This window comes from Rhodovulum sp. HP10, from assembly GCF_047553435.1.
In the GTDB taxonomy this organism is placed as follows: domain Bacteria; phylum Pseudomonadota; class Alphaproteobacteria; order Rhodobacterales; family Rhodobacteraceae; genus Rhodovulum.
On sequence record NZ_CP180201.1, the window covers coordinates 2260001 to 2316299 of the forward strand.

Annotated in this window: 48 protein-coding genes, 1 tRNA gene, 2 rRNA genes, 2 pseudogenes and 1 riboswitch (2 of these 54 cut by a window edge); of the genes and pseudogenes, 32 read left to right on the forward strand and 21 right to left on the reverse strand. The window is 67.2% G+C overall.

The window, feature by feature from the left end; all coding sequences use genetic code 11:
• The 3 genes from ACK8CO_RS10630 to ACK8CO_RS10640 form a co-directional block, all read left to right on the forward strand.
• Positions 1 to 1123, forward strand: a 23S ribosomal RNA gene (locus ACK8CO_RS10630) (it extends 1737 nt beyond the left edge of the window).
• Between the two features lie 79 nt (positions 1124 to 1202).
• Positions 1203 to 1317, forward strand: a 5S ribosomal RNA gene (gene rrf / locus ACK8CO_RS10635).
• A gap of 96 nt (positions 1318 to 1413) precedes the next feature.
• Positions 1414 to 1490: transfer RNA gene (locus tag ACK8CO_RS10640), tRNA-Met, on the forward strand.
• Here ACK8CO_RS10640 and ACK8CO_RS10645 read toward each other — a convergent pair.
• Positions 1447 to 3009 carry a recombinase family protein gene (locus tag ACK8CO_RS10645; RefSeq protein ID WP_414899016.1) on the reverse strand — a complete coding sequence of 521 codons (1563 nt, stop codon included), beginning with the start codon at positions 3007 to 3009 and terminating at the stop codon, positions 1447 to 1449. The genes ACK8CO_RS10640 and ACK8CO_RS10645 overlap by 44 nt on opposite strands.
• 554 nt (positions 3010 to 3563) lie before the next feature.
• Between ACK8CO_RS10645 and ACK8CO_RS10650 the strand changes: the two genes are divergently transcribed.
• Positions 3564 to 3911 (forward strand): type I restriction-modification system subunit M N-terminal domain-containing protein, encoded by a 348-nt coding sequence (locus tag ACK8CO_RS10650; protein ID WP_414896602.1) that lies wholly within the window; start codon positions 3564 to 3566, stop codon positions 3909 to 3911.
• A gap of 13 nt (positions 3912 to 3924) precedes the next feature.
• A complete protein-coding gene (locus ACK8CO_RS10655; protein ID WP_414896603.1) occupies positions 3925 to 5913 on the forward strand; it encodes an ATP-dependent nuclease in 1989 nt (662 codons plus the stop codon).
• Positions 5914 to 6041: 128 nt separating this feature from the next.
• Here the strand turns inward: ACK8CO_RS10655 and ACK8CO_RS10660 are convergent.
• From ACK8CO_RS10660 to ACK8CO_RS10670, 3 genes are all read right to left on the reverse strand, one after another.
• Positions 6042 to 7195 (reverse strand): IS3 family transposase gene (locus ACK8CO_RS10660; RefSeq protein WP_414896604.1). Its coding sequence is split into 2 segments (ribosomal slippage): positions 6042 to 6943 and positions 6943 to 7195, totalling 1155 coding nucleotides; the frame shifts between segments, so codons are not numbered across the junction.
• Between the two features lie 46 nt (positions 7196 to 7241).
• Positions 7242 to 8537: a recombinase family protein gene (locus ACK8CO_RS10665; RefSeq protein WP_414896605.1), complete on the reverse strand. Its 1296-nt coding sequence runs from the start codon at positions 8535 to 8537 to the stop codon at positions 7242 to 7244.
• 7 nt (positions 8538 to 8544) lie between these two features.
• Positions 8545 to 9111, reverse strand: coding sequence for a LuxR family transcriptional regulator (locus ACK8CO_RS10670; protein WP_052677964.1), 567 nt, complete (start codon positions 9109 to 9111; stop codon positions 8545 to 8547).
• Between the two features lie 115 nt (positions 9112 to 9226).
• Between ACK8CO_RS10670 and ACK8CO_RS10675 the strand changes: the two genes are divergently transcribed.
• From ACK8CO_RS10675 to ACK8CO_RS10700, 6 genes are all read left to right on the forward strand, one after another.
• Positions 9227 to 10402, forward strand: a complete 1176-nt coding sequence (locus ACK8CO_RS10675; protein ID WP_414896606.1) for a thiolase domain-containing protein — start codon at positions 9227 to 9229, stop codon at positions 10400 to 10402.
• Between the two features lie 29 nt (positions 10403 to 10431).
• On the forward strand, positions 10432 to 11943 hold the full coding sequence (locus tag ACK8CO_RS10680) for a class I adenylate-forming enzyme family protein (protein WP_080618110.1): 1512 nt from the start codon (positions 10432 to 10434) through the stop codon (positions 11941 to 11943).
• Positions 11944 to 11996: 53 nt separating this feature from the next.
• On the forward strand, positions 11997 to 13082 hold the full coding sequence (locus tag ACK8CO_RS10685; protein ID WP_414896607.1) for a C4-dicarboxylate TRAP transporter substrate-binding protein: 1086 nt from the start codon (positions 11997 to 11999) through the stop codon (positions 13080 to 13082).
• A gap of 4 nt (positions 13083 to 13086) precedes the next feature.
• Complete coding sequence (locus ACK8CO_RS10690) at positions 13087 to 13629, forward strand: TRAP transporter small permease (protein WP_080618112.1); 543 nt, start codon at positions 13087 to 13089, stop codon at positions 13627 to 13629.
• A 73-nt stretch (positions 13630 to 13702) separates the two neighbouring features.
• Positions 13703 to 15019, forward strand: a complete 1317-nt coding sequence (locus ACK8CO_RS10695) for a TRAP transporter large permease (RefSeq protein ID WP_080618113.1) — start codon at positions 13703 to 13705, stop codon at positions 15017 to 15019.
• Positions 15020 to 15033: 14 nt separating this feature from the next.
• Positions 15034 to 15816, forward strand: a complete 783-nt coding sequence (locus ACK8CO_RS10700; protein WP_080618114.1) for an SDR family NAD(P)-dependent oxidoreductase — start codon at positions 15034 to 15036, stop codon at positions 15814 to 15816.
• 42 nt (positions 15817 to 15858) lie between these two features.
• Here ACK8CO_RS10700 and ACK8CO_RS10705 read toward each other — a convergent pair whose 3' ends face one another.
• From ACK8CO_RS10705 to ACK8CO_RS10745, 9 genes are all read right to left on the reverse strand, one after another.
• The gene (locus ACK8CO_RS10705) at positions 15859 to 16242 is read right to left on the reverse strand and encodes an IS3 family transposase (RefSeq protein WP_414896608.1); all 384 of its coding nucleotides are present in this window, start codon (positions 16240 to 16242) and stop codon (positions 15859 to 15861) included.
• A 553-nt stretch (positions 16243 to 16795) separates the two neighbouring features.
• Entirely contained in the window at positions 16796 to 17062 is a 267-nt protein-coding gene (locus ACK8CO_RS10710) for a transposase (protein ID WP_414896609.1), read from the reverse strand.
• Positions 17063 to 17119: 57 nt separating this feature from the next.
• Entirely contained in the window at positions 17120 to 17500 is a 381-nt protein-coding gene (locus ACK8CO_RS10715; protein WP_414896610.1) for a siderophore-interacting protein, read from the reverse strand.
• 48 nt (positions 17501 to 17548) lie between these two features.
• Complete coding sequence (locus tag ACK8CO_RS10720; RefSeq protein ID WP_414896611.1) at positions 17549 to 18346, reverse strand: ABC transporter ATP-binding protein; 798 nt, start codon at positions 18344 to 18346, stop codon at positions 17549 to 17551.
• Positions 18343 to 20286, reverse strand: coding sequence for an iron ABC transporter permease (locus tag ACK8CO_RS10725; RefSeq protein ID WP_414896612.1), 1944 nt, complete (start codon positions 20284 to 20286; stop codon positions 18343 to 18345). Before ACK8CO_RS10725 ends, ACK8CO_RS10720 begins: the two co-directional genes overlap by 4 nt.
• Positions 20283 to 21164, reverse strand: a complete 882-nt coding sequence (locus ACK8CO_RS10730; RefSeq protein ID WP_231119337.1) for an ABC transporter substrate-binding protein — start codon at positions 21162 to 21164, stop codon at positions 20283 to 20285. Before ACK8CO_RS10730 ends, ACK8CO_RS10725 begins: the two co-directional genes overlap by 4 nt.
• A complete protein-coding gene (locus ACK8CO_RS10735; protein ID WP_414896613.1) occupies positions 21161 to 23563 on the reverse strand; it encodes a TonB-dependent siderophore receptor in 2403 nt (800 codons plus the stop codon). Before ACK8CO_RS10735 ends, ACK8CO_RS10730 begins: the two co-directional genes overlap by 4 nt.
• A gap of 98 nt (positions 23564 to 23661) precedes the next feature.
• Positions 23662 to 24567, reverse strand: coding sequence for a FecR family protein (locus ACK8CO_RS10740; RefSeq protein WP_414896614.1), 906 nt, complete (start codon positions 24565 to 24567; stop codon positions 23662 to 23664).
• On the reverse strand, positions 24564 to 25067 hold the full coding sequence (locus ACK8CO_RS10745; RefSeq protein WP_414896615.1) for an RNA polymerase sigma factor: 504 nt from the start codon (positions 25065 to 25067) through the stop codon (positions 24564 to 24566). The genes ACK8CO_RS10740 and ACK8CO_RS10745 overlap by 4 nt, the downstream gene beginning before the upstream one ends.
• A 155-nt stretch (positions 25068 to 25222) precedes the next feature.
• On the opposite strand from ACK8CO_RS10745, the pseudogene ACK8CO_RS10750 reads away from it, so the two are divergent.
• Positions 25223 to 25345, forward strand: a pseudogene (locus tag ACK8CO_RS10750) (IS5/IS1182 family transposase); the annotation flags it as partial.
• A gap of 100 nt (positions 25346 to 25445) precedes the next feature.
• On the opposite strand, the pseudogene ACK8CO_RS10755 reads toward ACK8CO_RS10750, so the two are convergent.
• The 4 genes and pseudogenes from ACK8CO_RS10755 to ACK8CO_RS10770 all read right to left on the reverse strand — a co-directional run.
• Positions 25446 to 25664, reverse strand: a pseudogene (locus tag ACK8CO_RS10755) (transposase); the annotation flags it as partial.
• Between the two features lie 1536 nt (positions 25665 to 27200).
• Positions 27201 to 28319, reverse strand: a complete 1119-nt coding sequence (locus tag ACK8CO_RS10760) for a SufD family Fe-S cluster assembly protein (RefSeq protein WP_414896616.1) — start codon at positions 28317 to 28319, stop codon at positions 27201 to 27203.
• Positions 28320 to 28346: 27 nt separating this feature from the next.
• Positions 28347 to 29060 carry an ABC transporter ATP-binding protein gene (locus ACK8CO_RS10765; RefSeq protein ID WP_155774198.1) on the reverse strand — a complete coding sequence of 238 codons (714 nt, stop codon included), beginning with the start codon at positions 29058 to 29060 and terminating at the stop codon, positions 28347 to 28349.
• A 451-nt stretch (positions 29061 to 29511) separates the two neighbouring features.
• Positions 29512 to 30693, reverse strand: coding sequence for an NnrS family protein (locus tag ACK8CO_RS10770; protein ID WP_414896617.1), 1182 nt, complete (start codon positions 30691 to 30693; stop codon positions 29512 to 29514).
• 542 nt (positions 30694 to 31235) lie between these two features.
• Between ACK8CO_RS10770 and ACK8CO_RS10775 the strand changes: the two genes are divergently transcribed.
• Positions 31236 to 31931 (forward strand): Crp/Fnr family transcriptional regulator, encoded by a 696-nt coding sequence (locus tag ACK8CO_RS10775; protein ID WP_155774199.1) that lies wholly within the window; start codon positions 31236 to 31238, stop codon positions 31929 to 31931.
• A gap of 342 nt (positions 31932 to 32273) precedes the next feature.
• On the opposite strand, the gene ACK8CO_RS10780 is transcribed toward ACK8CO_RS10775, so the two are convergent.
• Together ACK8CO_RS10780 and ACK8CO_RS10785 are read right to left on the reverse strand one after the other, a co-directional pair.
• Entirely contained in the window at positions 32274 to 33404 is a 1131-nt protein-coding gene (locus tag ACK8CO_RS10780) for a 5-methyltetrahydropteroyltriglutamate--homocysteine S-methyltransferase (protein WP_414896618.1), read from the reverse strand.
• A 129-nt stretch (positions 33405 to 33533) separates the two neighbouring features.
• Positions 33534 to 33732, reverse strand: a riboswitch (cobalamin riboswitch).
• A 94-nt stretch (positions 33733 to 33826) separates the two neighbouring features.
• A complete protein-coding gene (locus ACK8CO_RS10785; RefSeq protein WP_080618127.1) occupies positions 33827 to 34252 on the reverse strand; it encodes a Fur family transcriptional regulator in 426 nt (141 codons plus the stop codon).
• A gap of 289 nt (positions 34253 to 34541) precedes the next feature.
• On the opposite strand from ACK8CO_RS10785, the gene ACK8CO_RS10790 reads away from it, so the two are divergent.
• The 19 genes from ACK8CO_RS10790 (at position 34542) to ACK8CO_RS10880 (ending at position 54534) form a co-directional block, all read left to right on the forward strand.
• The gene (locus tag ACK8CO_RS10790) at positions 34542 to 35447 is read left to right on the forward strand and encodes a metal ABC transporter substrate-binding protein (protein ID WP_414896619.1); all 906 of its coding nucleotides are present in this window, start codon (positions 34542 to 34544) and stop codon (positions 35445 to 35447) included.
• A 69-nt stretch (positions 35448 to 35516) separates the two neighbouring features.
• Positions 35517 to 36434: a manganese/iron ABC transporter ATP-binding protein gene (locus ACK8CO_RS10795; RefSeq protein WP_414896620.1), complete on the forward strand. Its 918-nt coding sequence runs from the start codon at positions 35517 to 35519 to the stop codon at positions 36432 to 36434.
• Positions 36431 to 37291, forward strand: a complete 861-nt coding sequence (locus tag ACK8CO_RS10800; protein ID WP_414896621.1) for a metal ABC transporter permease — start codon at positions 36431 to 36433, stop codon at positions 37289 to 37291. The genes ACK8CO_RS10795 and ACK8CO_RS10800 overlap by 4 nt, the downstream gene beginning before the upstream one ends.
• Positions 37291 to 38127: a metal ABC transporter permease gene (locus ACK8CO_RS10805; RefSeq protein ID WP_414896622.1), complete on the forward strand. Its 837-nt coding sequence runs from the start codon at positions 37291 to 37293 to the stop codon at positions 38125 to 38127. The genes ACK8CO_RS10800 and ACK8CO_RS10805 overlap by 1 nt, the downstream gene beginning before the upstream one ends.
• Before the next feature lie 762 nt (positions 38128 to 38889).
• Positions 38890 to 40938 carry a type VI secretion system Vgr family protein gene (locus ACK8CO_RS10810; RefSeq protein ID WP_414896623.1) on the forward strand — a complete coding sequence of 683 codons (2049 nt, stop codon included), beginning with the start codon at positions 38890 to 38892 and terminating at the stop codon, positions 40936 to 40938.
• Positions 40938 to 41198: a PAAR domain-containing protein gene (locus ACK8CO_RS10815; protein WP_414896624.1), complete on the forward strand. Its 261-nt coding sequence runs from the start codon at positions 40938 to 40940 to the stop codon at positions 41196 to 41198. The genes ACK8CO_RS10810 and ACK8CO_RS10815 overlap by 1 nt, the downstream gene beginning before the upstream one ends.
• Positions 41199 to 41774: 576 nt before the next feature.
• A complete protein-coding gene (locus ACK8CO_RS10820; RefSeq protein ID WP_414896625.1) occupies positions 41775 to 42068 on the forward strand; it encodes a hypothetical protein in 294 nt (97 codons plus the stop codon).
• 570 nt (positions 42069 to 42638) lie between these two features.
• A complete protein-coding gene (locus ACK8CO_RS10825; RefSeq protein ID WP_414896626.1) occupies positions 42639 to 43139 on the forward strand; it encodes a hypothetical protein in 501 nt (166 codons plus the stop codon).
• A gap of 48 nt (positions 43140 to 43187) precedes the next feature.
• The gene (locus ACK8CO_RS10830) at positions 43188 to 44396 is read left to right on the forward strand and encodes a phage tail sheath family protein (RefSeq protein WP_414896627.1); all 1209 of its coding nucleotides are present in this window, start codon (positions 43188 to 43190) and stop codon (positions 44394 to 44396) included.
• Positions 44397 to 44459: 63 nt separating this feature from the next.
• Entirely contained in the window at positions 44460 to 44924 is a 465-nt protein-coding gene (locus ACK8CO_RS10835) for a phage tail protein (RefSeq protein WP_042465649.1), read from the forward strand.
• A 1308-nt stretch (positions 44925 to 46232) separates the two neighbouring features.
• Positions 46233 to 47048 carry a hypothetical protein gene (locus ACK8CO_RS10840; protein WP_080618137.1) on the forward strand — a complete coding sequence of 272 codons (816 nt, stop codon included), beginning with the start codon at positions 46233 to 46235 and terminating at the stop codon, positions 47046 to 47048.
• The gene (locus ACK8CO_RS10845) at positions 47045 to 48526 is read left to right on the forward strand and encodes a phage baseplate assembly protein V (protein ID WP_414896628.1); all 1482 of its coding nucleotides are present in this window, start codon (positions 47045 to 47047) and stop codon (positions 48524 to 48526) included. The genes ACK8CO_RS10840 and ACK8CO_RS10845 overlap by 4 nt, the downstream gene beginning before the upstream one ends.
• Position 48527: 1 nt before the next feature.
• Complete coding sequence (locus tag ACK8CO_RS10850) at positions 48528 to 48857, forward strand: hypothetical protein (RefSeq protein ID WP_080618139.1); 330 nt, start codon at positions 48528 to 48530, stop codon at positions 48855 to 48857.
• Positions 48854 to 49318 (forward strand): GPW/gp25 family protein, encoded by a 465-nt coding sequence (locus ACK8CO_RS10855; RefSeq protein WP_414896629.1) that lies wholly within the window; start codon positions 48854 to 48856, stop codon positions 49316 to 49318. The genes ACK8CO_RS10850 and ACK8CO_RS10855 overlap by 4 nt, the downstream gene beginning before the upstream one ends.
• The gene (locus ACK8CO_RS10860) at positions 49315 to 51846 is read left to right on the forward strand and encodes a baseplate J/gp47 family protein (RefSeq protein WP_414896630.1); all 2532 of its coding nucleotides are present in this window, start codon (positions 49315 to 49317) and stop codon (positions 51844 to 51846) included. The genes ACK8CO_RS10855 and ACK8CO_RS10860 overlap by 4 nt, the downstream gene beginning before the upstream one ends.
• Complete coding sequence (locus tag ACK8CO_RS10865) at positions 51833 to 52387, forward strand: hypothetical protein (protein ID WP_414896631.1); 555 nt, start codon at positions 51833 to 51835, stop codon at positions 52385 to 52387. Before ACK8CO_RS10860 ends, ACK8CO_RS10865 begins: the two co-directional genes overlap by 14 nt.
• Positions 52388 to 52391: 4 nt before the next feature.
• Positions 52392 to 53744, forward strand: coding sequence for a PASTA domain-containing protein (locus tag ACK8CO_RS10870; protein WP_414896632.1), 1353 nt, complete (start codon positions 52392 to 52394; stop codon positions 53742 to 53744).
• A 21-nt stretch (positions 53745 to 53765) separates the two neighbouring features.
• Entirely contained in the window at positions 53766 to 54074 is a 309-nt protein-coding gene (locus ACK8CO_RS10875) for a hypothetical protein (RefSeq protein ID WP_080618144.1), read from the forward strand.
• 10 nt (positions 54075 to 54084) lie between these two features.
• On the forward strand, positions 54085 to 54534 hold the full coding sequence (locus tag ACK8CO_RS10880; RefSeq protein ID WP_414896633.1) for a hypothetical protein: 450 nt from the start codon (positions 54085 to 54087) through the stop codon (positions 54532 to 54534).
• On the opposite strand, the gene ACK8CO_RS10885 is transcribed toward ACK8CO_RS10880, so the two are convergent.
• Both ACK8CO_RS10885 and ACK8CO_RS10890 read right to left on the reverse strand, forming a co-directional pair.
• Positions 54512 to 55240: a hypothetical protein gene (locus ACK8CO_RS10885; protein ID WP_414896634.1), complete on the reverse strand. Its 729-nt coding sequence runs from the start codon at positions 55238 to 55240 to the stop codon at positions 54512 to 54514. The genes ACK8CO_RS10880 and ACK8CO_RS10885 overlap by 23 nt on opposite strands.
• A gap of 569 nt (positions 55241 to 55809) precedes the next feature.
• On the reverse strand, positions 55810 to 56299 hold the end of the coding sequence (locus tag ACK8CO_RS10890; RefSeq protein WP_414899017.1) for an acyl-CoA dehydrogenase family protein. It continues 638 nt past the right edge of the window; the window shows 490 of its 1128 coding nt (coding positions 639–1128); its start codon lies beyond the right edge, outside the window — the gene reads right to left on this strand; the stop codon is at positions 55810 to 55812.

A 56299-nucleotide genomic window follows, 5' to 3' on the forward strand; every position in this document is an offset into this window, starting at 1 on the left:
CAAACTAGGGGGTGGCGACTGTTTACTAAAAACACAGGGCTCTGCGAAGTCGCAAGACGACGTATAGGGTCTGACGCCTGCCCGGTGCCGGAAGGTTAAAAGGAGGGGTGCAAGCTCCGAATTGAAGCCCCGGTAAACGGCGGCCGTAACTATAACGGTCCTAAGGTAGCGAAATTCCTTGTCGGGTAAGTTCCGACCTGCACGAATGGCGTAACGACTTCCCCGCTGTCTCCAACATCGACTCAGCGAAATTGAATTGCCTGTCAAGATGCAGGCTTCCCGCGGTTAGACGGAAAGACCCCGTGCACCTTCACTACAGCTTCACACTGGCATCAGGCATGCGATGTGCAGGATAGGTGGTAGGCTTTGAAACCAGGACGCCAGTTCTGGTGGAGCCTCCCTTGAGATACCACCCTTCTCCTGCTTGATGTCTAACCGCGGTCCGTTATCCGGATCCGGGACCCTGTGTGGCGGGTAGTTTGACTGGGGCGGTCGCCTCCCAAATAGTAACGGAGGCGCGCGAAGGTTGGCTCAGAGCGGTCGGAAATCGCTCGTTGAGTGCAATGGCAGAAGCCAGCCTGACTGCAAGACTGACAAGTCGAGCAGAGACGAAAGTCGGCCATAGTGATCCGGTGGTCCCGAGTGGAAGGGCCATCGCTCAACGGATAAAAGGTACGCCGGGGATAACAGGCTGATACTGCCCAAGAGTCCATATCGACGGCAGTGTTTGGCACCTCGATGTCGGCTCATCTCATCCTGGGGCTGGAGCAGGTCCCAAGGGTACGGCTGTTCGCCGTTTAAAGAGGTACGTGAGCTGGGTTTAGAACGTCGTGAGACAGTTCGGTCCCTATCTTCCGTGGGTGTAGGATACTTGAGAGGAGTTGCCCCTAGTACGAGAGGACCGGGGTGAACGATCCACTGGTGGACCTGTTGTCGTGCCAACGGCAGTGCAGGGTAGCTATGATCGGACAGGATAACCGCTGAAGGCATCTAAGCGGGAAGCCCCCCTCAAAACAAGGTATCCCTTGAGGACCGTGGTAGACCACCACGTCGATAGGCCGGAGATGTAAGCGCAGCAATGCGTTCAGTTGACCGGTACTAATTGTCCGATAGGCTTGATTTGATCCAGTAATAGCCAAGCTATACTGCTCAAAAGCAACACATCCCCAGTGTATGCGACTTGGAATATGGCTCTTCCTCGGTTTGGTGGTCATAGCACGAGCAAAACACCCGGCTCCATTCCGAACCCGGCCGTTAAGTGCCGTCGCGCCGATGGTACTGCGTCTCAAGACGTGGGAGAGTAGGTCGCCGCCAAACCTAGAAAGAGCCATGTAACTCTCAATACGATATCTCGTCCCAATACCGATAAACCAATGGGACGAAACCCCTGTGCACTCAAAAGCACAGTATTGGCGCGGGGTGGAGCAGCCCGGTAGCTCGTCAGGCTCATAACCTGAAGGTCGTAGGTTCAAATCCTACCCCCGCAACCATCTGAACCTTACTCGCTACCATGCGAGGCTCAGAGCCGGTCTCCGGCGAATCCGCAACGGACTTGACCTGCTCAATTTCCTTTCTCTCTTCCGTCTTGAGCCTGTCCCTGGGCTTCAGAGACACGCCCGTTGAATTCCTGCTATCAGAGACCTGAAGGATACCCGCAAGGTCTCCATACAGATCGACGACCAGTTCTGTCCGTTCCGCGTTGGGCGTCAGGACGATCTTGTCGACAAGTCCCCGGATAAGCTGCGCCGACTCCGGCCGATGCGCCGGATCGTTCAGGTTGGCCAGCAACCCCTCAATGGCTTCTGCGTAGCGCATCGCCATATTGGGATGCACGTAGACCGGCGCTTCCTCAGTAGCCTCCAGAAGCTCCACCAGTTCGTCTTTGCGCGCTTGAAGGCTGTTTGCCTTCTCCGCAAGGAAGCTCGCCTGCGTGCCCTGCGCAACGAGCTGGAGGAAGTTCTCCATCTCGCGCTCGACCTTCGCCAGTTCCTTGCGGTATCCAATGAGGTTGGCGTTGTGTTCCATGCGAAGACGGTTGATGTGCGCGGTGTATTCCTCGCAGAAGACCTTGGTCATCTCAGGGTTCATCAGCCGCGTCCGGAGCGCGCCGATCACCTTCTCTTCCAGCACGTCCTGACTGATCGTCGTGCGGCAGTTGCAGGTTCCCTTATTGCGTGCTGTCGAGCAGCCGTAGCGTCGAGGACCGACGATGGACATCCCGCCACCGCATTCTCCGCACTTCAGCAGAAATGAGAACAGATTGGGCGGACGCTTCTTGTCCTGAAGGCGCGGACGCTTGTCGAGTTCGCCCTGGTGCTCTTTCACCTTCTGCCACGTCGCCTGATCGATGATCCGAAGGTGCTCGACATCAACGCGCTTCCAATCGCTTTCGGGGTTAAGGCGCGAAATACGCTTCCCGGTGTCGGGGTGCTTCTGATAGGTGAGCTTGTTCCAGACAAGCTGCCCGATATAGAGCTCGTTGTTCAGAATGCCGGTGCCACGATGACGGTTGCCGTAGATTGTACTGGAGCCCCAAGCCTTGCCGGAAGGACCGGGAACACCTTCGGCATTAAGTTCATGCGCGATCTTCTTCGGTGACTTTCCCCGAAGATAGTCCGCGAAAATCCGCTGGACGATACGCGCCTCGTCTTCGTTGATCGCGCGTTCGCCCGCGACCAGTTCGCCCTTTTCGTCGAGCGTGCGAATGACGTCATAGCCGTAACACTTCCCACCGGCGCTCTTGCCTTCAAGGATACGTCCTTCGAGGCCGCGCTTCGTCTTGGCGCGGATTTCCTTGATGTAGAGTGCATTCATCGTGCCTTTCAGCCCGATATGCATCTCATCGACCAGCCCTTCGCTGATCGTTATAATCTGAATTCCCAAAAAGCGAAGTTTCTTGAAAACGGATGCAACATCGGCTTGATCGCGACTAATGCGGTCGAGTGCTTCTGAAATATGGCAAAGTCGATTTTGCAGTGCAACACCGCCAACCTGCGAAACGGCGACCAGGGCGAGGCCATGGCGACGGCTGGTAGTACCACTTCGGCCCCGTTATCGTGAACCGCAAGATGTGTGTGGTAGTACCATACATCTTGGCAAGGGAGCCCGCTGCGCGCCCCCGTTGCATCCCCCCGGCCATGGCTCTTTCAGGGTATCGAACCCATTCCAGAGCCAGCAGACCGTATCGCCGGTCAATCCCTCGCAGGGGGACTTCGCTCTCCCTGCACCCATCGACTTGGAGGGCGTTCCTGCCCCCAAGACCCCTGACCATTTCATGGAGACGATGTCATCGAGACCAAGGACGGGAGCATGTCATAGCTGCCCTTCCTTGGAACCTTCCCATCGACCATTGGGCATGTCATGCCCCTTGGAACCCTGACCAGGAGGGAGACTTCGCTCTCCCTCCATGGACTTCCCATCGACCAACCCTACGCGGCTTGGATTTGCGCCAGCGTGTCGACGCTGGACCCGAGAGGCTTACGTGGCTGCCGTGTGGATAAGTAGGATAATTGGCGTGAATTGCGTGGCACAACGCTCTGTTTTCTTTATGCTAGCTTCAAGCCATGAACATCGAGCACGTAAATATGCCAAACAATGATATTACCTCGCTGGGCGGGTTCGTCTGGTCGATCGCGGACATCTTGCGCGGAGACTTCAAGCAATCTGAATACGGCAAGGTGATCCTGCCCTTCGTGGTGCTGCGCCGCCTCGACTGCATCCTTGAAGGCTCGAAAGATGCGGTTCTGGATGCCGCCAAGGGTCTTCCGAGCGGGGTAGACGGCGCGATCCGAATGTTCCAGCATGAAGCTGAGATGCGGGACATCATCTTAACCGATCCTGAAATTTGTAAGAAGGTGACGGGCTATCTCTTCGGTCGCGCGCTGAGAGAAGTGCGTGAGTCAGCTAGATAGAGAGTATGGAAGTATGCACCTAGAGAGAATTACCCTTGCCAACTTCCGCTGCTTTGGACCTGCCCAAACGAATGTTGACCTTCAGAAGCAAGTGACGGGCCTCGTAGGTGGCAACGGCTCAGGGAAGACCGCCATGTTCCAGGCGTTGTCTCGCTTGTTCGGTGTCACACAGGCGCAGCGGTCAGTAACTCGGGGCGACTTTCACGTGGGCGCTGATGAAGCAGGACTGCCAGACGGAAGAACGCTCCAGATTGAGTGTCTCTTTGGTTTCCCAGAACTCGAAGGCGGCGATGCAGTAGCGGCAGATGCCGTGCCTGAATTCTTCAACCACATGGCGGCATCTGGGCCAGGCGCTCCGCTGAAGGTTAGGATTCGGTTGCAGGCCCGGTGGACGGACGATGGAACCCCTGATGGTTCTGTCGAGGAAGACATCAGGTGGATCACAACGCTGGACGAGAATTTCGACTGGGAAGCATGCCAACGCATCACCGCCGTAGAGCGGGCAAGCATACAGTTGATCTATGTTCCTGCCCTTCGAAACGCGTCGGATCGCGTCACTGAGCTTCTCAAGGGACGTCTTTGGAAGGCTGCGCGCTGGTCGCAGGAGCTTGTTGATCGCGCAGGGGAAGGCGCGGGGGTTATACATGGGCAGTTTCTCAACGAACGTCCCGCGAACTTCATCCTTGAACGACTGACACGCCGCTGGCAACAGGTTCACGAGGCGGACACTGACACAACTCCCGTGTTACGGCTCGTTGAGAACAGGTTTGAAGAACTCGTGCGCCGTGCGGAGTTTTCCTTCCATCCAGATGAGGCTGGTCGAGAGCGCAGCGTCTCCGACTTAAGCGACGGACAGCGGTCGTTGTTCCACATCGCGCTTACGGCAGCGACCCTTGAGGCGGAACGCGACGCTCTTGCGATGGCGGTTGCTGATAGCCCATTCGATCAGGAGAAGCTCCGCAGAACGCACCTGACAATTTTGGCAATCGAAGAGCCAGAAAATAGCCTTTCACCATTCTTTTTGTCCAGGATCATGATCCAGGCTAGAGAAATTGGCAACCTTCCTGCAGCTCAGATGCTAATTTCGAGCCATAGCGCTAGCATTCTCTCCCGCATAGAACCGGAAGAAGTTCGATACTTTAGACTAGATCGCCGCACACGATCCAGTAGCATTCGATCAATCACGCTACCCGCGGGCGATGCAGATGCACGGAACTATGTCCGGCTAGCTGTAAGAGCATATCCTGAGCTCTACTTCGCCAGGTTCGTCATACTAGCCGAAGGTGACTCCGAGAGGATCGTGTTGCCGCGATTGGCTGAAGCAATGGGCGTTTCACTCGATCCATCATTTGTGCCTGTGGTACCTCTTGGCGGGCGTTACGTGGATCATTTCTGGCGGCTGCTCTCAGACTTGGGAATTCCGCACGCTACTTTGGTGGATTTCGATCTGGGCCGTACTCATGGCGGCGCAGGTACGATTAAGACGCTGTTCGGCGCATTGCAGAATGTTGGGCGGGATTTCGCAGGGAGCGAATTGATCGCAAATGGTGCGGTCAACCTTGCGAACTTGGCGACGCTGGAAGACGCACAGGTTCTAAATAGATGGGAGCAAAACCAATGGTTGCAAGCTCTCAAGCATGAAGGTGTTTTCGTATCTTATCCGATCGATCTTGATTTCGCGATGCTGGCTGCGTTTCCCGCAGCCTACCAGCTTGCGCGCCCAGGAGGTCGAGGTCCAAGAACTACACCGGAAGCGATTGCGGAAAAGAAGTCAACTGTATTGAAGACTGGTGGGAATGCGGCTTATTACACCGATCCCGGATGGGACAACCTCTTCATCTGGTATCCGTATCTCTTTCTTGATTCCAGCAAGCCTGAGTCACATCTTTCTGCGCTAGGACGCATCTCCAGCGCTGAGTTGGCACGAAATGCGCCATCTGAACTTCGGGCTCTTGTTGAGCATGTCAGGCAGACCATTGCGCCAGCACCGGAAGCTGCGTGATGCTCGTCAGACCGGAGGATTGGCGACCGCAAGGTGTTGGTGACTTGGAGCCCCGTGCATGGGATGCGCTTCGGGAGACAAACAGAAGCTGAGCTACTCCCCATCGGTTGGACAGTATCTGGCGTAATTTAAGCTACTCTTTGCACCTGCTGATCGGGTTTGTTGATATCATTTCTCTGCCAATAAACCAGCGCCGGTGGCTTGCCGCCGAGGGCTGAGTGAGGACGCTGGTGGTTGTAGAAGGTCATCCATTTCCGGATAGCCCCTTTCGTCTCTGATCCGGTCTCCCAGGCATGCAGGTAGACGCATTCGTATTTCAGGGTTCGCCACAGCCGCTCGATGAAGATGTTGTCGAGGAATCGGCCTTTCCCATCCATCGAGATGCGCACACCGGATCGGCGGAGCCGGTCGGTCCAGGCGAAGGACGTGAACTGGCTGCCCTGATCCGTGTTCATGATCTCGGGCGGGCCGAACTTGTGGATGGCCTCGCTCAGTGCTTCGACGCAGAAGTCGGCCTCCAGGGTGTTCGAGATCCGCCAGGATAGAACCTTGCGCGTGTGCCAGTCCATGATCGCTATGAGGTATAGGAACCCGCGGCGCATGGGCAGGTAGGTGATGTCCGAGCACCAGACCTGGTTCGGACGATCCACGTGCAGCCCTTTCAGAAGGTAAGGATAGGTCTTGTGTCCTTTCGCCGGCCTGCTCGTGTTGGGCTTCTGGTAAATCGGCATCAGCCCCATGAGGCGCATTAGCCGGCGTATTCGCTTCTCGTTCACGAGATGCCCGTCATTGCGCAGGTGCCAGGTCATCTGGCGGACACCGAAGAACGGCGTCTCCAGGAACTGCTCGTCGATCTGCCGCATCAGGCCGAGGTTCTGTGCGGTCTCTCCCTTCGGCTCGTAGTAATAGGACGAGCGCGCAATCGACAGCAGCCTGCACTGCTGACCGATGGACAGCTGAGGATGGTCAGGCTCGATCATACCGCGCCTCACTTCCCGCCCCAGGGCTTCAGCTTTCGTTCCAAAAAAGAGTCGGCCACCGCCAGCTCCCCGATCTTGGCGTGGAGCTCCTTCACCTGCTCCTCGTCGATCTCGGGTCTCTTGCGGCCGCCGCGCTCGAACACGCCGGACGCGCCTTCGAGCAGGGCGCGCTTCCATTGATGGATCATCGTCGGATGCACTCCGAACCGGCTCGCCAGCTCGGCCGCCGTCTCTTCACCCTTCAGGGCTTCCAGCGCGACCTTCGCCTTGAACTCAGGCGCGTGCTGCTTGCGTTTCGACATCTCTGATCTCCTTCTCGTCGAAGATCAGCAGACTGCAAATCGTAGCTTACGTCACTGTCCGAATTTCGGGGGGTAGCTCACCGTTCGCGGCATCCGCGTCGGGGGTCAGCACGATCTTCTCGATCAGACCGCGCAGGATCTCCACCGCCTCCGGCCGGCTTTCCGGATCGTTCAGCGCAGCCGCCAGATCCGAAATCTTCGCCGCGTAAACATCCGCCAGCCCCGGGTGCAGGACCAACGGGCTCCGCGCGGGCAGGGCGGTCAGTTTTGCTTCAAACGCCGCCTTCTGCGCCTCCAGCGCATCCATCTTTGCCTTCATGCTCGGATGAAACATGCCTTCCGTGATCGCAGTAACGATGTTGTCGATCTCCTTCGTCACTTTCGACAGAGCCCGTTCCGCCTCGACCCGTCCGGCCTCGGCCTCGAGCCGATCCTTCTCCATCTCCCGGTGAAACTCCGCGATGAACTCCGCCACTAGGTCAGGATGCATCAGCTGTGTCTTCAGCCCGTCAAGTACACGCGCTTCCACATCGAGCCGCTTGATGGTCTTGCGATTGGTGCAGGTCCCGGAGTTCCGGGCCGCGGCACAGCCCAGGCGGCTGTCACTGATCATGATATAGCCCGAGCCACAGCAGCCGCAGGTCAGAAGCCCCAACAGCAGATAGCGCGGGCGATGGCCGCGCTCGATCTGGGGGGCGTCGGGATCGGCGGCCCGTTCGCTCAGGATATCTTCGCGGATTGCGCCCTGACGCTGTTTGACCCGAGACCAGAGGTCGTCTGCGATGATGCGCAAGGCCGGGGTGTCTTCGGTGATCCAGGCCTCGGGCGGGTTCGGCCGTGCCTGACGTTTGCCGGTATCGGGGTCTTTGACGAAGCGCTGCCGGTTCCACACCAGCTTGCCGATGTAGAGTTCGTTGTTGAGAATGCCCGTGCCGCGCTTCCAGTTCCCGGAGATCGTCGAAAAGGACCAGGTGCCCTTGCCCTTGCCGCCCGAGCGCGGGGCCGGAATCCCATCCCGGTTCAGGCCCGTCGCGATGGTTCGCGCGCTGCGCCCGCAATCATATTCCATGAAAATCCGCCGAATGATCGCCGCCTCCGCCGCGTCGATCACCCGGTCTCCGGTCGTGAACGACCCGTCCGGCAGCGGCTGGCGGTCCAGACGGTAGCCATAGCTGATCCCGCCCGCCGATTTGCCCGCCCTGACGCGGCCCTCAAGGCCTCGATGCGTCTTCTCGGCCAGGTTGCGCAGGAACAGCGCCGACATCGTGCCGCCAAGCCCGATATGCATCTCGCTGATCTCGCCCTCGGCCTTGGTGACGATCTCCACGCCGAGATAGCGCATGCCACGTTCAGTTTTGCACGATCATTTTTGCAACGAGTTCGGCTGCATTCTGCACGCCCAGCTTTTTCATCACCGAGCCGCGATGCACTTCGACCGTCCGTGGCGAGATGCCCATGGCAAGGCCTGTTTCCTTGCTGGTGTAACCATTCACGATGTAGCGCGCGACCTCGCGTTCGCGGGGGGTCAGCGTGGCCGAATTCGGCGGACGGTTCTCGAGATGTTCGAAGGTCCAGACCATGAGCCGAAAGGGATCCCCCGGGGTCAGGGTCCGCCCGGATGCCCGCGTCCAGATGATCTCTCCGCTGCGGCACTGCATGAAGCGCTCGTCGGTATAGCGTGGACGCTCGTCAAGCCAGCGCCGCCAGCGTGAACCGGTTTTCTCGTAATCCACGCTTGAGGGGTAGAGCGCCCGGATCGACCGGCCTTCCAGCTCGTCGCGGGTCCAGCCGAAGATCCGTTCGATCTCGGTATTGATTCGCTGGATCACCCGGTTCGACAACACCATCAGACCGATGGGCGCATCCATGAAGCCGGTAAGGTTGAGATCTGCGTCGGATATCTGGTCGTAAGCCATCGGTCGCCCCCTTCGCTGCATCTGCATCTACGTAAGTGCTACGTATATTTCTACGTAGTTTCACCAATATCTGCCATGCGTTTTTCACATCACTGTCGGGGCTGGAGGACGACATATGACGCAGGACATCTTTATCATCGGCTCCGGCCACACTCGTTTCGGACGGCTCGAAGACACGCTTGAGGATATGATCGTAGAGGCGGCGCGCGAGGCGCTGGAAGAGGCTCGGATCCCGCCGGCGGAAATCCATGCCGTCTTCCTCGGCCACTTCAATTCCGGGTTGGTGCCTGACGGTTTTGCCTCCTCGCTGATCTTGCAGGCACATCCCGACCTGCGGTTCAAACCGGCGACGCGCTGTGAAAACGCCTGCGCCTCTGGCGCTGCTGCGTTTCATGCCGGGCTGAATGCCATTAGCGCCGGACGCGCCCGCAACGTGCTCGTCGTCGGCGCCGAGAAGATGACCCATCGCCCGACCGCAGATGTCACCGCCGCGCTGGCAGGGGCCGGATATCAGAACGACGCAGCGGAAGCGGCGCTGAGCTTTCCGCAGGTCTTCGCCATCGCGGCCGGGCAATATGCCGACCGCTACGGCGACCCGATGGACGCCATGGCGCGGATCGCGGCGAAGAACCATGGAAACGCCATGAGGAACCCTCTGGCGCATATGCACAAGCCGCTGAGCCATGAGTTCTGTCGCGAGGTGAGCGACAAGAATCCGCTGATCGCGCCGCCCTTGCGGCTGAGCGATTGCTCGCTGGTGACGGACGGTGCCGCCGCCATCGTCCTGAGTGCTGCGGACGCCCATGCCCGGGACGCCACCGCCCGCGTGCGGATCGCCGCTGCCGAACATGTTTCCGATTACCTTCCCATGAGCCGCCGGGATTTCGTCGCTTTCGAGGGGCCGGAACGCGCCATTCGCCGCGCCTATGAAATTGCGGGCATCACTGTCGACGATCTCGATTTTGCGGAGGTCCATGACTGTTTCACCCCGGCGGAACTGCTCATTTACGAGGCCATGGGGCTTGCACCGAAAGGCCAGGGCGCGCGCGCGCTTGATGACGGCACGGTTCATGCCGATGGCCGTACACCCGTGAACCTCTCTGGCGGGCTCAAGGCCAAGGGGCACCCGGTGGGCGCGACCGGCGTGTCGATGAATGCTCTGGGCTTCCGGCAGCTGACCGGACGCGCCGGCGACATGCAGCGCAAGGGCGCGGAATGGGGGCTGACCTTCAACATGGGCGGTGCCGCCGTCGCCAATTACGCCACGATCCTGCAGGCCGACCGCGCCTGACAGCAGACGTTCCAAGGATTTCGAAGACGATGAACATCGCGAACTGGCTATATCAGACAGCCTTGTCATGGCCTTCCCGCCCGGCGCTCTATGAGGGCGACAGCCTGCGCCAGACCTATCACGCCTTGCTGCAGGCGACCTGCGACCGGGCTGCGTGGATGCAGGCGGTGCATGCGATCGAAAAGGGCGACCGGGTTGCGATCTTTGCCAAGAATACCCCGGAATATATCGAACTGCTGCATGCTTGCTGGTGGCTCGGAGCCGTCGTCGTGCCGGTCAATTGCAAACTGCACCCGCGCGAGGCGGAGTGGATCATTCGCGATTCCGGCGCGGCCCTGACCCTGACCGAAAGCGGCAAAGTCTTCGCGGATCGACAGGACATCCGCGAGGCCGCTCTCGGCAGTTCCGTCTCCGGGACAAAAGAGATCGTGCCCCCCGCCCGGGTCGGGGATCGCGACCTGGCCTGGCTGTTCTACACCTCGGGCACGACGGGCACCCCCAAGGGCGTCATGCTCAGCCATGACAATCTGCGGCACATGACCTTGTGCTATGCGCTCGATGTCGACACCGCCCGGCCCGAGGATCACATGCTTTACGCCGCCCCGATGTCTCACGGCGCGGGGCTCTACATGTTCGCGCAAATCCGTGCCGGAGGCGCACATCTCGTGCCCGCCTCTCATGGCTTCGACAGCGACGAGATCATCGCCCTTGCGAAGACCCGTGGCAATCTCGTGTTCTTTGCCGCTCCGACCATGGTCAAGCGCCTGATCGCAAAGGCAAAACAGCAGGGTCATGACGGGACGGGCTTCCGGACGATCATCTATGGCGGCGGGCCGATGTATGCTCATGACATCGACGAGGCGCTTGCCTGTTTCGGGCCGCGTTTCGTGCAGATCTACGGTCAGGGCGAGACGCCGATGACAATCTCCGTGCTGCCGCGCGATCTGGTGGCGGATCAGTCCCACCCGCGCTGGCGCGCGCGCCGCGCCTCGGTCGGCATTGCGCAGGGGGCCGTGACCCTTGCGGTTCTTGGCCCCGACGGAACCTCCTTGCCCCCCGGTCATACCGGAGAAATCTGTGTGCAGGGGCCGACGGTGATGACGGGCTATTGGCGCAACGAGGCGGCCAGCGCAAAGGCGCTGCAGGATGGCTGGCTTCGCACCGGCGATCTCGGCCATCTCGACGAGGACGGCTTTCTTTACCTGACCGACCGTTCCAAGGACGTGATCATCTCCGGCGGCACCAACATCTACCCGCGTGAGGTCGAGGAAGCGCTGCTGGCCCATCCGGCGGTGTTCGAAATTGCCGTGATCGGCGAGCCGGAGCCCGACTGGGGAGAGCAGGTCGTGGCCTATATCGTCTTCGAACCCGGCAAAAGCGCCAGCGTGCCCGAGCTTGACAGCTGGTGCCGCCAGCAGATCGCGGCCTTCAAGCGGCCGAAGCGATACCTGTTCGTCGAGGAACTGCCGAAGAACAGCTACGGCAAGGTTCTGAAATCCGATCTGAGGTCCGGCAAAGGCGCCGCGACCGCCACGGCATAGGCCGAGAAACAATACCGGGCAGGAGGAGCCCGGCCCAAAGGGAGGAGACAACCATGAAAAGACGTGACTTTCTGAAATCGACGGGGGCTTTCGCCGGGGCGGGGCTGATCTCGGGTCTGCCCGGGCTTGCCACTGCCGCGACCTCGCTGAAATTCGACAGCTATGTCAGCGAGACCGCCGGTCCGTCCTGGGTCGACCGCTGGTTCCTCGAGGAACTCGCCAAGCGCAGCGATGGCGAAATCGGCATCAAGTATTACTGGGCCGGCAGCCTCAACAGGGTCGGTGAACATCTGGGGGCGGTACGCGACGGCACCAGTGAAATGACACTGATCGCGCCGGGCTATTACCAGGCCGAGCTGCCGGTCACGCGCGGCCTCGAGTGGTATTTCCGCATGGACCGCGCCGATGAGCTGCAACTCGTCTGCCGCGATGTCTACGCGAATTTCGCTCCGCTGCGGCAGGAATGGGAAGAGCGCCACCGCAGCAAGGTGCTTTACTGGACCAACTGGAATTACGCGCCTCTGGTGATGCGCGATCCGATCAGCTCCATCGCCGACATCAAGGGCAAGAAGATCCGCGGCTATGGCGTGGCCACGGATGTGATCGAAAGCCTCGGCGGCATTGCCGTGCCGATGGCGGCGGGCGAGGTCTATCAGGCGCTCGAACGCGGGGTCCTGGACGGGGTCTACGGCTTCGATTTCGTCACCGCCGTCGCCTACAAGCTGCATGAGATCGCGCCGAATTTCTACGATATCGGCGACGGCCCGCACGCCCCGGCCGTCACGATCATGAACCGCCGGGTCTGGGAGGGCCTGCCCGCCCAACATCAACAGATCTGCACCGATCTGGCCGATGAGCTGTATGCCGGGAAATTCGCCGAGATCTACAACAAGGTGCTGGCCGATTACGTCGGCAAGGCCGTTGCCGAGGGCGTGGTGTTCGCCTCCCTGTCGGACGAGGAAAAGGCGAAGACCAGGGCGCTTGTCCAGCCCGCACAGGTCGACAAGTGGATCGAGACCGTGGCCAGGCCCAACGGGATCGACGGTGCGGCCATGCAGGCAGTGGTCGAAGAGGCGATCGCCCGTCACGCCGGCACCGGAACGATGAAGCGCCCGATCGAAATCGCGGCAGACCTGTAAGTCGATGCTGGCACGCCTGAACCGCCTGTTCGACGGACTTGCCCGGATCACATCATGGGTGGCGCTGGGGTTCCTGGCCTTCATGATGGTGGCCATCACAGTGGATGTGGTGGCCCGCGCCACCTTCGGTCGCGCCGTGCCGGGGCTTTTCGAGCTGACCGAGATGTCCATGGTGATGGTGGTCTTCATGGGGCTGGGGGCGACCCTGCTCGATGACGGTCACATCCGGGTCACCATGATGACCGATGCCCTGCCCGGGCCGCTTTCGCGCGGATGCACGGCACTGGCCTGGCTGTTTGCCGCCCTGACCTTCCTGATGCTGGCCTGGCCTGCGACACAGGAGGCAGCTTACTCCTTCTCGATCAGGGAATTCCGCTGGGGTTATTTCCAGGTGCCGATCTGGTGGGCGAAGATCGCGGTGGCCGCGGGCCTCTGGTTTGCCGCGCTGCAAGCCGCCCTGCACAGCCTGCGCATCGCGCTGAGGCAAATCGAGCTGCCGTATATCGACAGCCTGCGCTCCGCCCCGGAAGACAAGCCCCTGCAATGAGCAGGACGCGGCCCGAGAGGTCCCGGTGCCATGGCACCGGGATCGCGCCCCAGCATTTCACAGGACATCGACAATGGATGTGACGCTCATCACCCTGCTCGCCGTCGGGCTGATCTTCTTCCTCATGGCCCTGGGCGCCCCGGTCTTCGCCGCATTGGCGCTCTCGGGCGCCTTCGGCATCGTCATGGTGGAAAACCTGGGCTTCCTGCTTGCGCGGCTGAAATCCTTTTCCTTCAGCCATACCGCCAATTACGCGCTCACTGTCATCCCGCTTTTCATCCTCATGGGGGCCTTCGCGCATCATGCGCAGGTCGGCAAACGCCTGTTCCATGTCGCCAATAAATGGGTCGGACATCTGAGCGGCGGGCTCGCGATGGCGAGCATCCTGACCTCTGCCGGTTTTGCCGCGACCTCGGGCTCCTCGGTGGCGACGGCGGCCACGGTGGGGGCGGTCGCCATCCCCGAAATGAAGGAAAAGGGCTACGATCCGCGCCTCTCGGCCGGGGCAGTGGCCGCAGGCGGTGTGCTGGGCGTCCTGATCCCGCCCTCTGTCCTGTTGATCTTCTATGCCGCCCTGACCGAAGTCTCTGCCGGCAAGATGCTGATCGCGGGGTTCGTGCCCGGCATCATCACCACAGTCGCCTTCATGATCGGCGTCGCCCTGATCGGTCGCCGGGTGCAGAACCATTCCACCCGCGCCCCCAAGGCCTCGTGGGGAGAGAGGCTGTCCTCGACGACGCAGGCCTGGCAGGTGGCCGTCCTGTTCGCAATCGTGCTGGGCGGGATTTACCTCGGCCTCGTCACCCCGACCGAAGCCGGCGCCATAGGTGCGCTGGCCGCCCTCGTCATGCTGGTCTTCGCGAAATCGGCACGCGGGCGTCTCGGTCACTACCTGTCCGAGAGCTTCCGCTCGACGGCCACCACCACGGTGATGATCCTCTTCACGATGATCGGCGCGGGCATCTTCAGCTTTTTCCTGACCCTCGTTCAGGTGCCGCAGATGATCGCCGAGACGATCACCGAAAGCGGCATCCCGCCCCATCTGATCGTCGCCGTGCTCTTGTTGCTCTATATCCCGCTCGGAATGTTCCTAGATGCCTTCTCGATGATGGTCATCACCCTGCCTATCGTGTTTCCAACGGTCTCGGGGCTTGGGTTCGATCCGATCTGGTTCGGCATTCTCTGCGTGAAAATGTGCGAGATCGGGCTGATCACTCCGCCTGTCGGCCTCAATTGCTTCGTGATCGCGGGCATCGACCGCGACACGCCCCTGCCGGATGTGTTCCGCGGGGCGCTCTGGTTCGTGGCGATCGAGATGGTGACCATCGTCCTGCTGTTCGCCTTCCCCGCGATCGTCACCTGGCTGCCCGACACGATGATGGCCCGATAAGACAGGAGATTCCCATGACACAGCGTAAAGACTATGGCACCGCCTTCATCACCGGCGGCGGTTCCGGCATCGGGCGTGCCAGCGCCCTGCGACTGGCCGCACTGGGGGCCCGCGTGGCCGTGGCCGACCTGAGGTTCGAGGCGGCCGAAGAGGTCGCTCACGAGATCCGGTCGCATGGGGGGGAGGCAATCGCGTTCGATCATGATGTCGCGGATGCTGGCGTTCTGCCGGGCGTCGTTGCACAGGCCGAAGAGCAGCTTGGTCCCATCGACATTCTGGTGAACAGCGCCGGGATCATTCTGGTCGAACCGCTTCTGGATTTCGCCCCCGAGACCTGGAACAGGATCATGGAGGTCAATGTCACCGGCACCTTTCGGGTGAGCCAGCATATCGCCCGCGGCATGGCAGCGCGCGGTTATGGTCGGATCATAAACATCGCCTCCATCTCCGGTCTGCGCGCTGGTGTCGGACGGGCCGCGTATGGGACGTCGAAGGCCGCGATTATCGGCCTCACACGGCAATTCGCCTTGGAATTGGGCTCCAGAAACGTCACGACAAATGCAATCGCTCCGGGGATTATCGAAACGCCGATGACGCTGGCGGCCTATAGTGAGGACACCTGGAAGCGCGTCCTGGAGATGATCCCTGCTCACCGTCGTGGCCAGCCAGAGGACATAGCCGAAGCGGTCGCCTTTCTTGCAAGCCCCGCAGCATCATATGTGAACGGCGAAACTCTAACTGTCGATGGCGGTTATGTTGCATCTGGCATGACGCAGACCGGTAATCTGGAAACCTGAATGCTGAGCTTGCCCCCGGATCCCGGACTGGGGTGATGTTCACTATGCGGCCATCAAGGCGGCCATGTCGATCCTTGCCTGTTCGGGCGTGCGGGAACCGATGCTCGAATGGCGGCGCCGGCGGTTGTAGAAAATCGCGATGTACTCGAACGGCGCGGCCCTCGCCTCTTGGCGCGACCGGAACCTGGTGCGGTGGACCGGTTCGTACTTGAGCGAGCCGAAGAAGCTCTCCATCGGCGCCTTCGGCGCCTTCGAACGGTCCCCCGGACCGTTCGATCCGCTGGCGTATTGAACTCCATGATCGGAGTGACAAACCAGTCCCGGTACCGGCCGCCGGTTCTGTAGCGCCATGCGCATCGTGTCGACGGCGAGGCTGCTTTTCAGGCGGTCCGACATCGACCACCACACGATCTCCATGGTCGCCATGTCTTTCACCGCCGCCAGGTAAAGCCAGCCCTCGTCAGTGGGCACGTAGCTGATGTAGGCGGGCAGATGCTGTCCGGCTCCGCGGCACGGAAATTCCGCCGCAGCAGGTTTGGCGCAATGCCGAGATTGTGCCGGTTGTCGGTCGTCCGCGGAACGCGGCGGCCCCGGCGTGGCGGACGGATATCGTGATCTTTCATGAGCCTGGCCACCCGGATGCCTTGATCGTGAAGTTCGGCGTCGCCATTGCCGCTCGGACCAGTGGCGCGTCAATGGCAACTGCGTGGCGCGCCGTATCGCTGGTGGCTCGCATCGGAGATTTCCCGGATCCGTGGTGCCAGAGCGTCCCGCCGTGTCTGGCGCGCCGCCCGTTCGGGGTCAGCGGCGCGCCAGGCGTGGAACCAACTCGTGCCGACCGAGAGCACCCGGCACATGACGGTCACGGCGTGCTCGGCAGCGTGGGCGACAATGAACTCGAGCTTCGCGTTCATTGTTTCGCCGCCCACTGAGCGAAAAAGCGTTCACTCGCTCACTCGAACGCATGGCGTTCGCCTGCTCACCCTTTCGCATAACCTCCACCCCTTCCTTCAGGCGGCAGGTTCTCCCTGCGACGTTCGGCCAGCTCCGCGGCCTCCGCCCGTTGCCGACGGATCGCCTCGGCCGAGCCAGCGGCGGCCATTTCGAGCCGCCACCCTTTCAGCTGTGACGACGTCAAGCCGAGCTCGTGCGCGACACCGGTCCGGGTGGCGCCGGGCTCCGACAGGCGGGCGACGGCCTGTTCCTTGAACCCGGCGGTGAAGTGACGGCGGGGGTGTCTGCTCATGTGGGATCCCTTTCTCTACGAGTACGAGAACTCCCGGTCCGGGATTCGGCGGCAAGCTCACCGGGGCAGGGCGATCCCGGCCGACAGATGCGGTCGGGCCGGCAGGCCGGTGATGTCGGCAAAGGCCAGCAGCCGTCCGGACCCGGCCGGAAGCCGGAAGCGGCCTTCGGGCTGGCTCATCAGCAGCCGGTCGCCGGGCCGGGCGCGGGCTGCCCATACGGCTGTTAGCCCGCGATCAGGGCGGAGGATGTCGATGGTGACGGCCCCGGGGGGAGCGATCCGGCGCAGGATGCAGGCGCCCTCGAGACGGCCTGTCAAATGGGGCCGCCGGGGCAGGGCGCACGCCGCATCGGGGAAACACAGGCGGACCCATCCATCTGGACAGGGCGTCGCCTGCAGCCGCCCGAAATCCTCGGCCTCGAAGACCAGCCGCATCACCGAGGGACAGATCCCGGACCGTCTTTGCCGCGATCGACAGGACGCCGCTCATTCCACCGCGGTCCCGGGGCCGAGCAGGCGTGCCGGCATCACCAGACGGCTGCCGCGCCAGGTGACGGTTTCCATCTCCAGCCCGTAAAGCCGGTGCAGCAGCGCCGGGTCGTGCAGATCAGAGATCGGCCCATGCGCGGCCAGCCTGCCGCCCCGGAGCGCGATGGCCTCGTCGCACCAGCCCATCGCGAGGTTCAGGTCATGCAGCACCATGATCACCGACAGGCCCCGGCGGCGGTTGAGATTTGCCAGCAGCTCCATCACCTCGACCTGATGGGCGATGTCGAGCGCCGAAACCGGCTCGTCGAGCAGCAGCACCTCGGCCCCCTGCGCCAGCAGCATCGCGATCCAGCCGCGCTGCCGCTCGCCACCCGAGAGCGTGTCGACCTGCCGGTCGGCCAGCGCGGTGGTGCCGGTCAGGGCCATCGCCTCGTCGCAGGCCTCGCGATCGCGTCTCGAGCGGCGGCCCAGAAGCCCGTGCCAGGGAAAGCGGCCAAGGGCAACCAGCCCGCGCAGCGTCATGCCAGGGGCAAGCGCGGGGGACTGCGGCAGCCATGCCAGACGCCGGGCCAGCTCGCGCCCCGGCCAGGCGCCGAGCGGCCGGTCCATGAAGTCGATCCGACCGCCATCGGGGCGGTCCTGCCGGGCCAGCGCCTTCAGCAGGGTCGACTTGCCCGATCCGTTATGGCCCAGGATCGCGGTCAGGCGGCCTTGCGCGATGCTCAGATCCAGCGGGCCCAGCAGGGTGCGGCGGCTGGCGCGGCGCTCGAGGGCATGGCAGGTAAACAGGGTCATCGGTTCCGTCCGATCAGCCAGAGGAAGAAGGGCGCGCCCAGCAGGGCTGCCAGCGCCCCGGCGGGAATTTCATAGGGAAACCAGATCAGTCGCCCGGCGAGGTCGGCCAGCACCAGGATCGCTCCGCCCCAGGCGGCGGCGCAAAGCCCCTGCGGGCCGGGCCCGACCGCGCCCGAGGCGCGCGCCAGATGCGGCGCGATCAGCCCGGCAAAGCTGATCGGCCCGACCGCGAGGGTGGCAAGCCCGGTCAGGAGCGCGACATAGGCCATCAGGACCAGTCGGGCCGCTCCGACCCGCACCCCAAGGGCCCGGGCCTGCTCGGCCCCCAGCGGCAGCAGCCGCAGCCAGCGCAGGAACAGCGGAAAGACCATGAGCGCAAGGACCGCGCCGCCCGCGCCCGCCAGCGCGCCCACAGGCTCGGCCCGGTAGGTCGGCCCCATGCTCCAGGCCAGGACGAAGAAGGCCCGGGGGTCGCCGCTGGCGATCATCAGCGAGATCAGCGCGCTGGCAAAGGTGCCGAAGGCGACGCCGGTCAGCAGCAGCGCGCCGGGGGCAAAGCGGTTGCGTGCGCCGATCAGCACGACCAGCCCGAAGGCCAGCCCCGCCCCCGCCGCCGCCCCGGCAAAAAGCGTGGCCATGCCGCCCGCGAACAGCGCCAGGATGATGCCAAGCCCCGCGCCCGAGCTGATGCCGAGGCTCTCGGGGCTGGCCAGCGGGTTGCCGGTGACGCCCTGGATCATGACGCCCGCCAGCGCCAGCATCACCCCGGCCGAGAGCGCCGTCACGATGCGCGGCCAGCGCCCGGTCCAGAGTTCGGATGCCGAAAGCCCCGGCAGATGCAGTGTCTCGAAGGCCGAGAGCACAAGCGCCGCGCCCAGCAGCAGAAGCGCCAGGATCGTGGCCCGAAACGGAAAGATCCGCGAGGGCGCGGGCTGGGTTGCGGGCTGTTCGGGGATGCGGTTCAGCCAGAGCAGGGCAAGGATCAGGACCCCGCCCAGGATCGGCGTCAGCACGCCCGTGGGCAACAGGACCGGAAGCTCGCCGGTCAGTGCCCGGCCCAGCATCTGCGTCACCCCGTCGGCCAGAAGCAGGATCACCGCCCCCGCCAGCGGGGTCGCGATCACCCGGGTGCCGAGGCTCCGGATGCCGAGCCCCGAGACCAGCAGCGGCGCGGCAAGCCCGATGAAGCCGATCACCCCGATCCGCGCCGTCACCACCACCGACAGAAGCGTGGCGACCAGCAGCACCGTCAGCCGCAGCCCGGTCACCCGCGCGCCCAGGCTGCGCAGGCTGTCATCCTGCACGGCAAACAGCGTCATGGCGCGGGTCAGCAGCCCTGCTGCGGGCAGAAGCACCGCAAGCCGCAGACCGAGCGCGGCCAGATCGCCATGGCCGTCCTGGGCCAGATTGCCGCTGGCCCAGATGAAGACCGAACGCAGGTAATCCTGCCGCTGCAGCGCCAGCACCACGAACAGCGCCCCGATCGCCAGATTGACGACAAGCCCCGAGACCAGCAGCCGTGGCCCGGTCGCGCCGCGCCCGGCCAGAAGGATCGCCGCGGCAAGGGCCGCAAGGCCGCCGCCCAGCCCGGCCGCCTCGCGCAGCCAGGGCGTGCTGCCCGCCAGCAGCAGGCAGAGCGCAATGGCAAGCTGGGCGCCCGACAGCACCCCCAGCGTGGCCGGTTCGGCCAGCGGGTTGCGCAGCACCTGCTGGAACATCAGGCCCGACAGACCCAGCGCCGCGCCCGCGATCAGCGCCATCCAGAAACGCGGCCATTGCGCCTCGCTCTGCCAGATCCGCAGGAACTCGGCGGGCAGCCCGGCCTGACCGGGCTCTGGCAGGGTGAGGTTCAGGGCGGCCAGGCCGAAGGCAAGCGCCGCCAGCCCGCAGGCCAGAAGGGCAGGGGCCAGAAAGCCAGGCATTGCGAGGGGCCGGGTCATGCCGCCTCCAGAAGCCGCGCGAAGCGGATCGCCGAGGGCACGCCGCCGAAGACCCAGGCCGGTGGCAGCAGCTCGACCCGGCCCGCACGCTGCTGGGGCAGGGCCTGCCAGATCGCGCTTTGCCGCAGCAACCGGGCCGGCGCCGGTTCGATCACCAGCAGCCGGGTCTCGGGATGGCGGGCCAGCTCCTCGAGCCCGGCCGAGGCGAAGCCCCAGATATTGGTCGGCCCGGTCCAGGCATTCTCAAGCCCCCTGGCCCGCGCGACATCGTCGAAAAGGCTGCCCCGCCCGTAGATGTCGACAACCCTTTCATCGGCGAATTTCACGATCAGGACGGGGCGCGGCCCCGCTGTCAGGGGGGCGAGGGCCGCGTCGAGCCGCTCCAGAAGCTGCCGGCCCTGCGCCTCGCGTTCGCAAAGACCGGCCAGGGCGGTGACGGCCTCGCGGGCCAGGGCAAGCGGGCGCCGCCCGGCGGTGTAGATCGGCAGGGCGCGCACCGGGGCGATCGCCTCCAGCCGCGCGGGCGCGATGCCATAGCCTTCCAGCGCGACCACGAGATCGGGCCGCAGCGCGCGCAGCGCCTCGAGATTGGGCCAGCTGCGCAGGCCCGCATCGGCGGTGCCGGGCGGCAGCGCCGGGACCACTACGCGTTTCGCATAAAGCGGGGCCTCGGCCACCGCCAGCGGCGTCACGCCAAGCGCGATCAGCGTCTCGGCCAGCGCCCAGTCCAGCGCCACGATGCGTTCGGGGCGCTCAGGTGGGGCGGGGCGATCAGGACCGCCGGGCGCAGCCGCGCGGGCGGCACGGCCGGTCATCATCGCCAGCGCGGCGGCCCCGGCGACAAGCCGCCGCCGGGACAGGGCAGGCGCTGCCGTCACCAGCGGTAATCCAGGCTGGCCGTCACCGCCCGGCCCGCGCCCCAGTAGCAGCCCGAGGCGTTGAGACAGGTCGAGACATAGCGCTTGTCTTCGAGATTGGTGACGTTGAGGCTGAACTTGACCCCGTCATAGCCGATCGCGGCCAGGTCGTAGCGGATCGCGGCATCGAGCAGGGTGAAGGAGGGCACGCTGAACTGGTTGGCATTGTCGCCATAGGTCTGGCCGACATGGCGCAGCCCGCCACCGAGGCTGAGCCCGCCCCAGGCGCCGGGCGATTGCAGCGCGTAATCCAGCCAGAGCGAGCCCTGGTTGCGCGGCACGAAGGCCGGGCGGTTGCCCTGATAGCGGTTGTCCTCGGTGATCTCGGCATCGCTATAGGCCCAGGAGCCGATCAGGCTGAAACCGTGGGGCAGTTCGGCCTTGGCCTCGAGCTCGATCCCGCGCACCCGCACCTCTCCGGTCTGGGTGTTGAAGCTGGTATTCAGCGGATCGGGGGTCAGCACGTTTTCCTGGGTCAGCTGGAAGGCCGAGAGCGTGACCATGACCGGCCGGCCCTCGGGGGCGTAGCGCAGGCCCAGCTCGATCTGGTCGGCACTGGTCGGCTCGAAGGCCTTGCCGTTCCGGTCGGTGCCGCCGGCCGGGTAGAACGAGGTCGAGTAGCCCAGATAGGGCGAGAGCCCGTTGTCGAGATGGTAGACCGCGCCGAGCCGTCCGGTCAGCTCGCCGTCGCTCTGATCGACGGTGCGGTCGGCCGAGGCGGTGACGGTGCGGGTGGTGGTGTCGGCCCAGTCATAGCGCAGCCCCGCCGAGAACACGGCCCGACCCCAGCTGATCTGGTCGCTGGCATAGACCCCGACCTGCTTGCGGGTCTGGTCGATGCTCATCGCCACCGGCGGCCGGTCGATGCCGCCGCCCAGATAGACCGGATCGAACACGTCCCAGCCCATCGACACATAATCGAGCGCGGTCTCGTCGAAGTGGCTTTTCTCGCGCGAGGCGTCGATGCCGAACAGCAGCTCGTGTTCCAGCGGGCCGGTGCCGACCTTGCCGGTCAGATGCGCATCCCAGGACCAGAGCTTCGAGGTCTCGGGGAAGCCCCAGGCATAGCGCACCGCCTCGGTCGGACCGCAGTCGAGGGTCTGGCAATAGAGCTGGACCCGCTGGGTATCGACATCGACCTCGCTGTAGCGCAGCACCTGGTTGAAGGCCCAGCCCGTGCCGATCTGCTTTTCCATCCGCAGGCCGAGCTGTTTCGAGGTGCTTTCGAAATGGTCGTAGCCGGGCTCGCCGACGAAGGTCGAGCGCGGCAGCCAGCCATTGTCGGCATCGCGGTAGAGGGTACCGTTGGCCGAAAGCGCGGGCGCGCCGCCGCCGCCGGGCGCGTCGATGTTCTGGTATTCGGCGAAGACAGTCAGCGACAGGCTGGGGTCGAGCTTCCAGGTCAGCGAGGGGGCGACGTAGAGCTTGCGCTCGCTGACATGGTCATATTCGCTGTTGCCGTCCCGCGACATGGCGACGAAGCGGTACAGCAGGTCGCCCGCCTCATCCAGCCTGCCGCCGAAATCGACCCCGACCTGCTTGCGGTCATAAGAGCCGTAGCTCAGCTCGACCTGGCGGACCTCGCGATCGACCGGGCGCTTGCTGACGACATTGACGATGCCGCCCGGCGTGGCCTGGCCGTACAGCACCGAGGCCGGGCCTTTCAGAACCTCGATCCGCTCCAGCCCGAAGGGTTCGGCGCGCGACTGGGCATAGCCGCGGGCGCCGAAATTCAGCCGCAGCCCGTCGGCATAGCGGTCCGGGCGGAAGCCGCGGATGGTCAGCCAGTCATGGCGCAGGTCGGTGTCGCCATATTGCCCGACGACGCCCGGCGTATAGGCCAGCCCCGACACCACCGAGCGCGCGCCCTGCGCCTCGGCCTGATCGGCGGTGACCACATTCACCGCCTGCGGCACGTCGCGCAGATCGGCGCCGGTCCTGGTGCCGGTGCCGCTGGTCCGCGCCACGAAGCCCGAGACCTCGCCGAACGGATCTTCGCTGATCAGGGTGATGGTGTCGAGCATGACCGAGCCGTCCGCGGCCAGCGCGCCGGCCCGGCCTCCGCCCTGCGGGCCCATGCTCAGCGTGTCGTCATTGACAAGCGCGGGTTTCAGGCCGGTGTCGCCCAGCATGATCTGCAGCGCCTCGCGCGGGGTGGTGACACCCGAGACCGCCACGCTCTGCCGCCCGGCCATCAGCCGGTCATCGACCACCACCTGAAGCCCGGTCTTGCGCCCCAGTTCCAGCACGGCGCTGGCCAAAGGCTGTGCGGCGATCTCGATCCGCTGCGCCTCCTCGGCACTGGCGGCGGCCGCCAGCACGGATCCGATCGCGGCCAGTGCCACGAGCCTTCCCGTCATTCCTTGCATTCCGTCTTCCCCATCAGCCGGTTACAGAGAGAAGACAGTCTCGCGGCGGCAGGTCATTACAGCGGGCCGGGATTTTTTTCGCGGCCCCGCTAGCGGGCGCGGATGACGAGGACGCCGCCCGGCAGCCGCGAGAGCCGGACCGGCAGGGTGCGGGCGATGGTCTCGGGGGCCTCCTCGAGGCGCGAGAGGCTGAACATCGCCGTGACCGGGATCCCGGCCGCCGCCCGGCTGAGCATGACGGTCCAGCCCGCATTGCGGCCGAGCACATCCATCACCTCGCCCAGCGGCGCGGCGGCGAAGACCAGCCGGTCGTGGCGCCAGGCGGTCGCGATCCCGGGATCGACCGGTTGCGGGCGCGGCCGGGGGCCGCGTCCGTTCTGGCCCAGATCCAGCATCTGGCCCTCCTCGACGGTGGTCTCCTCCCGGTCCCGCCGGGCCAGGACCCGGTGCTCGGTGACGGTGAGGCTGACCCGGTCGGCCACCAGCCGCAGGTTGAAGGCGGTGCCGAGCGCGGTGAAATCGGCCCCGCCCGCGGAAACGACGAAGGGGCGGGCGGGATCGGGGGCGACCTGGAAGAAGGCCTCGCCCCGGTGCAGGCTCAGATGCCGTGCGCGGGGGCCGAGATCGACCGACAGCGCCGAGCCCGCGGCCAGATCGACCCGGCTGCCATCGTCAAGCTGCAGCCGGCGGGTCTCGCCGGCCAGGGTGCGGTAATCGGCGAAGCGGCCGGGGCGGGTCAGCCAGAAGGCAAGCGGCGCCAGCAGCGCCGCGCCCCCGACCGCCACCATCGCCGCCCGCCGCGAGACCTGCCGCTGGCGGCGCATCTCGGCCGTGACAGGGGCGAGCCGGGTCCAGAAGGCCTGTGCCTCGTCCCAGGCGGCGGCATGTTCGGGCACCTCGTGCCAGCGCGCGAATTCGGCGCGCAGCCTGTCATCGGCGCGGTCGTCATTCAGGCGCACCAGCCATTCAAGGGCCTGATCGTCGGGTGCGCTCATGCCGGTTCCGGCATCGGCAGCGCCTTGCGCAGATCCGACAGCGCCCGCACGATCTGGACCATCACCGTATTGCGCGAGATCCCCAGCCGGGCCGCGATCTGGTCATAGGTCAGATCGTCGACCCGCGACAGGACGAAGACCTGCCGCCGCCGCGCCGGAAGGGCCGCAATGGCGCGCATGACCAGCAGGAGTTCCTCGCGGGCGATCATGCGCTCGACGGCGGCGGGCGCGGGGTCGGCAATGTCGGGCATCTCGTCCATATCCGCGCTGCGGCGCTGCACCGCCAGCGTGTTGAGCGCAAGATTGCGGGCCGAGCGCAGCAGATAGGCGCGCGGATCGCGGATCTCGCCACCGGCGGGGTCGCGCTCCAGCACGCGCAGGAAGGTCTCCTGCACCAGGTCTTCGGCAAGGGACAGGTTGCCGGTCATCGATGTCAGGAAGCGCCGCAGGCCGGGCCGTTCCTTCATGTAGAGGCAGGCAAGATGGACAGTGTCGGTCATCGGGGCAGTCTCTGGGATCCGCTGGCAGGAGGACGGGATCGCCCTGGCTCTCAAATCCGACTAATTCAATCAGGCAAGGCTTGCAAGCGATCGCTGGGCGAGCGCGGACGGGGCGGGCGCATGGGTAGCCCGATGGCCTGCCGGGACGGGGAGGCGCCCGAATCCCGTGGGGCGAAGAGATCGCCACCGCCGACGGCGCCGTCGACACGCGCGCCAGCCACGCTGCCATTGCAGCCCGGGGCGCCGCAGAAGGTCGCGACGCGAGGTCGTGGACGCCGTAAACTGCCGGAGCTTCCGCGCGCAACGAGATCCTGCGCGCCTCGTCCAAGCCCGACAGATTCATCCTGAACCCGATCCACCAGATGCCGGGACTGAACAGGTCTTGGGATGACCGTATTCCTTCGCGGCATCGCGCCAGCACAACCCATTGCGCTTGAAGAAGATTATTCCGCTAAGACCACGGTGATCATCCACCCCGGGACGGCCATGGCTCTTCGGGATTTTGGAGAATCAGAAAACAGTCCGGGGGAATGTTTCCCCGACAAACGGCTTGAGCCGTGCCATCTGCTCGTCCGTCAGCCGGAGAAGATTGCCCATCACACCCTCCCACGGTTGGAGAGCGTGAATCACGCAGCCAGTGGTGGCGCAAGCCGATCTCTGTCGCGTGCTAAAGGTCTGCCATTCGGATACCAGGGCGGTTCACCGCGACAACCTCAAGCGCCTGCTCCCCGCCCTTGTGTCTATTTTCTGGAAAAGCAGTCAGACGGCGCAAATGAGTTCCGGTATCTTGCGGCGGTTGCCTGCCCCCGCAACCCAAAATGCCATCAGTGCCCTCCAGGCGCGCCACGCCTAGGGGCACGGCTGTGGTCGTTTGCACCTCGGCCCCTGTCTCGACCATGCCCCGGCGATCCCGCGCGCGTTCCGGCTGGTGCTGGCTGCCCGGCTCGAGGCTGATCCCGAGCTCGCCGTCGCGATCCGCGACAAGCTGTAGGGCTGGGCCAACCGCTCGGAGACCGGCGAGCTCTGCGTGCTGCACCGGGCGGCGGGACAGTAGGAGCCTGCCGGCAGCGCGCCCGCGCCTTTCCCCGGGCCCTTTTCCGGGCGCAAGGCGCTGCCTGCCGGGTCCGGCACGGCGCCCGGATCAGTTTCAGATCGACCGCCGCGAGGGGCGCGCCAGATGCATCGTCGCCAATGGCCGCCTCGAGATCCGGATCGCGCGCGTTTTCCCGGTCATGGAGCGTCGCAGGCTGGAAAAGGCGGTGCGGCTGATGCTGGATCAGCCGGGCTGACGGGCAGGGGACGGGGCAAGACCCCTTCCGGCGGGGAAGGTCCCTTGCGTCCGGCGCCGCGCGGCGGTCAGCCCGGTGCCATTCTCCTCGAGCCCGTTTGCGCCGCGTCCGGGAAGCGCCGCTGAGCGGTCGTTCCGCGCGCCCTTCCGGGCGCAGGCATCGGGAGCAGCGTCAGGGAGGGAGGCAGCCAATGGTGTCCCCAGCGCGCCTCCAACCGGCGGTCCGTGCTTCGGACCGTCACCGCGGGCGGGTGTTCCTTTCCAGAGTGCTCCTGTTCCGCCGCCGCGCCCTGCGCTGGAAAAGCGGTACAAAGCGGCATTCCCGAGACCGGGATGGTATGCACCTCGCGGAACCCGCCGAGATGCAGAATGCAGGCGATCCCCTCGATATCCCGTCGATCGGCCATGCTCGTCCCGAGCTTCAAGGCGTTTTGTCCCTGCTGCGGTTCCGTCACGATACAAGCCTCTGCCGGCGTTGTGCGATGCAATCCGCCGCAGCCCTTGCGACAACGAGGCCGCCTTGCCCCCGCGCATCCAGAGGGGCATCGCGGCCCGGAGGAGGCTCATCGGCGCCCCGTCCTTGCTCCGAAGACCGTCGCATCCGTGCAAGGCATGGCGGGCGCGGTCTTCGCCTGCGATGCGGCCGGCCCGGGAAATGGCTTTGTCCCGTTATCTTTCGTCACGGTTCAAGACGGAAAACAGCCCGCCCGGCGGGCCATGCCGGGCAAGCCTGCGACTGTCGGGTGCGCCCGCAGGATCGGACAGGTCCGGGAGGCGGTGGCAGCGTCGCCAGATCGGGCCACCCCCGCCCCGGGTCAATCTCGGCGGTCGATGTCGGCGCGCGGCTACATTCCCCCGGATTTCGCCTCGGCCACCATCTCCGTCACGCGGCGGCGCAGGGTCTCCGGGATCTGCTCGTCGTTCAGCGCCAGAAAGCCCTGTACGATCAGGTCGCGCGCCGCGTCCTCGGCCATGCCCGAGGCCACGAGATAGCTCAGCTTCTCGCTGTCGATCATGCCCACCGAGGCCTCATGCGACAGCTGGGAGCCCTCGGCCAGGGCGCGCAGCGAGGGCACGGCGCGGATCTCGCCGCTTTCCTTCAGCTTGAGCCCGTCGCAGCCCAGGAACCCCTCGCTGCCCGCGGCATCGCCGATCAGAAGCGCCTCGTTGACGATGGTTCCGCCCGCCGAGACCATCCGCGTGACGTCCTTGGATTTGGCTCCGGTCGCGGCTAACCGGGTTTCCGAGACCAGCACCCGTTCGGTGCCCTCGGGCGCGAAGACGATCGCTTGCGAGACGGCAGAGGCGCCCGCCCCCAGCGTCGAGACCGAGCGGCTGCTGTGATGGCGGACCGGCGACATCATGATCGCGGTCGCGCTGCTGGTCGCGGTCGCGTCGAGCTGCGAATAGCCGTAGGAATAGACCTCCATTTCCGGACCCCAATGCTCGATCGTGACCGAGCTGCATCTGGCGCCCTTGCGCAGATAGGTTTCGCCGATCGAGATGTGGCGGCCCTTGCGCAGGTCGGTCGGCACGCCCGAGCCCGAGACCATCTCGACCTCGGCACCCTCGTCGATCAGGGTGATGTCATGGGTGAACTGCCGCGCCTGGGGCGTTTCCATCAGGGTGAAGCTCTGCACCGGCAGCCGCACCCGGGCGCCGGGCCTGACCCAGATGAAATGGCCGAGCGGGTCATGCATGTGCTCGGCAACCAGCCGGATGTGGTCGTTCTCCTCCGGATCGACCAGCCCGAACATCAGCCCCTGCACGAAGTCATAGCTCTTCAGCGCCTCGGCCAGCGGCAGGATCACCACGTCGGGATCGTTCGACAGCGCCATGCGCATCCGGTGATCGGCCAGAACCGAGGTGCCGGCACGGGTCGTCTCATCGGCGAAGCCGACATCGTGCAGGATGTCGCGTTCGGCATTCGTCAGATCGTTTTCGGGGGTCGTCGCCAAGTCCATCTGTCTCTCCTTCTGCTTGGCCCGCGCTCAGGCGGCGGCGGGCACGGTGTAGCCATGGGACCGGACATGCCGGAACAGTGCCCCGGGATCGCCCGAGTGCAGTAGGCGCCCGTCCTTCATGATATGGGCACGGTCGGCCTCGACATGGGACAGGATCAGCCCGGTATGGGTGATGACGAGGCCCGCGCGGGACCGCCCCTTGCGGTCGGTGCTGCGGGTGATCCGGCGGATCGCCTGTCCGATGGCGCTGACATGTTCCAGATCGACCCCGCTTTCGGGCTCGTCGAACAGCATCAGGCGCGGGTCCTGCAGGAACAGTTTCAGGATCTCCCAGCGCTTGATCTCGCCGCCCGAGAAACCGACATTCATGTCGCGGGTCACGAAATCGGACAGATCCAGTGCCGCCGCCTCGCGCGCGAGGATATCCGAGGCGCCAAGGGCCGCGGCAAAGGCCGAGACCGAAACGCCGCCCAGGCTGGGCGGGCGCTGGAAGGCCATCCCGATGCCCAGCCCGGCCCGGTCCTGAAGGCTCAGGTCGCGAAGCGGCGTGCCGTCGAAGCGGATCCCGCCGCCGGTGATGCGATAGCCGGGCAGGCCGAGAATGGTGGCCAGCAGGCTGGACTTGCCCGAGCCGTTCGGGCCGAGAAGCACATGCAGCTCTCCGTCGCCCAGTGAAAGGTTGATATCGTGGAGAACCGGTTGCCCGGCCACCTCGACGCACAGGTCGGAAATCTCAAGCATGGCCCCTCACATGATCGATGCGCGGTTCGGCCTGGCTTGAGACTCTTGTCGCTGGGACCGGCAGGAAAAGCCTAACCGTGATTCCGAGTGTTTCAATCGGAATTGAGGTCTGGCGACTGCGTCAAATCGAGCCCCCCGGGCGGCGCTCCGTCGGGAGCGGCCTCATGCGGGAAGGGCAATCCGTCGAAAGACAGAAGGAAAACAGCAGCCTGCATTGCCCTGCCGGGACCGGCGACGACCGACACACCCGCCTTGCTGACGGCGCGCGGCGGCACGGGGCAAGGAACAGTCGCGCCGCGATCACGCCGCGCGACGGCGGCCCGCCCCCTGCTCGCCCGAACGACAGGGGGCTGCGCCTTTGCCATGGGCGGGCGGCGGATCCGGGGCTTTCTGCCCGGACGGGGCCGTCCCCTGCCGGTTCAGCCCGGCGCCCGGGCGCGCCGCCCCCTGTTCAGTTGCGGGGCGGCGGGGCCGGGCTCGGCTGGCGCCGGGTCACCGATGGCAGGGCCAGCCAGGGCCCGACCTTCAGCAGGAAGCCCGTGAAGGCCAGGGTCCAGAGCGTGCCGCTCAGAGCCAGCCCGCCAATGGCGCCAAAGCCCTGATCGGGCAGGACCGCGCGTGTCACCGCCGCCGCGCAAAGCAACAGGAACGCGGCGGTCAGCAGTCCTCCGGCCTGAAGCGGCCGGCCGGTATGGCCCATCGAGGCCCGCATCATGACAGCCAGCGTCATCCCCCCGATCGCGCCGATGCCCAGCAGGTGCAGCCCGGCCACCGGCGCCCCCAGCGCCAGCGCGACAAATCCCAGCGGCAGGAACAGATAGGCGATATGCAGGGTCCAGAGGATCGGTGCCCGCCCGCAGCGCCAGCCCCGCCAGCGCGCCAGCCGCACCAGATGCAGACCCGCCAGCCCGGCAAAGGCGGCGGACAGGCCGGGCAGGCCCGGCGCGAAGGACCACAGGGTCAGCACCGCGGCGCTTGCCAGAAGCGCCAGCCGGTCGAACCGGCCGAAGGGCGCGGGCAGGGCGCCCGGCCCCTGCCGGCTCAGCCAGTTCCGGGTGAAGCTCGGCACGATCCGCCCGCCGATCAGCAGGATCAGGAAAAGGGTGCAGGCAAAGCCCGCGCGAATGCCGATATCGGCCGCGCCCCGCGTCATCGCCTCGACATGGAAGGTTGCATTGGCGGCGGCCATCAGCCCGACCGGCACGATCACCGCGAGGTTGCGCCAGTTCCGTCCCGCGACGATCTCGATCAGGGCGATTGCCGCCACCGCCAGCAGGAAGGACAGGTCGAGCGCCATCACCGCCCAGGCGGGCAGGGCGATCACCCCCGCGACGGCCAGTCGTGCCAGCAGCCACAGCCCGCTCAGCGCCACCAGCGGCAGGCCGCTTCGGGGCATCCGTCCGGTCCAGTTCGGGATGGCGGTGAACAGAAAGCCCGTCAGGACCGCGGGCACATAGCCGAACAGCATCTCGTGGATATGCCAGTCGCGCGGGCCGAAGGGGCCGGCAATCGCGGCATGTCCGGCCCAGACCGCCAGCCAGAGCGGGATGACCGCCGCCGCGAACAGTGCAGCCAACAGGAAGAACGGCCGGAAGCCGTAGGAAAACAGGGCAAGCTGCGACAGTCTGGTCATGATGGTTCCTTTCCGGATTGGGCGGAGCTCTGCCCGGATTTGCGGCCCTGCGAAGACCTCGTCGTCGCTGTCAAGGCATCTGCGCCGGGAGTTCCCCAAAGGGCCCGGCCGTCCCGGCAGGCTGTTGCTTCCCGGCCAGGCCGATCCGGGGCGGCACCGCCATGCCGCTTGCGAGGGGCGGCGCGCGCCTGGCGCCGGGGATGTTCGCACCGGGGATCGCCGAGCCGGTCCCGCGCGGCCCGGGGCCCGTGTCGCCGGCGCCGCCGCCAGTCGTCCGGCGAGCGGTCAGCCTCTCGTCGAGTTCCGGAGCATCCGGCCCGTTTCCGGGTACGAAAGGCCGCCCCGCAATGTCGCCGCGGCCGGGCCTTGTCCCCTTCCGGGAGAGCGCCGATGCGGCACGGGCGATGGGGCTGCCGCAACAGGGGGGACAGCAGATGTCGCAGGGGAAGCCTCCTTTCGCCGTCACATGCGTTTTCATGCCTTCCCTTTTGCGCTGTCGCGGGCCAGACCTCATTGCGTTTCGACAAATTCGGGGCCGGTTCATGGTCGCAAAACTGGATGAAAGCCTGTTGCAGGATGTCGGCCCGTTCCGGCGGCTCGACCGGGGACAGATCCGCGAGATCCTCGATCTGGCCACCGCCCGGCGTTTTGACGAGGGCGCGGCCGTGTTCCGCGAGGGCCACCCGGCAGAGCGTTTCCATCTGCTTCTGGACGGCGTGATCCGGGTCATGCGCATCACCGCCGAAGGCACGGCGGTGACCGCGCTCCATATCCCGTCGGGACAGCTTTTCGGGATTGCCCGGGCGCTCCGGCGCGAGAGCTATCCCGCCACGGCGATCTGCGCGCGGGACTGTCTGACGCTGTCCTGGCCGATGAGCCTCTGGGACGGTTTCACGGCCCGCTATGACGGCTTCGCCGAAGAGGGCTACAGGACCGTCGGCACCCGCGTCGGCGAGATGAATGCGCGGCTGATCGAGATGGCCACGCAACAGGTGCAGCAGCGCGTGGCGGGGGCGCTGTTGCGGCTGATCGCGCAGTCGGGCCGCGAGGTGGAGGCGGGGATCGAGATCGCCTTTCCGGTGACGCGGCAGGACATCTCGGACATGACCGGCACGACGCTGCACAGCGTCAGCCGCCTGCTGAGCGCCTGGGAAAAGGCGGGCATCGTGGCCAGCCGCCGGCGCCATGTCACCGTGACCGATCCGCAGCGTCTGGGGCTGATCGGCGACGGGCGGTAAGCCGCACCGCCGGGCGAATGGGCGCAGGCCCCGCGCCCCGGACCCGGCCGCCGGGCGACACCGGGGGCGGGGCGGAAAGACATCGGAGACATGTCGCGAAAGGTGGCATCGGCGCATGTTCTCGGCGCGAGGGGCCTGTTCGCGATCCAGGCGCCGGGCGGAGCGACGGCCTTCCGAATCCAGGCCTTGTCGGCGTCTGCCTTGGAGGTCTGGCGCCCGGCCGGAGAGCGGCGCATCCCCGGCCGGTCGGGACCCTCTGCGGCAGATCCCGGCGAAAGGGCGCCCGCAGGAGACAAGACGGGCCTGCCTCCGTTCCGGGCGCCCCGCCCCGTCCCCTTTGCGTCAGGTTTCGCCCCAGATCGCCTCGGCGCTCTTCACGACCAACTCCAGCTTGCGCTTCTGGTCGTCCTCGGTGATCTCGTTGCCATGCTCGGTCGAGGCGAAACCGCATTGGGGTGCGACGCCGAGCTGGCCGATATCGACATATTTCGACACCTCGTCATATTTCGCCCTGATCCAGTCCAGCGATTCCAGCTTGCCGGTCTTGGTGGTGATGAAGCCGGGCATGACCCGCTTGCGGCCCTTCGGCAGCGCGGCCAGCGGCTCGAGCCCGCCGGCCCGCCCGGTATCGTATTCCATCAGGTAGATATCGACCGAAGTGCAGTTGAAGATCGCGTCGGCCGCGACGTGATAGCCGCCCTCGGCCACATGCGAGGAGCGGAAATTGCCGCGGCACATATGCATCCCGATCAGCATGTCGGCCGGGCGATCCCGGATCGCCTCTTCCAGCATCCAGGCATATTTGCGGATCAGCGCGTCGGGATCCTGGCCCATGGCGCGACGCTCTTCGCGCTGGGTCTCGTCGCCGAGATAGGCGAAGAAGATGTCGTCGAGCTGCAGATAGCGGCAGCCGACATCGTAGAAGGCCCTGACCGCCTTGCGGTAGGTCGCGGCGATGTCATGGAACAGCAGTTCCTGATCCAGATAGGGCCGGTAGTCGATATTGCCGGGAACCATCCGGTAATGGCAGGCCGAGGGCCCCGGGATCGAGATCTTGGCGATGCCCTCGCCCGGCGCCACCAGATCCCGGAGATAGGTGAAATGGCGCAGCATCGGATGATCTGCCGGGAAATCCAGCGGCCCGGTCAGATGCGCCTCGATGGGCGGGGTCTTGTGCTTTGTCTGGAACGGCAGGCTGCGGGTCGAGGGCTTCATGTCCAGTCCGGTCAGCATCCCCATGAAATCGTAATGCCAGAACTGGCGGCGGGCCTCGCCATCGGTGAAGACCCGGAGCCCGGCCTCCTTCTGCATCGCGACCAGGGCGGCGATTTCGCGGTCCTCGACGGCGCAGAGCTCGGCGCCTTTCAGGCCCTGCATCCTGGCCCCGGCAATCGCCTGCGGGCGCAACAGCGAGCCGACATGATCTGCCCGAGGAAGCGCAGGGCGGAGGGAGGAGGTATCTTCGGTCGTCATCGTGACATGCCTTTCGAACGGCCCGCGCTCGGCGCGCGCCGGAACTGGAAACGAAACCCCGCGACCGGCGTCGCGGAGCGGCGGTGTCACCTTTGCGGAAGGCCGCTCCCGGCACGCCCCACGCGGCCGGAACAGGTGATCGGTCCAGGCAGGTTTCCTGACTCGCGGATGAGCGCCTTGCCCGGCCTTCCCGGCGCGCGCGGCCAGTGGCATGTCGGGCAGGCTGTCCGCCTACAGTTGCGGGGGCAGTTCCGGCTCCGGCCGACGGGCCGTCCCGGATTCCCTTTTCACCGGACATCGATCCGGCACCTGAACCGCGCCAGAGATGCGAGAGCGGCGCGCGACTGTCAATGCGCCGGGCTTTCAGAAGTTTTCATGACAATGATGAGGGCGCCGCAGGTTGCGCCCCTGACCCGGCCCGGTCAGCGCGGTTTGCGCGGCCTGACATAGAGTTCCAGCTTGTGGCTGACGATCTCGAAACCGTGCTTGCGGGCGATCTCTTCCTGCAGCCGCTCGATCTCGTCGGATCTGAATTCGACCACCTCGCCGGTCTCGAGATTGATGAAATGGTCGTGATGCTGTTCGGGGGCCGGTTCGTAGCGCAGGCGTCCGTCCTCGAACATGTGGCGTTCGATCAGCCCCTTCTCGGCAAGCTTGTTCATCGTCCGGTAGACGGTGGCGATGTTGATCCCCGGCTCGATGGCGGCGACCCTGCGATGCAGCTCTTCGACATCGGGATGATCCCCGGCCGCATCCAGCACCTCGAGGATGACCCGGCGTTGCCCGGTGATGCGAAGACCGTGCCGCCGACAGATGTCGAGCAAGGACTCGGGGCTGGCTTTGGTCATGGGGCGTCCGCTCCGTCGGTGATGTCCTGTGCCCGACACCGGAGCGGGCCGGTCGGGCTGAAGCGATGCCATAGCATGAACGCGTGGCAAGGTCATCCGGCTTGACGACAGGCAGGGCCGCCGGACCCGGGCGGCCGGGAAGGCAGGCAGGGGGTGGCAGGCCTCCGGTTGCGGGCTGCAATTGCAAATAACTTGCAACAAGCCATGGGGCTGCTATCTGTATCTGCGACTCTCTTGCAACTGGGCGGCCCGTGCAGGGCGATTGCCCGAACCCTGGAAAGGACGGTCCATGAGCCTGAAGATGACAGGCCTGATCGGGGTGGCGGCTACGGCCGGGCTGATGGCGGGCGCCGCACTTGCGGATGCAGACCGGATGAAGGTGGTGACGACCTTCACGGTCCTGGCCGACATGGCCCGGCATGTGGCAGGCGATGCGGCCGATGTGGTCTCGATCACCAAGCCGGGGGCCGAGATCCACGGCTATGAGCCGACGCCGCGCGACATCCTCCGGGCGCAGGATGCCGACCTGATCCTGTCGAACGGCCTGAATCTCGAGCTGTGGTTCCAGCAGTTCCTGGACCATCTCGGCGACGTGCCCTCGGTCACGCTGAGCGAGGGCATCGACCCGATCCCGATCGCCGAGGGCGCCTATCGGGGCAAGCCGAACCCGCATGCCTGGATGGGGCTCGAGACGGCGCTTGTCTATGTCGACAATATCCTCGACGCCTTTGCCGAGCACGACCTCGCCAATGCCGCGACCTATGTCCGGAATGCCACCGCTTACAAGGACGCGCTGCGCGCCACGCTCGAGCCGCTGAAGGCCGAGATCGCGACCATTCCCGAGGCGCAGCGCTGGCTGGTCACCTGCGAGGGCGCGTTCAGTTACCTGGCGCGGGATTTCGGGCTGAAGGAGCTGTATCTCTGGCCGATGAATGCCGATCGGATGGGCACGCCGCAACAGGTGCGCGCGGTGATCGACGGGGTCAGGCAGAACGATGTTCCGGTGGTCTTCTGCGAAAGCACCGTCAACACCGCCCCGGCCGAACAGGTCGCGCGCGAGACCGGCGCCAGATATGGCGGGGTGCTCTATGTCGACAGCCTGTCGGAACCGGGCGGACCGGTGCCGAGTTATCTCGATCTGCTGAGGGTCACGTCGCAGACCGTGGCGGACGGGCTGAGTGCAACCGCGAACTGACGCCCGGTGGGGCAGACGGCCCTGCCGGGGCGCGACATCCGGCGGGGTCTTTCCGGGAGGAGGGACGGCATGAAGGATGAGCTGAAGACGGACGGGGCGCCGCCGCCAGATGCCGCGAATCCCGACGCCGCAGACACCGCGGGCGGCATCGAGGCGCGCGGGGTGACCGTCACCTACCGCAACGGCCATACCGCGCTGCGAAACGCCTCGTTCCGGATCCCGCGCGGCACCGTCACCGCCCTTGTCGGGGTCAATGGCGCAGGGAAATCCACGCTGTTCAAGGCGATCATGGGCTTCGTGCCGGTGGCGCAGGGCGATATCCGCCTGCTGGGCCTCGGCGTGAAGGAGGCGCTGCGCCGCAACCTCGTCTCCTATGTGCCGCAATCCGAGGAGGTGGATTGGTCCTTCCCGGTTCTGGTCGAGGATGTGGTGATGATGGGCCGTTACGGCCATATGGGCTTTCTGCGCCGGCCCGCGACGGCAGACCGCGCCGCTGTCGAGGCCGCGCTCGGCCGGGTGGGGATGCTCGAGTTCCGCCACCGCCAGATCGGCGAGCTGTCGGGGGGCCAGAAGAAGCGCGTCTTCCTGGCCCGCGCGCTGGCCCAGGACGGGCAGGTGATCCTGCTCGACGAGCCCTTCACAGGCGTCGACGTGAAGACCGAGGACCAGATCATCGCGCTTTTGCGCGCGCTGAAGGACGAGGGCCGGGTGATGCTGGTCTCGACCCATAATCTGGGCTCGGTGCCCGAATTCTGCGACCGAACGATCCTGGTGAAGGGCACGGTGCTGGCCCATGGCCCGACCGAGACCACCTTCACCCGCCCCAATCTCGAGGCGGCCTTCGGCGGGGTTCTGCGTCATTTCACCCTGGGCGGGCCCGATCTGCACGAGGATGACGACAGCCGGCAGGTCTCGATCTTCACCGATGACGAGCGCCCTCTGGTGCAATATGGCGAGCGCACCCGCAAGGCGGAGACCCGGGAATGACCGCGCTTCTGGAGCCTTTCGCCTATGGCTACATGACCAATGCGATGTGGGTCTCGGCGCTGGTCGGGGGCGTCTGCGCCTTCCTGTCCTGCTACCTGATGCTGAAGGGCTGGTCCCTGATCGGGGACGCCCTGTCGCATTCGGTGGTGCCGGGGGTGGCCGGGGCCTATATCCTCGGGCTGCCCTTCGCGCTTGGCGCCTTTCTGTCCGGCGGGCTGGCAGCGGGGGCGATGCTGTTCCTGTCGGACCGCTCGGGGCTGAAGACCGATGTGGTCATCGGCATCATCTTCACCTCCTTCTTCGGGCTGGGGCTGTTCATGGCCTCGGTCAACCCGATGTCGGTCTCGATCCAGACCATCACCATGGGCAACATCCTCGCCATCACCCCCGGGGACACGCTGCAGCTGGCGATCATCGGCATCGTGTCGCTGACGGTCTTGGTGCTGAAATGGAAGGACCTCATGGTCACCTTCTTCGACGAAAGCCATGCCCGCTCCATCGGCCTGCGCCCGGGGCTTCTGAAGGCGGTGTTCTTCGTGCTGCTCTCGGCCAGCGTGGTGGCGGCGATGCAGACGGTCGGGGCCTTCCTGGTGATCGCCATGGTGGTGACGCCGGGCGCGACGGCCTATCTGCTGTGCGACCGCTTCCCGAGGCTGATCCTGACTGCGGTCGGCATCGGTGCCGCGACCGGCTTCGCGGGCACTTATCTCAGCTATTTCCTCGACGGCGCCACCGGGGGCGTGATCGTGCTGCTGCAGACCCTGATCTTCCTCGCGACCTTCCTTCTGGCACCGAAACACGGGCTTCTGGCCGCCCGGCGCAAGGCCGCAGCCGCCCTGACGGCCGAGGGGGCGTGATGCTCGACACGCTTCTGATGCCGTTCCAGTTCGGCTTCATGCAGAAGGCCTTCGCGATCGCCCTGATCGTCTCGGTGCCGACGGCGCTGCTGTCCTGCTTTCTGGTGCTGAAGGGCTGGGCGCTGATGGGGGACGCGGTCAGCCATGCGGTTCTGCCGGGGATCGTGCTGGCCTATGTCGCCGGGCTGCCGCTGATCCTGGGGGCCTTCGCGGCCGGGATGCTGACCGCGGTCGCTACGGGGTTCCTGTCCGGAAACAGCCGGATCAAGCAGGACACGGTGATGGGCGTGGTCTTCTCGGGCATGTTCGGGCTGGGGATCGTGATGTTCGTCGCGCTCCGGACCAATGTGCATCTCGATCATGTGTTGTTCGGCAACATGCTGGGCGTGGGGGCCGGGGATCTCTGGACTGCGGGGGCGATTTCGGCCTGCGTCAGCCTGGTGCTGGTCGTGAAATGGAAGGATCTGATGCTTTACGCCTTCGATCCGGCCCAGGCGAGAGCCTCGGGCCTGCCGGTCGGGTTGCTGCATTACGGCCTGCTGGCAATCCTGTCCCTGACCATCGTGGCGACGCTTTCGGCCACCGGGCTTGTGCTGGCGGTCGGGCTGCTGATCTCGCCGGGGGCCATCGCCTTCCTGATCGTGCGGAGCTTCGGGCGCATGCTGGCCGTGTCGGTCCTGGTCTGTGCCGTGGCGATGCTGGGCGGAACCTATGCCAGCTTCTTTCTCGACAGCGCACCGGCGGCCACGATCATCCTGGTGCTGACGGGCCTGTTCGTTCTGGCCTTCCTGCGCCGCCTGCAGCAAACCCGGGCCGCGTCCCGCAAGGCCACTTGACGCGCCCCCACGCCCTTCCGCCGACCTGCCCCTGAGGCCGCCGCGCGCGCCCCGGGCGATGCAGCTCTGACGGAGGTCGGCGGGGCCGGTGTCATGCGCCCCCGAACAAGTGGACGGCGCGGCTGTGGTTCCGGTCGCGGACGGGCGCCTGCGGTTGATCTGCCTGGAAAAGCCCCGGCCCATGGGCGATGACGCCGGGCGGTATGGGCGCCTCCTGCCCGCGTGATCCAAGGGGGCGGGGCCGAAGGATCATCCGGGCACCCCTGCGGTGCCACGCCCCCGGAGATCTGGAGAGCCAGCATATCAGGTGCCTGAAGACCGAGCCCATCTCCGGGGAAACCAGATCCGCGAAGAAGACCTCGCGATTTGCCGCGGGGGCGAAGTGCCGTGCCCGGTGCGGCTGGCCGACGGGCTTTCCCCTTCCGGGAAGGCCGCGGGCGGTCGAGGATCGCTTCGCATCCCGAGGGCGGCGCGGAACGAGCTGTCGCGCGGAACAGGTGCGAGGCGCCTGCACCGGCGCGGCCCGGTGCGGGGAGGGGAGGGGGCTGCTTGATGGCTGAAGCGGCGAAATGCAAGGAAACCTCGTGAATGCGTCCCGGGGTGTCAGGGCTGCCGCACCAGGAGTTTTACGCATCTGCCGCCGGTCCCATGGCGTCGGCGTGATGCTGCCAATGATCGTGACCCCGGAATAAAATCCCGTCTCAAGGGTTGCCATGACAGGCCCCGCGTTACTACCTTAGCGGTATTAAAAGAGGGTATTTCATGAGTGGATTCTTCCGTCAGGACGCCCGCATGGGCCGGATTTCCACGGTTCTGGGGCAGGATGTCCTGGTGCTCCGCCGGTTCGAGGGCGTCGACCACCTGAACGCGCTGTTCGACTATTCTGCCGATTGCCTCGCCGCCACGGCCGATGTCGATTTCGACCGGCTGATCGGGACCCATGCCACCGTCACCCTCACCACCCGCGACGGCGCGCGCCCCTTCGACGGCATCGTCACCGAGGCCCGCTGGCTGGGCTCGGGCGACAATGGCCATCGCTACCGGCTGCGCCTGAGGCCCTGGGCCTTTCTCGCGAGCCTCCGCCGTAACCAGCGGATCTTCCACAACAAGACCGTGGTCGAGATCCTGACCGAGTTGCTCTCGGCCTATGCGGATGCGGGCGCGCTGACGGTCGAGCTGGCCAACGACTACCCCGAACTCGAATACACCGTGCAGTATCGCGAGAGCGACCTGGCCTTCGCCTGCCGGATGATGGAGCGGCATGGCATCAGCTACCATTTCCGCCACGCGGATGGCGCCCATGAGATGGTGATGACCGACCAGGTCGAGGCCCATGACAGCATCGGCGCGCGGCCCTTCCGGCCGGCCGAGGGCCACCACCAGGAGGAGATCTCGCATTTCCGCGCCTGGCGGCCCGCGCGGCGGATCACGACCGGGGCGATCCGGCTGACGGACTACAATTTCAAGACCCCGGTGGCGGCGATGGAAACCGACCATCTGGGCGACGCCGTCCATGAACAGGGCCAGATCGAGAGCTTCGACTGGCCCGGCGATTACCTCGACCAGGGCCGCGGCAAGGTGGTGGCCGAGTTGCGCGCCGCGGGGGAACGCGGCCAGGACCGGCGTTACGAGGCCGAGGGCGATATCGTGGCGCTCGGCGCGGGTCTCCGGGTGACGCTGTCGGGCGACCCGGTGCCCGGCACCGGCGGCGAGTATCTCTGCCTCAGCGCGCGGCATTCCTACACCGCCGACAATTACGGCTCGGGCGGGTCGGACGATGGCGACGGCCGCGCCTATGACGGGCAATACGTCCTGATGCCGGTCGAGGCGCCGCTTTTGCCCGAACAGAAGACCGCGCGGGCAGACGTGCGGGGGCCGCAGACCGCGACGGTGGTCGGCGAGGGCGAGATCGATTGCGACGAATATGGCCGTATCCTGGTGCGGTTCCACTGGGACCTGGACGATGCCTGGTCGATGCGCTGCCGGGTGTCGCAAAGCTGGGCCGGTGCGGGCTGGGGCGGGATGGTGATCCCGCGGATCGGCATGGAGGTGGTGGTCGAGTTCCTCGACGGCGACCCCGACAAGCCGCTGGTCACGGGGTGCGTCTATAACGGCCGGAACCCGGTGCCCTATGATCTGCCCGCCAACAAGACGGTCTCGACCTTCAAGTCCGACACCCATCAGGGCGCGGGCTATAACGAGTTCCGCTTCGAGGATGAGAAGGACCGCGAAGAGGTCTTCCTGCATGCGCAGAAGGACCACAACACCATCATCGAGAATGACGAAAGCCATTCCATCGGACATGACCGCTCGAAATCGGTGGGCAACGACCAGTCGGAAGCCATCGGCCATGACAAGACCATCTCGGTCGGCAACGACCATCGCGAATCCATCGGTCAGGACATGTATTACACCGTCGGCCGCAACCAGCAGGAAGATTACGGCAAGGACCACATCCACCACGTCGGCAATATTCACAAGCAGTCGGTCTGGGCCGATCACCTCTACGAGGTCGGCCGCAATTACCAGGGTGAGGTGGCGGGCAAGTACGTGCTCGATGTCGGGACCTCGATCACCAACAATACCGGCAAGCACACGCTGATGGCCTTCGAGAGGTTCCAGATCAAGGGGCCGGGCGGCAAGATCACCATCGACGGCTCGGGCATCACGCTGGAAGCGGCCAATATCCGGCTCAAGGGCAATGTCTCGGTCGGCGGATCGGGCTCGGCCCAGGTCCCGACGCTGAAGCTGGCGGCCAAGGAAGGCCTGCCGCTCTGCGAGGAATGCGCCGCCATCAAGGAGGAGGTCTGATGCGCCAGATCGCGCGCGTCGGAGATACCCATGTCTGCCCGCGCAAGGGGCATGGGACCAATGTCATCGTGACGGGCGGCTCTGCGCTGATCGACGGCCGGCCGGTCGCGCGGGTCGGAGACAAATGCGCCTGCGGCTGTGTCATCGTCTCGGGCGCGTCGCAGATGACCTGCGACGACCGGCCGGTCGCGGTCCTGGGCTCCAAGACCTCCGGCGGCGGAACGATCGTTTCGGGCTCGCCGAATCACAAGACGATGTGACCGTGGCCCGGGGCCGCCGATGACGGTCCCGGCGGAAAAGGAAGCAGAGGCGCCCCTGGCCGGACACTCCCGAAAGCGGGTCGAGGCTCTTTCGGGTTTGGCCGCATGGTTCCTGTCAGTCACCGACAGACTGTGCGCCGATCCGGCTGACCCTCTCCTTCCCGCCCCACTGCCGAATCTCAGCCAGGATCGACACGGGCAATGACGGATTCCGTGGCTTCTGCCATCGTGCCGCGTCGGACAGGCCTGCCCCAGAGGCCGGGCCTGTCCGCCCTTCGCCAGAGCGGCTTGACCTGCATTGCGGAGGCGAGGGGGCCGTAAGAGAGGGCGGCCCTTGGAGGATAGGCCCGGCCGCATCGCGCGGGCAGTCTGCGCGGAAAGCCGCCGATCGGCGCTGTCTTCAAAGGTGGGCATCAAGGGGGCGCGGGCAGCTCTCCTCGAAATCCGCCGAACAATGCGTTAACCAAGCAATACTGTTGTTTCTTAGGGAGATAAGCGATGCGCCTTCCCCGTCTCACATTTGCTGCAGCGGTTGCTTTCGCTGCCACGGCCTCCGCCGCTTCGGCACAGGACACTATGAGCGAAGAACAATGCTTCGCGGTGCTGGGAGCCATGTCGAAGCTCGAGCTGTCGATGGTCGGAAAGGTGCCGCTCGAGGACGCCCGCGCGGCGCTTTCCGGGCTTCAATCGACGGTTCCGGAAAGCGTCTGGCCGCGCATCAATGACCTGGTGGCGGTCGCGGAGGCCGCACAGGGACGAGAACCGGGCGATCCGGCGCATCCGATGGCGACCGGGCAATTCCAGCAGGCCAGCACGTCCTATCGCGAGGCGCTTGCACCATATTGCCCCGGGTTCCACCTGGATTACTAATGTCGCGCCATGGGGCGGGTCAGCCGCGAACCTGGCTGCTGGACGCCTGCGCCGCGCGGCGGCCCGGATCGGCGACCGGGGCACACCGCTCGGGGGCCTGCTGCCGACTTTCCCATCTCCTGTCGCTGCCCCCGCGCTGTGAGGCAAACGGGCTCTGTGCCCTCCGCTGCGATTCGCCTGATCGGCGGTTTTACGTGTTCAGGCGCAATAAGGGTCCGCGATCTGGCAGGAAACGCGACCTTGCCTGAATAGCCGGCACTGTCGGAAGACTGCCGTTTCCGTGCATCGGGACGAATGACCGGCGTCGTGGCCGGGGGCGGCGGATCTGCGCTCCCGAAAGCGCGGCTTGCGCCCGGCAATGCCTGGTGCGGAGGCATCCGGGCCCGCGCTCGTGGCGGCTGTTTTGTTCTGGCCAGACGAGACCGGAGAGTGGCTTTGATGGCGGCAGGACAGGCCCCGCACCGACGGCGCCTCCGGCGCGGCGCTGCAGGCAAAGGTGACGCTAGGTTAATTTTAGTTGAAATATTCTACTGATTCACGCCATGATTGAGACAAAGCGGAGGGGGTCGCATGGAACGGGCACCGCTGCCTTCGGTCAGGTTCGGGACGGCGTCTGAACTGCGCGCGGCGCTGGTCGGCTGGATCGGCGCAACCGTGCCGGGCTGCCGGGTCGGCGCGCCCGGTGAGAAAACCGTCGGGGGAATCGGCGAGGATTCCGGAGACGACGCGGGCGGAGAGGGCCTGCGGGCGGTGCTGCGGCTGGGCGACATCGCCCCCGTTCCCCATGGCGAGGGCCGCGACCTGGTGCTGGCCCGGGCGAGCTACCGGCTGGATCTGGCGGCCGGGGGCATAGCCGAGGCCGAACAGGCGCTGGTCGATCTGATCCTCGGGGGCGCGGGGCATCCGGCCTTCGCGGTCGAGGCCGTGGCGCAACCCGATGCGCCGCTGCCGGGGCTTGCGATCCGGGCCTGTCTGGAACGGCGCCGTACCGCGCCGGCGGCGCCGCCGGTCAGGATCCACAATGTCGAACTGCGCCCGGGACGGCACCCCGGGGAACGGGAGACGGGATAGCGACAGGGGCCGCGCAATCGGGGCCCGTTCAGGGGGAGGGGGAAGGCAATGGTGATGACGGTAGCGGCGCCCGGCGTCTATGTTTTCGAAGAGAAGCTGGGCCCGAGGACCATCGAGGCGGTCGGCACCAGCGTCGCGGCGCTGGTGGGGCGGGTGCCCTTGCGCGGGGTCGCGGCGGGAACCCCGGTCCCCGTCAACGGCTGGATGGAGTTCCGCCGCCGCTTCACCGACGAGGACAGCTCCAGCACCGATCTGAGCAATGCCGCCTTCGGCGCCTTCGCCAACGGGCTGCGGCGGCTTTGGGTGATGCCGACCGAGGCCGGCTCCGAGATCTCGGATGACGATCTGCGGCCGCTCGAGGGGATCGACGAGATCGCCATCGTGGCAGCGCCGGGCTATGCCACCAAGGCCAGCCATGACGCCCTGGCGACCCATGCGATGCGCTGCAGCGACCGCTTTGCCCTGTTCGATCTGCCCAAGGACGCGCCGGTCGAGGCGATGACCGAGGTCGGCGGCGCCACCCGGCGCGGGGGGGCCGTGACCGATGGCGGTGGCGACGGCCCCGACCCTGCTCCGCCTTCGGCCCCGTCTTCGGCCACGGCCAAGGCGGTGCGCCCCTCCAGCATCGATTGCGGCGCCTGTTATGCGCCCTGGCTGCTGATGCAGGACCCGCTGAAGCCCGGCGAGCGGGTGCTGGCGCCGCCCTCGGGGCATGTGGCGGGGATCTATGCCCGGGTCGACGCCACCCGGGGCGTGCACAAGGCGCCCGCCAACGAGCTGGTGCTGGCCGCCATCGATGCCGAGCGCCGGATCACCCGCCAGCAGCAGGAGCTGCTGAACCCGCGCGGGGTCAACGCGATCCGGTTCATGGGCGGAGGGCTGAAGGTCTGGGGGGCGCGGACGCTGTCCGAGGATTCGCTCAACCGCTACGTGCCGGTGGTACGGCTGGTGCTGATGATCAGGGAATCGATCGAACAGGGCACGGGCTGGGTGGTGTTCGAGCCGAATTCCTATCCGCTCTGGGAGGCGATCAAGCTCGACGTGCGGGCCTTCATGACCCGGCTCTGGCGCTCCGGCGCGCTAGTCGGGCGGACCCCGGACGAGGCGTTCTTCGTGAAATGCGACGAAGAGACCAACCCGCCCGAGATACGCGACGCGGGCCGTGTCGAGACGCTGATCGGCTTCGCGCCGGTGCGACCGGCCGAATTCGTGATCTTCCGGCTGGCCCAGGTCACGGCCGGGGCCGAGCCCGCCTAGGGCCGGCATGAGGGCAGGGCGCGGCCGCAAGGCCGGGTCCGGGACAGGACGAGGAGGGGGACGATGCCTGAAAACGCCACGGCCGCGCGGCCCGAGCCACTGCGCAACTACCAGTTCTCGCTGCAGATCCAGAACCGCGAGATCGCGGCCTTCACCGCCTGCACCAATCTTGGGATGCGGATCGCACCGATCCGTTATCGCGAGGGCGGCGCCCATGAGGCGGTGCGCTGGCTGACCGGCGACACCGAATATGGCGAGGTCTGCCTGCGCTTCGGCGTCACCAATTCGACCGAACTCTGGGACTGGATCATGACCGCGGCCGCCGGCGCGGTCGAGCGGCGCAATGTGGCGATCATCCTCTATACGCCCCGGGGCGACGAGGCCTTGCGCTACAACCTGACCGCCGCCTGGCCCTGCGAATGGGCGGGCGCGCATCTGGACGCGCTCGATCAGGGCGTGGCCTATGAATACGTCAAACTGGTCTTCGAACAGATCGCGGCGGTGCCGCGCGCCGCGGCGGCGACCTGAGATGACCGGGCGCCAGGGCTTGCTGGCCGGGACGGTTTCGGCGCTGGGACGGCTCCTGGGCCGGATCGTCCTCCTGCTGTCGAAGCGCGGCGGGGCGGCGGCCGCCTCCGGGGACGAGTCGGCGGACGGGCCGGGGCCGGGGGACGGGCGGCCACCCGCCCATTGGCTGGCCGCGATCCGCGCCGCCGCGCCCGACAAGCTGGACGGCCCCCGGCTGATCGCTGATTTCGCGGGCGGCATCCCCAACCGGAGCGCCGGGCCGGAACGCGCATCGCCGCCCTCTGCGGCCCCTCCAGTAAGCGTAGAGAGGAGGGCAGCGGAAAGCGGGGCCATGCCAGTCTCTGCGCCGGTATCTGTGCCGGTATCTGTGCCAGTATCTGACCCCGGGTCTGCGGCCTCTGCCGCCTCCCCGCCTTCGGCGACGCCACTTGCGCCTGGCGCACGGGGCCCGCACCCGGCCTCTCCATCGGTGACCCGTTCTCCCGCCGCGCGGTCGCGCAGCCCGTATCCCCGGGTCTCGGTTCTGCCCCCGGCCTCGCTGGCGGCTGCGGCGGTCCTGGCAGAGGCGGAGCGGGCGGCGCGGGAGGGCGCTCCGTCGACGCCGCCGCGCCGGAACCCGGCGGTGCATGTGCTGCCCTGGCCGGCCCCTGCCATCCCCTCGGTGCCGAGTGATGACCCTGACGCAGGAGCGGCCCGGGAACGGGCAGGTCGCCATCGGGCGCTTTTGGGTACGGACCAGAGCCGGGGCCGCGAGGAGGGACAAGGCGACAGAGACGGCGAGGGACACCAGCGGCCACAGGGCGGACAGGCTGGGTCTGAGAAAGGGCAAGGCGACTGGCCCGACGATTGGCAAGGACAGGGGCAGGCCGACCCGCATCCCGGGACCTCGATGCCTCCGGATCCTCCCTTGCCTCTGCCGGAGCACGCGGCCCCTGCTGCGGTCTCGCATGTCGTCCCCGCGCCTGTTCCGCCGGGCTTCCCACCGGGCCTCCCCCTGCAGCCGCGACGGTCGGGGCGCGCGGAGGCCTGCGCCGGGACGGTCCGCCTGCCGGTCCGGGCCCCGGGCGTCGATCCGACCCCCGCTTGCGTCCCCGCGCTCGCGGCGGACGGACCGCGCGCAACCCCGCCCGCAACCCCGACCGTTTTCGGGACGAGGGAGGCCGGGCCGGCAAGCATCGCCGATGCGGCCGGGCGGTTCCCGGCCCTGGATCCGGTGCGCGAGGCCGATCCGCTGCCGCCCTTCGAGCGGCGGCTGGACGGTCCCGAGGCGCGCCGGGCGCGGCTCATGCGCGAGCAGGGAGGTGAGCTATGGACCGTGTGATGCTGCTGGTCGACGAGACCGGGGACCAGATCTCGGCCCTCCTGAACCCCGCAAGCCTCAGCTTCCGGCGCCAGTCCGGGCTGCGTCCCCGGCGCCGGATCGGCGCGGCCGTGGTCGGCGGGACCGGCCGCGACGCGCCACTGGTCTTCGCGGGCGACGCGGTCACCGAACTCGAGCTGGAGCTGCTGTTCGATGCCGATTTCGCGGCCCCTGCCGGTCCCGGCCCGTCCACCCCCGCCCCCCGCGACAGTCTTGACGTGCGGCGGCTGACCGCGCCGATCTGGCGGCTGTCCGAGGCGGCGGACGCGCGCGGCGAGGCGCTGGACGACCTGCCCCAGCTGTTCCTGATCTGGGGCCGTGCCACCAAGCTGCGCTGCCGCCTGATGGGGCTTTCGGAACGGCTGGAACGGTTCGACGCGGTGGGCATCCCGCGCCGGTCCTGGCTGGCGCTGAGGTTCCGGGTGTTCCAGGAGGCCGAGGAGGACCCGCGCGGCTATCTGCCTCTGCCCGCGCCGGTTCTGGCAAGCTTCCCGGACGAGGCGCCGGTGCCGGGGGCGCTGGCGGGGCCGCCCGACCCGGATCTGCCCGGGCTGATGATGGACCGAAGCCCCGGCGTCACCGTGACCGGCGGCGCGCGGCTCGATGAGATCGCCGCGCGCTGGCTGGGCTCGCCCGCCGACTGGCGCTGGCTGGCCGTCCTCAACGACCTGACCGATCCGCTGCGGCTGGAGCCCGGCAGCGTGCTGAGCCTGCCGCCGCCCGGCGCCGCTCCGGGCGCCCCGACCACGGGGGCCGCGCCATGACCGAGATGCCCCGCCCCGGCCGCGATCTGGAACGCAAGCTGACGGTGCGGCTCGACGGCGTGCCGCTGGCGCCCGCGGCGGTCGATGCCCTGACCGGGATCGAGCTGCGCCAGACCGCCTCGGCGCCCGCGCTTTGCGAGCTGTCCCTCGAGGCGGGCGGCACTCTGCCGCTGGATCCGGGCGCACTGACGGGACAGCGGCTCGAGATCGCGGCGGGGCCGGGGGCCGTGCTGTTCGAGGGCAGCATCGGCGCGGTTGCCACGGGCCGGGCGCGGCCGAACCGAAGGACACTGCGGATCAGGGCGCATGACCCGCTGGTGGCGCTCTATCGTTCGGCGCTGCCCGCGCGGCACGAGGCCGACGGGCTGGATGCGCTGGCCCGCGCGATCCTCGGCCGCCACGGGCTGACGCTGCGGTGCGAAAGCGGGGCGCCCTGTCCGGCGGTGCTGTTGCAGCACGGCACCGACGATCTGCGGTTTCTGGCCCGGCAGGCGGCGAAGCTGGGCTTTCATCTGGCCGCCGAGGGCCGGGCCGTCGATCTGTTCGGCGCGGACGGGCTGGGTGCGCCCTTGCGGCTGTCCTTCGAAGGCGGCTTGATCGAGGCCGAGATCGAGGAGAACGCGCTTGCGGGTTTTGCCGCCACCCGGCTGACGCTGTGGGATACGGGGCCGAACCGGCCGCTTGCGGGGGAAAGCCCGGGCGCTGTGCCGGGCCGGGCGGGCGAGGTCACGCTGGCGGCGGAGCTTTACGAGCCGCCCGTTACCGCGGAATGGCTGAGCGGCGCGCGCGCGGCCCAGCATGGCGCGGCCGCGCGCCGGATCTCGGGCGTGGCCCTTGGCGATGCCGCGCTCAGGCCGGGGCGGCGGATCGCGCTTGGGCTGGAGCCGGGTCGGACCGCCGGGGGCACCATCGCCGAGACCCTGCACCGGGTCGAACCGGGGCTGGGCTGGGTCACCGAATTCCGCACCGGGCTGCCCACCTGGGTGCCCTCCGGGGGCATGCTGGCGGCGCCGGGCAGCGTGTCAGAGGTCTCGGGCGGGGACGATCCGCTGCTGCGGCTGAAACTGGACCTCTGCGACGGGCTGGAAACCGACTGGCTGGCGGTGGCTTTGCCCGGGGCCGGGGCCGACAAGGGCATGATCGCGCTGCCCGAACCGGGCGACCGGGTGCTGGCGCTGGTTTTCGCGGAAAACCCCGCCCATGGTTTCGTGCTGGGCGGGCTTTACGGCGAACAGCAGGTGCCGCGGCTGGGGCGCGGCCCGGACGGGGTGCGGCCCTATCTTCTGCGCACGCCGCGCGGCCAGCAATTGCTGTTGAGCGACCGGGGCGCCCGGGTCGAGCTGCGCGCCAGCGGCGGCAGCCGTCTGACCGCCGGGCCGTCCCGGACCGAGCTGCATTCGGCGGGCGATCTGGTGATCGAGGCGCCGGGCCGGGCGATCACGATCCGGGCGGCAAGCATCGGTTTCGAAGAGGGGTAGCATGCGGGTCCTGGTCGAACCGGCAACAATCGTCTGTGCCCATGGCGGCACGATCCCGCAGCGGGCCTCGCAGGGTTTCGTGACGGTGATGGGCGCCCCCGTGCTGGTCGGGCCCGATCCGGTGCCGCGGCGGGTCGATCTCTGCCCGCTGCCGCCGCCCCAGAAGAAATGCCTGACCACGATCACCGTCACGGCGGGCTATTCGCGCTTCGTGACCGTCGGCGGGCGGCCGGTCTGCCTCGACACGCTGGCGGGGCTCACCGAGGGCTCGCCGGTCGGCACCTGGCGCGTGCTGGCGCCGGGGCAGGCCCTGGTGGAGTGCAGCGCATGATCGCCCGGAGCGCCATGCTGCAGGGGATCGGGTTCGGCCTGGGGACCGGCGAGGGCGCATCGCGGGCCGCGGGGCCGGGGATCGGCCATACCGGCGCGCTGCTGCTTGTGCCCGAGGCCGCCTGCATCCGCCAGGATCTGCTGCTGCTGCTCCTGACGGTGCCGGGCGAGCGGGTGATGCGCCCGGCCTTCGGCTGCCATCTCGACCGGCTGCTGTTCCAGCCCAATGACGCGACGCTGGCGGGGCTTGCGATCCATTACGTGCGCCAGGCCGTGGCGCGGTTCGAGCCGAGGATCGAGATCATCGACCTCGATGCCGGGCGCCCGGCCGGGGCAGGGCCGGATGCGGAAGCCGGGGCGGGCAACCTGCTCGAGATCGTGCTGAGCTACCGGATCCGCCGCAGCCGGACCGAGGACGGGCTGGTGCTGCGGGTCGATCTCGATGCGGGGGGCCCGCCATGAGCCTGCCGCTGCCGCAGCTGGACGACCGCGATTTCGCGGCCCTGGTCGAGGAGGCGCTGGCCCGTGCCCGGCAGAGCTGCCCGGACTGGACCGACATGTCGCCCGCCGATCCCGGCCGCGCCCTGATCGAGGCCTTTGCCCATCTGACCGATGTGATGATCTTCCGGCTGAACCGGCTGCCGCGCAAGCTTTACGTGGCCTTCCTGAACCTTCTGGGCGGCGAGCTGCGCCCGCCCTCGGCCGCGACCGCGATGCTGGAATTCCGCCGCGAGGAAGGCGAGGCGGATCGGGCTCCGGCCGCCGTGACGATCCCTGCCGGCACCCGGATCGGCGGCCGGGGCGAGGGCGCGCCGGTCTTCGTGACGCTGGAACAGGCGGTGCTGGCGGCCGATGCCCCAAGCGTCTCGGTGCGCGCGATCCATGCCGCCTGGGTCGAGGGAGAGCTGCTCTCCGAGGGGGTCGAGGGTCCCGGCGCGGTGCTGGCGCTGGCGCAGGGTCCGGTGATCGCGCCTCTGCCCTATGAGAGCGGCATCCTTCTGGGCGTCGAGGAAAGCGCGGGCGGGCGCCCGATGCGCCGCTTCGGCGGGCGGGATTTCGCGCTCTGGCCCGGGCTCGAGACTCCGTTCGAGCTGTTCTCGGACGGCCCGGGCTTTTACTGCGCGCGGGCTGCGGGGCGGATCTTCCTGCCGCGCACGGCCCCGGGCAGCGCGGGCGTGCCCCCGCGCGATGCGCAGATCCGGGCCTGGTATCTGACCGGCGGCGGGGCGGCGGGCAATGTCGCGGCCGGAACGCTGAGCGAGCTGCGCGACCCGATCCCGGGGCTGGCGGTGCGCAATCCCGAGCGCGCGGCGGGCGGGCGCGACGCCGAGCCGCTGGAAGCGGCGCTGGAACGCATCCCGCGCGAGGTGTTTTCCGACCGCCGCGCGGTCACTGCCCGCGATTTCGAGGCCATCGCCACCGGCGAGGGCGGGGTGGCGCGGGCCCAGGCGCGGACCGGGGTGCAGCTCTGGGCCCATGCCGAACCGGGCACGGTCGAGCTGCTGCTGGTGCCCGAACCGGCGCCCGGCCAGTCCGATGCGGTGGGCCGCCGCGCCGGGATCGAGCCGTTGCAGACCGAGGAGCTGCGCGGCCGCATCGCCCGCCTCATCGCCGCGCGCAAGCCGCTGGGGGTGACGGTCAATGTCGCCTGGGCGCGGCTGAAACCGCTGTCGATCCGGGTCGATGTCGAGATCGAGCCCGACGCGCCCGAGGACGCGGTCCTGCGCCGGATCGAGGCGGGGCTCGACCGGCTGATCTCGCCCTTCCGCGACTGGCCGCCGGGCCGTCCGATCCGGCCCGCCGATGTCTATGGCACGGTGCTGGCCGAACCCGGGGTGCGCAGCGCCCGTTCGGTGGTCTTCGAGGTCGCCGAGGCGCCCGATACGGATGTCCGCGACGCGGTGCCCGACCCGCATCAGCCGCGCACCTGGTTCGCGGCCGCGGGCGACGCCATCTTCCGGTCGCTGAATGACGGCGCCAGCTGGGAAAGCGTCGCCCGGCAGGAGGGCTGTCCGGCGGTCGCGATGCGCCCGCATCCGACGCGGCCGGGACTGGTCGCCGCGGTCTGGGCCGAGGGCGGGAACCATACCGAGGACGGCGCGCGGCTGGCGGTCAGCTTCGATTGCGGCGAGACCTGGCAACGCGACGCGATCCGCTTCGACAGCTGGATCTACGACCTGGCCTGGCTGGGACGGGCGGCCGATCCGGTGCTGCTGATCGCCACCCGCTCGGGGCTTTACACCTGGCAGCTCCGCTCCGAGGCCCTGCAGCGGCGGCTTCCGGTCGCGGCCGGGGTGGATGCGGTGGGCGCCTATGCGGTCCTGGCCACCGAAACCGCGCTCGGCCGCCCGGTGGTGGTGCTGGCGACGCGGGAACAGCGGGGGGTGTGGATCTCCTACGATCCGCTGGAGCCGGGCAGCTTCGTCGCGACCGGGCTCGAGGGCAGCGACATCCGGGTGCTGGACACGGCCGATCTGGCGGGCGGGCGTTATATCTGGGCGGGTGCGCGGGCCACCGGCGGCAGCGCGGGCGAGGGCGCCTTCCGGCTGACCCTGCCCGAGCGGCCGCAGGATCTGGACGCCTGGCAGCCCCTGCGCGCGCACTGGCGGGGGGGCTCGTGCCTCGGCTTCGCCTTTCTCGGCAGCCGCGCCTATGCCGGGTCCTTCGATGCCGGGGTGCTCGAGGCCGATCTGGCGGCCGATCCGCTGTCCTGGACCGCGCCCGAGGTCGATATCGGCCTGCCCTTCCGCAGCCGCGAGAACCTGTTCGAGCCGGTCACGGCGCTGGCCGCGCGCGCCGCCGGTCCCGGCGGGCCTGAACTCATGATGGCGGCCGGTCCGCGCGGGCTTTATGCGCGGGGCGAAGGCGGCGGGCCCTTCGCCGCCACCTCGCCGACCCTGTTCGAGAACGAGGTCCGGCTGCCCGCGCCCTGGCTCTTCGCCTCGGAGCCCCATCGCATCAGGGTGATCGGATCCGATGACACGCCATGAAATCGCAGCCCTCCTGCCCGAGATCCTGCGCGAGGCCGACCGCCCCGCCTCGCCCTTCCGCGCGCTGCTCGAGGCGATGGCCGGGCTGGCCGATCCGGTCGACCGCGAGATCGACGGGCTCGACGTCCAGATCGACCCCAGGCGCTGCCGCGACCGGATGCTGGGGATGCTGCTGGGATGGCTGGATCTGGGGCCGGTGGCCGCGGCGGTCGCGCGCCATGTCCGCGATCCGGCCCTGCGCGATGCGCGGCTCCGGCGGCTGGCCTTGGCCGCGCCCGCGCTGCTGCCCCGGCGCGGCACCCAGGCCGGGCTGCGCGACATGCTGGCGGCGGCCTCGGGGCTGGAGGCGCTGCAGCTCTGCGAAAGTCGGCCCGGCGACGGCCCGGGCCTTCGCCCGTTTCATGTGGTCATCGAATATCCCCGGCCCGAAAGCCCCGTCCGCGCCCTGATCCGGGAGGTGGCCGAGCTGGAGAAACCGGCCTTCGTCAGCTTCGAGATCGTCGAATTCTCCGCAACCGAAGACCGTGAGGAAGGAACCTGAGGGAATGCCAAGTTTCGAGATCGACGCCCCCCAGCTTGTGATAGAGCCTTCCGGCAGCGTGCAGGTCGGCATTTCCAACCGGGCCAACCAGGCCCGGAGCTGCCGTCTGCAGATCGCCTCCGAGGATGCCGAGACCGCGGGCTGGGTCGCGATCTCGCCCTGGCAGGAACGCAGCCTGCAACCGAACGAGCGCAGCGAAATCACGCTGAGCGTGACCCCGCCGCCCGATGCGGCGACCAAAGCGGCGGCCAAGGCGGCAACCGGTCCGCGGCGGTTCCGGCTGCTGGCGGTCGAGGTCTCGAACCCCGACGAGGATGTGGCGCGCAGCCCCGATTTCCGCTTCGATCTGCCCGGGGGCGGGGGCGCCAGGACGCCGCTCTGGCCGTTCATCGCCGCGGGGGTCGCGGCGCTTCTTCTGGTGATCGGGGTCGGGGCCTATCTGTTCTGGCCGCCCGGGACGGCACTGGTGCCGGGGCTGAGCGGGCTGCAGCTTTCCGAGGCCGAGGCCCGCCTGAAAGAGGCCGATCTGGTCCTGGGCGATGTCGAGGATCGGGAAACCGGCGGCGCTGCGCCGGGCATCGTTCTCGCTCAGGATCCGGGCGAGGGCGCCGAGCTCGCACGCGGCTCGGCGGTGGCGCTGACCGTGTCGATCGAGCCGGCCCGGGCCGAGGTGCCGAACCTGGTTGGCCTGAGCCAGGCCAACGCCGAGAACATCCTGCGTGATCGCGGGCTGCGTCTGGGACGGATCTCGACCCGGGAAAGCGGCGGCGTTGCGCCGGGAACGGTGCTTGCCCAGGACCCGGCAGCGAGCGCCGGGCTTGCGCCGGGATCGGCGGTGGCGGTGGTGCTGGCAGCCGCGCCGGAGGAGGCGGTCGACGAGGACTGCATCCGCCACGATCCGGGCCGCATCGCGGCAAAGCAGATCGGCGGCCGCTGGAAGATCGTCGAGGGCAGCCACTGGATGCTGGACTTCGGCACCGATGGCGACAGCGCGAAGAAGGCGCTGGCGGTGCTGCAGGCCTATGGCGCCGACCGGATCTGCTATGTGAGCCGGCCGCAGCCACCGATGATGTATATCCTGAACGGCGACAGCGCCCCGGCCGCCACCGCCGCGACCCGGCAGAGACTGGCGGCGGCGGGGATCGGCCGCGAGGATTGCATCGGTTTCGATCCGGCGACGCTGGACCTGGAAAGCGGCGGTTCGGGGGTGACGCTGGTCAGCGACCGCAGCCGGATGATCCTCTTTCGCAACATGGACGAGGCGAAGACGGCGCTGAGGGTGATCCGCAAGCACGGTTTCACCCGGCAATGCTTCGTCGGCCGTCCGAACCCCGAATTCCGGTATTTCCTGCGCTGAACTCTATGAAAGGAGACAGAAATGGCGCTTGCACTTCCTGTGACGATGAAGAAGGCGGTTCATGTGATCGGTATCCTGTGCGCGGCTGCGGCCGGGCTTGCCCTGATCATCCACGGCGCGATCATCACCAGGGCGCCGCTGGAAATCGCCTGGGGCGCGATCTTCCTGGCCGGGGCGCTCCTTGCCGTGCTCGGCGGGGCGACGGCCAGCCCCCGGGGCGGCATCGACCCGCCCTCGGTGGGGGCAAAGTTCACCCGGATCGCCGACTGGGCCTGGTATTGCATCGCGGCTCTCGTGGTGGTGGGCATCGTCCTGAGCTTCGTGATCTAGGCCGGGCGCAATGGGGGTGAAGGGCGCGGTCGCGCTGTTGCTGGTCTTCGGTCTCGTCTTCTACCTGACGCTGGGGGCGGGGCTGATGACCGGACGCGGCACCGGCCCGCCCGATCCCGAAAATTTCAGCGCCCCGGGATGGACCGGGGCGCTGGACCGGCTTGTCGCGCCGTTCCGGCCGCGGCTGGACCTGCCGCAGACCCGCTTCGTCTTTACCGAGGCCGGCTCGATCGAGCTGCCGCGGATTTCGGGCGAGGCGATGCGGCGGGCCAGTTTCGCGGTCGAGGGACGGGCGCGGCTGGTCTATTCCTGCCCGGGATGCGACGGGGATCAGGTCTGGCCAGAGGAAGGGACCCGCGATTTCGGCAAGGTCAGCTTTGCGGTCTTCCCCTCGGGCGGGCGGATCCTGGTCCGTCCCCAGAGCAGCCGGGTGGTGCTCAGCTTGCGGGACGGGCGGTGAGAAGCGAACGGATCTCGCGGATCAGCCCCGGCAGAGTGCCGATGAACAGCGCCACGATCCAGACCAGCGCGAGGACCGAGGTGATCAGCGCCGCCAGCGCATCCGTGATCGAGGCGAGAAAGCCCGGCACCAGGGCATGCAGGACTGCCGTCAGCCAGGTCAGGGCCAGCGAGCTGGCAATCGCCAGCATCAGGGTCTTCATCTTCAGGAAGCGCTGATGGGCGAGGATCAGGCAGATCGCGAAGCCGAGCTTGAAGGCCATGATCAGGGCCAGCGCGGCGGCGGCCTTTCCGGTCGGGAAATCCGCGAAGGCGGCGAAATAGGCCAGGGTGCCGAAAGGGACCGCCAGAAACAGGGTCAGCATCAGCATCAGCGCCGCGAAGGCCGCGAGGATCAGGGCCAGCACCGCAAGCCCGCCGATCAGCGCCAGCAGGATGCCGATGGCCGCCTGCACCCGTCCCGCCAGCGCGGGCCAGAGCAGGGCCAACGCGATGGCCAAGGTGGCATAGACCAGGATCAGGTCGATGGCGGCAAGGTAGGGCACGCCGAAGCCGGGCGAGATATCGGGCAGCCCTTCCAGCAGCCCTCCCCCCGGTGGCGGCACCAGCGCGGGCCAGGCCAGGGCCAGACCGATCTCGAAGGAGACCGCGAAGGCCAGCAGCACCAGCGCCAGCACGAAGAACGGCATGCGGAGGGTCTCGGTCACGGGGCGGCATCCCCTTTGCGCGAGCGTGTCGGGACATGATACCGCAGAAGGCGGCCTTCTCAAGCATAGTCTCGGGCTCATTCTTGGGCGCGGTGTCGGGATGGGCGACGCCCGGCGTCGGGCAGGGCAGGGGGCGCGGAAGGACAAGGCGGCTGGCGGTCATGGCGGTTGCAGAGGGCTGCTTGCCGGCAATGGCGCGCCAGGGCTTCGGTCCCCGGCCCTTGTCGGGTCCGGGCCGGTTTTTTGCATCTTGGGGACGGCTCCGGAAGCGCTGTCCGGATGAGCCGGGCCGCCTGTCCCGGCGGGAGCACAGAGGACCGGTGCCGGGCGGATAAGGCGACGGTCTCCGCCATGCAGGGCCGGCGAGGGGCGCGCGGGGCGGCATGATCGCAACCCCCTGCAAGCGTCTCTGTGGGAGCCTCTGCGGGGGCATCGTCTTCGGATGGCCCGGCCATTCGGCCCCGACCAGGGAGTGCGGGGCACCGCGACAGCAGCGTCCCGGGTCCGATCCGCCCTGCCCCCGCGACCCGCGCCCGGGGCGCGCCCCTTGCGGCACCGCCCTCGCCGGGTCAGAGCCCGCGGGCGATGACCATGCGCTGCACCTCGCTGGTGCCCTCGTAGATCTGGCAGACCCGGACGTCGCGATAGATCCGCTCGACGGGATAATCGGCCAGATAGCCATAGCCGCCATGGATCTGCAGCGCCGCCGAACAGACCTCCTCGGCCATTTCCGAGGCGAAGAGCTTGGCCATGCTGGCCTCGGTCAGGCAGGGCCTGCCCGCCTCGCGCAGGCGGGCCGCGCGCAGGACCAGAAGCCGCGCCGCGTCGATCCGCGTCGCCATGTCGGCCAGCCTGAACGCGACCGCCTGATGCTCGGCGATGGGGCGGCCGAAGGTGATCCGCTCGCGGGCATAGGCCAGCGCCGCCTCATGCGCCGCGCGCGCCATGCCGACGGCCTGCGCGGCGATGCCGATCCGGCCACCCTCGAGATTGGACAGTGCGATCCGGTAGCCCTCGCCCTCGGCGCCCAGCAGGTTCTCGGCCGGGACGCGCATGCCG

Bases quoted from the DNA above. Each gene is read 5' to 3' on its own strand.
- ACK8CO_RS10650 (WP_414896602.1), top strand. From the start codon at position 3,564: ATGAACATCGAGCACGTAAATATGCCAAACAATGATATTACCTCGCTG.
- ACK8CO_RS10655 (WP_414896603.1), top strand. From the start codon at position 3,925: ATGCACCTAGAGAGAATTACCCTTGCCAACTTCCGCTGCTTTGGACCT.
- ACK8CO_RS10665 (WP_414896605.1), bottom strand. From the start codon at position 8,537: ATGCGCTATCTCGGCGTGGAGATCGTCACCAAGGCCGAGGGCGAGATC.
- ACK8CO_RS10670 (WP_052677964.1), bottom strand. From the start codon at position 9,111: ATGGCTTACGACCAGATATCCGACGCAGATCTCAACCTTACCGGCTTC.
- ACK8CO_RS10675 (WP_414896606.1), top strand. From the start codon at position 9,227: ATGACGCAGGACATCTTTATCATCGGCTCCGGCCACACTCGTTTCGGA.
- ACK8CO_RS10680 (WP_080618110.1), top strand. From the start codon at position 10,432: ATGAACATCGCGAACTGGCTATATCAGACAGCCTTGTCATGGCCTTCC.
- ACK8CO_RS10685 (WP_414896607.1), top strand. From the start codon at position 11,997: ATGAAAAGACGTGACTTTCTGAAATCGACGGGGGCTTTCGCCGGGGCG.
- ACK8CO_RS10690 (WP_080618112.1), top strand. From the start codon at position 13,087: ATGCTGGCACGCCTGAACCGCCTGTTCGACGGACTTGCCCGGATCACA.
- ACK8CO_RS10695 (WP_080618113.1), top strand. From the start codon at position 13,703: ATGGATGTGACGCTCATCACCCTGCTCGCCGTCGGGCTGATCTTCTTC.
- ACK8CO_RS10700 (WP_080618114.1), top strand. From the start codon at position 15,034: ATGACACAGCGTAAAGACTATGGCACCGCCTTCATCACCGGCGGCGGT.
- ACK8CO_RS10705 (WP_414896608.1), bottom strand. From the start codon at position 16,242: ATGGCGACCATGGAGATCGTGTGGTGGTCGATGTCGGACCGCCTGAAA.
- ACK8CO_RS10710 (WP_414896609.1), bottom strand. From the start codon at position 17,062: ATGAGCAGACACCCCCGCCGTCACTTCACCGCCGGGTTCAAGGAACAG.
- ACK8CO_RS10720 (WP_414896611.1), bottom strand. From the start codon at position 18,346: ATGACCCTGTTTACCTGCCATGCCCTCGAGCGCCGCGCCAGCCGCCGC.
- ACK8CO_RS10725 (WP_414896612.1), bottom strand. From the start codon at position 20,286: ATGACCCGGCCCCTCGCAATGCCTGGCTTTCTGGCCCCTGCCCTTCTG.
- ACK8CO_RS10735 (WP_414896613.1), bottom strand. From the start codon at position 23,563: ATGACGGGAAGGCTCGTGGCACTGGCCGCGATCGGATCCGTGCTGGCG.
- ACK8CO_RS10740 (WP_414896614.1), bottom strand. From the start codon at position 24,567: ATGAGCGCACCCGACGATCAGGCCCTTGAATGGCTGGTGCGCCTGAAT.
- ACK8CO_RS10745 (WP_414896615.1), bottom strand. From the start codon at position 25,067: ATGACCGACACTGTCCATCTTGCCTGCCTCTACATGAAGGAACGGCCC.
- ACK8CO_RS10760 (WP_414896616.1), bottom strand. From the start codon at position 28,319: ATGGACTTGGCGACGACCCCCGAAAACGATCTGACGAATGCCGAACGC.
- ACK8CO_RS10765 (WP_155774198.1), bottom strand. From the start codon at position 29,060: ATGCTTGAGATTTCCGACCTGTGCGTCGAGGTGGCCGGGCAACCGGTT.
- ACK8CO_RS10770 (WP_414896617.1), bottom strand. From the start codon at position 30,693: ATGACCAGACTGTCGCAGCTTGCCCTGTTTTCCTACGGCTTCCGGCCG.
- ACK8CO_RS10775 (WP_155774199.1), top strand. From the start codon at position 31,236: ATGGTCGCAAAACTGGATGAAAGCCTGTTGCAGGATGTCGGCCCGTTC.
- ACK8CO_RS10780 (WP_414896618.1), bottom strand. From the start codon at position 33,404: ATGACGACCGAAGATACCTCCTCCCTCCGCCCTGCGCTTCCTCGGGCA.
- ACK8CO_RS10785 (WP_080618127.1), bottom strand. From the start codon at position 34,252: ATGACCAAAGCCAGCCCCGAGTCCTTGCTCGACATCTGTCGGCGGCAC.
- ACK8CO_RS10790 (WP_414896619.1), top strand. From the start codon at position 34,542: ATGAGCCTGAAGATGACAGGCCTGATCGGGGTGGCGGCTACGGCCGGG.
- ACK8CO_RS10795 (WP_414896620.1), top strand. From the start codon at position 35,517: ATGAAGGATGAGCTGAAGACGGACGGGGCGCCGCCGCCAGATGCCGCG.
- ACK8CO_RS10800 (WP_414896621.1), top strand. From the start codon at position 36,431: ATGACCGCGCTTCTGGAGCCTTTCGCCTATGGCTACATGACCAATGCG.
- ACK8CO_RS10805 (WP_414896622.1), top strand. From the start codon at position 37,291: ATGCTCGACACGCTTCTGATGCCGTTCCAGTTCGGCTTCATGCAGAAG.
- ACK8CO_RS10810 (WP_414896623.1), top strand. From the start codon at position 38,890: ATGAGTGGATTCTTCCGTCAGGACGCCCGCATGGGCCGGATTTCCACG.
- ACK8CO_RS10815 (WP_414896624.1), top strand. From the start codon at position 40,938: ATGCGCCAGATCGCGCGCGTCGGAGATACCCATGTCTGCCCGCGCAAG.
- ACK8CO_RS10820 (WP_414896625.1), top strand. From the start codon at position 41,775: ATGAGCGAAGAACAATGCTTCGCGGTGCTGGGAGCCATGTCGAAGCTC.
- ACK8CO_RS10825 (WP_414896626.1), top strand. From the start codon at position 42,639: ATGGAACGGGCACCGCTGCCTTCGGTCAGGTTCGGGACGGCGTCTGAA.
- ACK8CO_RS10830 (WP_414896627.1), top strand. From the start codon at position 43,188: ATGGTGATGACGGTAGCGGCGCCCGGCGTCTATGTTTTCGAAGAGAAG.
- ACK8CO_RS10835 (WP_042465649.1), top strand. From the start codon at position 44,460: ATGCCTGAAAACGCCACGGCCGCGCGGCCCGAGCCACTGCGCAACTAC.
- ACK8CO_RS10840 (WP_080618137.1), top strand. From the start codon at position 46,233: ATGGACCGTGTGATGCTGCTGGTCGACGAGACCGGGGACCAGATCTCG.
- ACK8CO_RS10845 (WP_414896628.1), top strand. From the start codon at position 47,045: ATGACCGAGATGCCCCGCCCCGGCCGCGATCTGGAACGCAAGCTGACG.
- ACK8CO_RS10850 (WP_080618139.1), top strand. From the start codon at position 48,528: ATGCGGGTCCTGGTCGAACCGGCAACAATCGTCTGTGCCCATGGCGGC.
- ACK8CO_RS10855 (WP_414896629.1), top strand. From the start codon at position 48,854: ATGATCGCCCGGAGCGCCATGCTGCAGGGGATCGGGTTCGGCCTGGGG.
- ACK8CO_RS10860 (WP_414896630.1), top strand. From the start codon at position 49,315: ATGAGCCTGCCGCTGCCGCAGCTGGACGACCGCGATTTCGCGGCCCTG.
- ACK8CO_RS10865 (WP_414896631.1), top strand. From the start codon at position 51,833: ATGACACGCCATGAAATCGCAGCCCTCCTGCCCGAGATCCTGCGCGAG.
- ACK8CO_RS10870 (WP_414896632.1), top strand. From the start codon at position 52,392: ATGCCAAGTTTCGAGATCGACGCCCCCCAGCTTGTGATAGAGCCTTCC.
- ACK8CO_RS10875 (WP_080618144.1), top strand. From the start codon at position 53,766: ATGGCGCTTGCACTTCCTGTGACGATGAAGAAGGCGGTTCATGTGATC.
- ACK8CO_RS10880 (WP_414896633.1), top strand. From the start codon at position 54,085: ATGGGGGTGAAGGGCGCGGTCGCGCTGTTGCTGGTCTTCGGTCTCGTC.